General features: G+C 69.0%; 49 protein-coding genes and 6 pseudogenes (1 of these 55 cut by a window edge). 21 read left to right on the forward strand and 34 right to left on the reverse strand.

The window, feature by feature from the left end:
• A pseudogene (locus ABZ915_RS28600) lies at nt 1-387 on the reverse strand (hypothetical protein); the annotation flags it as partial.
• 345 nt (nt 388-732) lie between these two features.
• Nucleotides 733-993, reverse strand: a complete 261-nt coding sequence (locus ABZ915_RS28605) for a helix-turn-helix domain-containing protein (protein ID WP_361809700.1) — start codon at nt 991-993, stop codon at nt 733-735.
• 208 nt (nt 994-1,201) lie between these two features.
• Here ABZ915_RS28605 and ABZ915_RS28610 point away from each other — a divergent pair, with 208 nt between their 5' ends.
• Together ABZ915_RS28610 and ABZ915_RS28615 are read left to right on the forward strand one after the other, a co-directional pair.
• Nucleotides 1,202-1,423, forward strand: a complete 222-nt coding sequence (locus tag ABZ915_RS28610) for a hypothetical protein (protein ID WP_361809129.1) — start codon at nt 1,202-1,204, stop codon at nt 1,421-1,423.
• A 66-nt stretch (nt 1,424-1,489) separates the two neighbouring features.
• A pseudogene (locus ABZ915_RS28615) lies at nt 1,490-1,640 on the forward strand (IS5/IS1182 family transposase); the annotation flags it as partial.
• Between the two features lie 10 nt (nt 1,641-1,650).
• Here ABZ915_RS28615 and ABZ915_RS28620 read toward each other — a convergent pair.
• Nucleotides 1,651-2,064 (reverse strand): DUF4345 domain-containing protein, encoded by a 414-nt coding sequence (locus ABZ915_RS28620; RefSeq protein ID WP_361809132.1) that lies wholly within the window; start codon nt 2,062-2,064, stop codon nt 1,651-1,653.
• 92 nt (nt 2,065-2,156) lie between these two features.
• Between ABZ915_RS28620 and ABZ915_RS28625 the strand changes: the two genes are divergently transcribed.
• From ABZ915_RS28625 to ABZ915_RS28635, 3 genes are all read left to right on the forward strand, one after another.
• Nucleotides 2,157-2,786 (forward strand): TetR/AcrR family transcriptional regulator, encoded by a 630-nt coding sequence (locus ABZ915_RS28625; protein WP_361809135.1) that lies wholly within the window; start codon nt 2,157-2,159, stop codon nt 2,784-2,786.
• 75 nt (nt 2,787-2,861) lie between these two features.
• Nucleotides 2,862-3,014 (forward strand): hypothetical protein, encoded by a 153-nt coding sequence (locus ABZ915_RS28630; RefSeq protein ID WP_361809138.1) that lies wholly within the window; start codon nt 2,862-2,864, stop codon nt 3,012-3,014.
• A gap of 538 nt (nt 3,015-3,552) precedes the next feature.
• On the forward strand, nt 3,553-4,089 hold the full coding sequence (locus tag ABZ915_RS28635; protein ID WP_361809141.1) for a DinB family protein: 537 nt from the start codon (nt 3,553-3,555) through the stop codon (nt 4,087-4,089).
• Between the two features lie 293 nt (nt 4,090-4,382).
• Here ABZ915_RS28635 and ABZ915_RS28640 read toward each other — a convergent pair whose 3' ends face one another.
• The 5 genes from ABZ915_RS28640 to ABZ915_RS28660 all read right to left on the reverse strand — a co-directional run bounded on the left by ABZ915_RS28640 (nt 4,383) and on the right by ABZ915_RS28660 (nt 10,678).
• The gene (locus tag ABZ915_RS28640) at nt 4,383-5,744 is read right to left on the reverse strand and encodes a DUF1254 domain-containing protein (protein WP_361809144.1); all 1,362 of its coding nucleotides are present in this window, start codon (nt 5,742-5,744) and stop codon (nt 4,383-4,385) included.
• Between the two features lie 27 nt (nt 5,745-5,771).
• Nucleotides 5,772-7,847, reverse strand: coding sequence for an acetate--CoA ligase family protein (locus ABZ915_RS28645; protein WP_361809147.1), 2,076 nt, complete (start codon nt 7,845-7,847; stop codon nt 5,772-5,774).
• 28 nt (nt 7,848-7,875) lie between these two features.
• Nucleotides 7,876-9,090, reverse strand: a complete 1,215-nt coding sequence (locus ABZ915_RS28650) for an MFS transporter (RefSeq protein ID WP_361809150.1) — start codon at nt 9,088-9,090, stop codon at nt 7,876-7,878.
• Between the two features lie 308 nt (nt 9,091-9,398).
• The gene (locus tag ABZ915_RS28655) at nt 9,399-10,007 is read right to left on the reverse strand and encodes a helix-turn-helix domain-containing protein (protein WP_361809153.1); all 609 of its coding nucleotides are present in this window, start codon (nt 10,005-10,007) and stop codon (nt 9,399-9,401) included.
• Nucleotides 10,008-10,123: 116 nt separating this feature from the next.
• Nucleotides 10,124-10,678, reverse strand: coding sequence for a MarR family winged helix-turn-helix transcriptional regulator (locus tag ABZ915_RS28660; protein WP_361809156.1), 555 nt, complete (start codon nt 10,676-10,678; stop codon nt 10,124-10,126).
• A gap of 107 nt (nt 10,679-10,785) precedes the next feature.
• Here ABZ915_RS28660 and ABZ915_RS28665 point away from each other — a divergent pair, with 107 nt between their 5' ends.
• Nucleotides 10,786-11,481, forward strand: a complete 696-nt coding sequence (locus ABZ915_RS28665) for a DUF998 domain-containing protein (RefSeq protein ID WP_361809159.1) — start codon at nt 10,786-10,788, stop codon at nt 11,479-11,481.
• 27 nt (nt 11,482-11,508) lie between these two features.
• Nucleotides 11,509-12,390: an NmrA family NAD(P)-binding protein gene (locus ABZ915_RS28670; RefSeq protein ID WP_361809162.1), complete on the forward strand. Its 882-nt coding sequence runs from the start codon at nt 11,509-11,511 to the stop codon at nt 12,388-12,390.
• 124 nt (nt 12,391-12,514) lie between these two features.
• On the opposite strand, the pseudogene ABZ915_RS28675 reads toward ABZ915_RS28670, so the two are convergent.
• From ABZ915_RS28675 to ABZ915_RS28685, 3 genes and pseudogenes are all read right to left on the reverse strand, one after another.
• Nucleotides 12,515-13,135: pseudogene (locus tag ABZ915_RS28675) on the reverse strand (transposase); the annotation flags it as partial.
• Between the two features lie 202 nt (nt 13,136-13,337).
• The gene (locus tag ABZ915_RS28680) at nt 13,338-13,901 is read right to left on the reverse strand and encodes a dihydrofolate reductase family protein (protein ID WP_361809165.1); all 564 of its coding nucleotides are present in this window, start codon (nt 13,899-13,901) and stop codon (nt 13,338-13,340) included.
• Nucleotides 13,902-14,096: 195 nt separating this feature from the next.
• Nucleotides 14,097-15,221, reverse strand: a complete 1,125-nt coding sequence (locus tag ABZ915_RS28685) for a S8 family peptidase (RefSeq protein WP_361809168.1) — start codon at nt 15,219-15,221, stop codon at nt 14,097-14,099.
• 361 nt (nt 15,222-15,582) lie between these two features.
• On the opposite strand from ABZ915_RS28685, the gene ABZ915_RS28690 reads away from it, so the two are divergent.
• From ABZ915_RS28690 to ABZ915_RS28705, 4 genes and pseudogenes are all read left to right on the forward strand, one after another.
• Nucleotides 15,583-15,999 carry an SgcJ/EcaC family oxidoreductase gene (locus ABZ915_RS28690; protein WP_361809171.1) on the forward strand — a complete coding sequence of 139 codons (417 nt, stop codon included), beginning with the start codon at nt 15,583-15,585 and terminating at the stop codon, nt 15,997-15,999.
• Nucleotides 16,000-16,841: 842 nt separating this feature from the next.
• Nucleotides 16,842-17,873, forward strand: coding sequence for a serine hydrolase domain-containing protein (locus tag ABZ915_RS28695; protein ID WP_361809174.1), 1,032 nt, complete (start codon nt 16,842-16,844; stop codon nt 17,871-17,873).
• 172 nt (nt 17,874-18,045) lie between these two features.
• Nucleotides 18,046-18,206 (forward strand): annotated as a pseudogene (locus tag ABZ915_RS28700) (IS5/IS1182 family transposase); the annotation flags it as partial.
• 165 nt (nt 18,207-18,371) lie between these two features.
• The gene (locus ABZ915_RS28705; protein ID WP_361809177.1) at nt 18,372-18,857 is read left to right on the forward strand and encodes a GNAT family N-acetyltransferase; all 486 of its coding nucleotides are present in this window, start codon (nt 18,372-18,374) and stop codon (nt 18,855-18,857) included.
• A 219-nt stretch (nt 18,858-19,076) separates the two neighbouring features.
• Here the strand turns inward: ABZ915_RS28705 and ABZ915_RS28710 are convergent, their stop codons facing one another.
• The 3 genes from ABZ915_RS28710 to ABZ915_RS28720 form a co-directional block, all read right to left on the reverse strand.
• Nucleotides 19,077-19,958, reverse strand: coding sequence for a GNAT family N-acetyltransferase (locus ABZ915_RS28710; protein ID WP_361809180.1), 882 nt, complete (start codon nt 19,956-19,958; stop codon nt 19,077-19,079).
• A 566-nt stretch (nt 19,959-20,524) separates the two neighbouring features.
• Nucleotides 20,525-20,986 (reverse strand): GNAT family N-acetyltransferase, encoded by a 462-nt coding sequence (locus tag ABZ915_RS28715; protein WP_361809702.1) that lies wholly within the window; start codon nt 20,984-20,986, stop codon nt 20,525-20,527.
• A gap of 667 nt (nt 20,987-21,653) precedes the next feature.
• Nucleotides 21,654-22,268 (reverse strand): TetR/AcrR family transcriptional regulator, encoded by a 615-nt coding sequence (locus ABZ915_RS28720; protein ID WP_361809183.1) that lies wholly within the window; start codon nt 22,266-22,268, stop codon nt 21,654-21,656.
• A gap of 96 nt (nt 22,269-22,364) precedes the next feature.
• On the opposite strand from ABZ915_RS28720, the gene ABZ915_RS28725 reads away from it, so the two are divergent.
• Nucleotides 22,365-23,537, forward strand: a complete 1,173-nt coding sequence (locus tag ABZ915_RS28725) for an alpha/beta fold hydrolase (protein WP_361809186.1) — start codon at nt 22,365-22,367, stop codon at nt 23,535-23,537.
• Nucleotides 23,538-23,709: 172 nt separating this feature from the next.
• On the opposite strand, the gene ABZ915_RS28730 is transcribed toward ABZ915_RS28725, so the two are convergent.
• Nucleotides 23,710-24,258 (reverse strand): hypothetical protein, encoded by a 549-nt coding sequence (locus ABZ915_RS28730; protein WP_361809189.1) that lies wholly within the window; start codon nt 24,256-24,258, stop codon nt 23,710-23,712.
• 93 nt (nt 24,259-24,351) lie between these two features.
• Nucleotides 24,352-25,596: a cytochrome P450 gene (locus tag ABZ915_RS28735; RefSeq protein WP_361809192.1), complete on the reverse strand. Its 1,245-nt coding sequence runs from the start codon at nt 25,594-25,596 to the stop codon at nt 24,352-24,354.
• A gap of 671 nt (nt 25,597-26,267) precedes the next feature.
• On the opposite strand from ABZ915_RS28735, the gene ABZ915_RS28740 reads away from it, so the two are divergent.
• Nucleotides 26,268-29,633 carry a lectin gene (locus ABZ915_RS28740; RefSeq protein WP_361809195.1) on the forward strand — a complete coding sequence of 1,122 codons (3,366 nt, stop codon included), beginning with the start codon at nt 26,268-26,270 and terminating at the stop codon, nt 29,631-29,633.
• 533 nt (nt 29,634-30,166) lie between these two features.
• A complete protein-coding gene (locus ABZ915_RS28745) occupies nt 30,167-31,597 on the forward strand; it encodes a selenium-binding protein SBP56-related protein (RefSeq protein WP_361809198.1) in 1,431 nt (476 codons plus the stop codon).
• 45 nt (nt 31,598-31,642) lie between these two features.
• Here ABZ915_RS28745 and ABZ915_RS28750 read toward each other — a convergent pair whose 3' ends face one another.
• From ABZ915_RS28750 to ABZ915_RS28770, 5 genes are all read right to left on the reverse strand, one after another.
• Nucleotides 31,643-32,644: a PfkB family carbohydrate kinase gene (locus ABZ915_RS28750; protein ID WP_361809201.1), complete on the reverse strand. Its 1,002-nt coding sequence runs from the start codon at nt 32,642-32,644 to the stop codon at nt 31,643-31,645.
• On the reverse strand, nt 32,641-34,134 hold the full coding sequence (locus tag ABZ915_RS28755; RefSeq protein ID WP_361809204.1) for a cytosine permease: 1,494 nt from the start codon (nt 34,132-34,134) through the stop codon (nt 32,641-32,643). Before ABZ915_RS28755 ends, ABZ915_RS28750 begins: the two co-directional genes overlap by 4 nt.
• A 73-nt stretch (nt 34,135-34,207) precedes the next feature.
• Nucleotides 34,208-35,215 (reverse strand): ADP-ribosylglycohydrolase family protein, encoded by a 1,008-nt coding sequence (locus tag ABZ915_RS28760; RefSeq protein WP_361809207.1) that lies wholly within the window; start codon nt 35,213-35,215, stop codon nt 34,208-34,210.
• 46 nt (nt 35,216-35,261) lie between these two features.
• Nucleotides 35,262-35,978 (reverse strand): GntR family transcriptional regulator, encoded by a 717-nt coding sequence (locus tag ABZ915_RS28765; protein WP_361809210.1) that lies wholly within the window; start codon nt 35,976-35,978, stop codon nt 35,262-35,264.
• Nucleotides 35,979-36,168: 190 nt separating this feature from the next.
• The gene (locus tag ABZ915_RS28770; protein WP_361809704.1) at nt 36,169-36,663 is read right to left on the reverse strand and encodes a TetR/AcrR family transcriptional regulator; all 495 of its coding nucleotides are present in this window, start codon (nt 36,661-36,663) and stop codon (nt 36,169-36,171) included.
• Nucleotides 36,664-36,803: 140 nt separating this feature from the next.
• Here ABZ915_RS28770 and ABZ915_RS28775 point away from each other — a divergent pair, with 140 nt between their 5' ends.
• Nucleotides 36,804-37,775 carry an SDR family NAD(P)-dependent oxidoreductase gene (locus tag ABZ915_RS28775; protein ID WP_361809212.1) on the forward strand — a complete coding sequence of 324 codons (972 nt, stop codon included), beginning with the start codon at nt 36,804-36,806 and terminating at the stop codon, nt 37,773-37,775.
• Between the two features lie 84 nt (nt 37,776-37,859).
• On the opposite strand, the pseudogene ABZ915_RS28780 reads toward ABZ915_RS28775, so the two are convergent.
• The 11 genes and pseudogenes from ABZ915_RS28780 to ABZ915_RS28830 form a co-directional block, all read right to left on the reverse strand.
• Nucleotides 37,860-38,069 (reverse strand): annotated as a pseudogene (locus ABZ915_RS28780) (IS5/IS1182 family transposase); the annotation flags it as partial.
• Nucleotides 38,070-38,290: 221 nt separating this feature from the next.
• Nucleotides 38,291-38,632 (reverse strand): annotated as a pseudogene (locus ABZ915_RS28785) (transposase); the annotation flags it as partial.
• Between the two features lie 49 nt (nt 38,633-38,681).
• A complete protein-coding gene (locus ABZ915_RS28790; RefSeq protein ID WP_361809215.1) occupies nt 38,682-40,070 on the reverse strand; it encodes a radical SAM protein in 1,389 nt (462 codons plus the stop codon).
• A 64-nt stretch (nt 40,071-40,134) separates the two neighbouring features.
• Nucleotides 40,135-41,520 (reverse strand): MFS transporter, encoded by a 1,386-nt coding sequence (locus ABZ915_RS28795; protein ID WP_361809218.1) that lies wholly within the window; start codon nt 41,518-41,520, stop codon nt 40,135-40,137.
• On the reverse strand, nt 41,520-42,641 hold the full coding sequence (locus tag ABZ915_RS28800) for a SagB/ThcOx family dehydrogenase (RefSeq protein WP_361809221.1): 1,122 nt from the start codon (nt 42,639-42,641) through the stop codon (nt 41,520-41,522). Before ABZ915_RS28800 ends, ABZ915_RS28795 begins: the two co-directional genes overlap by 1 nt.
• 28 nt (nt 42,642-42,669) lie before the next feature.
• Nucleotides 42,670-43,761, reverse strand: coding sequence for a hypothetical protein (locus ABZ915_RS28805; protein ID WP_361809224.1), 1,092 nt, complete (start codon nt 43,759-43,761; stop codon nt 42,670-42,672).
• Nucleotides 43,762-43,863: 102 nt separating this feature from the next.
• Nucleotides 43,864-44,031, reverse strand: a complete 168-nt coding sequence (locus ABZ915_RS28810) for a hypothetical protein (protein WP_361809227.1) — start codon at nt 44,029-44,031, stop codon at nt 43,864-43,866.
• Between the two features lie 263 nt (nt 44,032-44,294).
• Nucleotides 44,295-44,873 carry a GAF domain-containing protein gene (locus tag ABZ915_RS28815; protein ID WP_361809230.1) on the reverse strand — a complete coding sequence of 193 codons (579 nt, stop codon included), beginning with the start codon at nt 44,871-44,873 and terminating at the stop codon, nt 44,295-44,297.
• On the reverse strand, nt 44,870-45,715 hold the full coding sequence (locus tag ABZ915_RS28820) for a S8 family serine peptidase (protein ID WP_361809233.1): 846 nt from the start codon (nt 45,713-45,715) through the stop codon (nt 44,870-44,872). The genes ABZ915_RS28815 and ABZ915_RS28820 overlap by 4 nt, the downstream gene beginning before the upstream one ends.
• Nucleotides 45,716-48,973: an adenylate/guanylate cyclase domain-containing protein gene (locus tag ABZ915_RS28825; protein WP_361809236.1), complete on the reverse strand. Its 3,258-nt coding sequence runs from the start codon at nt 48,971-48,973 to the stop codon at nt 45,716-45,718.
• Nucleotides 48,974-49,167: 194 nt separating this feature from the next.
• Nucleotides 49,168-51,069 (reverse strand): BTAD domain-containing putative transcriptional regulator, encoded by a 1,902-nt coding sequence (locus ABZ915_RS28830; protein ID WP_361809238.1) that lies wholly within the window; start codon nt 51,067-51,069, stop codon nt 49,168-49,170.
• Between the two features lie 240 nt (nt 51,070-51,309).
• On the opposite strand from ABZ915_RS28830, the gene ABZ915_RS28835 reads away from it, so the two are divergent.
• The 3 genes from ABZ915_RS28835 (at nt 51,310) to ABZ915_RS28845 (ending at nt 53,580) form a co-directional block, all read left to right on the forward strand.
• Nucleotides 51,310-51,756: a helix-turn-helix domain-containing protein gene (locus ABZ915_RS28835; RefSeq protein WP_361809241.1), complete on the forward strand. Its 447-nt coding sequence runs from the start codon at nt 51,310-51,312 to the stop codon at nt 51,754-51,756.
• Nucleotides 51,757-51,818: 62 nt separating this feature from the next.
• The gene (locus ABZ915_RS28840) at nt 51,819-52,376 is read left to right on the forward strand and encodes a ParH-like protein (protein ID WP_361809244.1); all 558 of its coding nucleotides are present in this window, start codon (nt 51,819-51,821) and stop codon (nt 52,374-52,376) included.
• The gene (locus tag ABZ915_RS28845; protein WP_361809247.1) at nt 52,369-53,580 is read left to right on the forward strand and encodes an MAB_1171c family putative transporter; all 1,212 of its coding nucleotides are present in this window, start codon (nt 52,369-52,371) and stop codon (nt 53,578-53,580) included. The genes ABZ915_RS28840 and ABZ915_RS28845 overlap by 8 nt, the downstream gene beginning before the upstream one ends.
• 217 nt (nt 53,581-53,797) lie before the next feature.
• Here the strand turns inward: ABZ915_RS28845 and ABZ915_RS28850 are convergent, their stop codons facing one another.
• Nucleotides 53,798-54,988, reverse strand: coding sequence for an acyl-CoA dehydrogenase family protein (locus tag ABZ915_RS28850; RefSeq protein WP_361809250.1), 1,191 nt, complete (start codon nt 54,986-54,988; stop codon nt 53,798-53,800).
• Nucleotides 54,989-55,053: 65 nt separating this feature from the next.
• Between ABZ915_RS28850 and ABZ915_RS28855 the strand changes: the two genes are divergently transcribed.
• The 3 genes from ABZ915_RS28855 to ABZ915_RS28865 all read left to right on the forward strand — a co-directional run bounded on the left by ABZ915_RS28855 (nt 55,054) and on the right by ABZ915_RS28865 (nt 56,836).
• Nucleotides 55,054-55,653: a TetR/AcrR family transcriptional regulator gene (locus ABZ915_RS28855; protein ID WP_361809253.1), complete on the forward strand. Its 600-nt coding sequence runs from the start codon at nt 55,054-55,056 to the stop codon at nt 55,651-55,653.
• Between the two features lie 117 nt (nt 55,654-55,770).
• Nucleotides 55,771-56,403, forward strand: coding sequence for a TetR/AcrR family transcriptional regulator (locus tag ABZ915_RS28860; RefSeq protein WP_361809256.1), 633 nt, complete (start codon nt 55,771-55,773; stop codon nt 56,401-56,403).
• Between the two features lies 1 nt (nt 56,404).
• Nucleotides 56,405-56,836 (forward strand): thioesterase family protein, encoded by a 432-nt coding sequence (locus tag ABZ915_RS28865; RefSeq protein WP_361809259.1) that lies wholly within the window; start codon nt 56,405-56,407, stop codon nt 56,834-56,836.
• 212 nt (nt 56,837-57,048) lie between these two features.
• Here ABZ915_RS28865 and ABZ915_RS28870 read toward each other — a convergent pair whose 3' ends face one another.
• Nucleotides 57,049-57,094, reverse strand: partial view of an NADP-dependent oxidoreductase gene (locus ABZ915_RS28870; protein ID WP_361809262.1) — the 3' end only. It continues 914 nt past the right edge of the window; only the last 46 of its 960 coding nucleotides appear in the window; its start codon lies beyond the right edge, outside the window; its stop codon occupies nt 57,049-57,051.

Here is a 57,094-nt window from a genome sequence, read left to right on the forward strand (position 1 = left end):
GCGGTCGATGAGCACCTCGGTCGTGCCGTCGCCGTGACCGGTGGACACATGGCGTTCGCCGGTGCCGGTGAGCGGCGTCGGGCGGGAGGGGGCGGCGGCGGGAGGGAGGGCGTCGATCGGGACGGGTCGGCCATGCCGCCGGGCGTCGAGACGGATCATGGCCGCGCGACCGTCGCGCAGGGCGGTCATCGCGACGTGTTCCGTACGCGCCCCACTGGCCCGGTCGTACGCCGCCAGCACCGCCTGGTACTCCTTCAGAACGGCGGGGGTGGCATCCGGGCCGTTGACATCGAACTCCAAGGCGGCCACCTCCTCCCCGAAGAGGGTCACCGACTCCTCTACCGCTGCGGGCAGTTCCACTGCGGCGCGCCGACGCCGACGCAACATCAGGTAAAGCCCTCCCGCCCCCATGCCTAGCAGGAAACTCACCGCATAGCCGATCACGCCCGGATCCTCGCACAGGCGTCCACCGCTCAACAGGACTCGGGACCTGGTCGAGATCTGCTGCAGCTTCTGCCCTTCCAACCGCGCCAACCGCCGACCCGGCGAACCAATCCGGTCACAGCACTAGACGTGCCTCGCGAGACGCACTCGACTACGGTGCCCGGGTCGTTGACGATCTCTGATCGGAGCCCTCTGTTGTCGCCCGCTGCGGGCCGTCTCACCGGGCCGCGACACATCTGCCCGCGACAACCCCGAACACGCGCACCATCGGTGGCGTCACGGTTGCTGTCACGGCGCCGACCGGGCGGTGCCGGTGCGCACATCGCCCCCGCGAGCCCTGAGGCGTACGCCCCCTTCGGTGAGCACGCGGTGCACGAAGCCGTAGGACCGCCCGTGGGCCTCGGCTATGGCCCGGATCGATCGGCCCTCACCGTATTCCCGGGCGAAGGCCTCAGCCAGCTGCGCACGGGCACCACCTGTGATCCACTTCCCCTTCTGCACGAAGGCCTCCTCTCGCAAGGTCGCTGTCTGATCACCGGTTGCCCGCATCACCGCGACCCATGTGACCCAGCCGTCCGGCGGTAGCCTTGAGGGACGTCCCCAGCCCGGCGGCCCGCTCATCACCATCGCCGACCGCTTCTTGGGGCGAACCACGGCTCAGCGCCTCCCGCGGAACAACGTGGCGAGCCTTTCCCAATCTCAGCTTGAGGTGTTGAGTGGGTGGCTTGAGGCTTCGAGGCCTACTGCTGTTGGAGGCGTGAAGGGAGAGAAGTTGCACATCGAGTGGATCTGGGTGCTACCGGTGGGCGCCCTGCTGCTGGTTGCGTGCGACTACGGGGGTGTGGCGCGGCTGATGTGGGATATGCAGCCAGCAGCTCGGCGGAGTGCATGGCCAGGTCAGACGGGCTTCCGCGTGATCGCCGGTAGCCTGGCGATCGCCGCGATCGTGACCCGTCTCATTCAGCCAGCCGGCGGCTGAAGTCTTCCAACTACAGGGCGGCGGCAGCGCAAAGGCTCTGTACTACACACTGAACCTCCTCCAGCCTGGAAGACGCTTGGCAGTTGGCCTGGCCGCCAGGCCCTACTCACGCTCACCCAGCTCTCAGCCGGTTTCGGGATCGGCACCACCACCGGCTACGGCTACCTCGCCGAGGCCGTCGAGCTCATCCGCCCTCTTCCCCACGCTTGCCGAAGCAGGGGGCGCGTTCACTGTCCGGCGGGTACGGTCCCCGCGTCGCTGCGCAGGGCTCGTTCCCCTGCGTCGGCCAGCCAGAAGAAAACAGGCGGCAGGCTGAGCTCGATCACCGCCAGTACGGTCTGGAACCACTGCGGCCAACCGTGAACGGCGAGCGAAATCAGCCGGCCCACGCCGCCCAACAGAAAGACGGCGGCCAGCCACCGCACTGCCTCAGCCGGGACAGGCCGCTGCCGAGCGGCCCAGAGCCAGGCCAGCCCGTAGCCGACGAAAATGGCCCCCATGAACCGGCCCCAGCTGTCGACCGTCGTGCCGGCAGAACCTGCGCCGGGGATCGCCGCGTTGCCGAGCAGTACATGAAACACACCGATCACCACGCAGGCCCAGCCCATCAGCTGCGCGAGTACCCGAAGAACCCTTGCCATGATCGCTCCCAACGCGCCTCAACGGAGCCTTAGTTGACATGCGTCTACTAGACTGGGTGCGCCAGTAGACACATGTCAAGTAACCTGCGTCCGTGCCTCCCCGCCAGCGACTCAGCCCCTCCGATCGCCGCTCCCAACTCCTCGCCGTCGGAGCGCAGCTCTTCGCCGCACGCCCCTACGACGACGTGCTGATGGAGGACGTCGCCAAAGAGGCCGGTATCTCCCGCGCCCTGCTCTACCGCCACTTCCCCAGCAAGCACGCCCTCTTCGCCGCCGTCTACCAGCAGGCGGCCGACCAGCTGCTCGCCGAAACCCGGCTCGACCCCGCCGACTCCCTGGTGGAACAGCTCATCCAGGGCATGGACGTCCACCTCGACTACTTCACGGCCAACCGCAACGCCGTCCTCGCCGCGAACCGGGTTCTCGCCGGCGACCCGGTGATCCAGTCGATCATGACCAACGAACTGGACGCACTCCGTACCCGACTGCTTGCCGTACTCCCGCTCGCGGACGAAAGCACCCGCGAGGCCGTATCCGCCGTCCTGAAAAGCTGGCTCGTCTTCGTCCAGGTCCTCAGCGTCGACTGGCTCACCCACGAGACCTGCACCCGCACCCAGCTCCGCGACACCTGCATCGGCGCGCTACTCGGCGCCCTCCGGCCACTGCTCGCCGACGACCTCACCCGCGAATGGCTGCCACAGCGGCCTGACACGAACGCCTAGGAACTGTCCGGGGGATCACGGTTTGGTGCGCAAGGCCAGGGGTGCCTCGTCGGCGCGGTCCCATAGCCTGCGCTCATGACGACCACCGAGTCCGGATCCTTTTCGAGTGCGGCTCTTGAGGAGTACCTCTCCTTGATCGACGAGCTTCTCGCACAGCCCTTCCCGGAGACGAATTTCTATGACGATCCCTCGCGGGAGCGGCGGTGTCCGAGCCGATCAACTGCCTGAGCCGGCTGGCCGGCAGCATGCAGGCGTGGCCGCACCAGGCTCCGGCCGCTGGCTCGGGCTGGCCATCGGACAGGGGGACGAGGAGCTGCCGTTCGAACTGCTCGCGGCGGTTGGCCAGAGCCTCGCGCTTGAGCCGAGCGCGTCCGGTGGTCATGAGCGGAGCCAGATGATCGCAGGGAGCAGGGGGCGGATCTGTGCGGGCGTCGGCCGCCTGCTGACGGGCCCGCATCATGGCGGAGCCCACCGCGATGTCCCAGCCGACTTCGCCCGCGGCGTCCATCCTGACCCTGCGCAAAGGGAAGATCGTCGCCTTCCACGCCCACCTCAACGATGTCCAGGCCCGCCGCCCCAGCCATCAGGTGACTCGCAGCCGTGGAGAACCACCCCCGAGGCTGCATCGAGCGATGAGTTTCAATACGAAGAGCGGTCTTCTTGGGCGGACGTGCTCGTGAGGTGCCGGTAGAGGCGCCGACCAGTCCTCGGATCGTGGGCACGTACGAACTCGGCCAAGCTTGATGACCGGTGAGGAGACTCCTGCGTGAGCGACATTGTGGTCCAGAGGATCGTCCGGCCTGAGCGCGCGGTATCGGGCCCGTGGCTGGAGGTGATCGCCTCGAATCTCGATTACCACCGAGCGACCTTCTTGTGGAAGTGCGAGGGCCTCTCGGATGAACAACTGCGGCTACGTCCTGTGCGGTCCTCGGCGTTGACCCTGCTGGGGCTCATGCGCCATCTACAGGGGGTTGAGCGTGCCTGGTTCCAGCGGACGTTGGCCGGCACGACGCCTCGCTTCTTTCCCTATCGGACCTACGTCACCGCTGACGGCGGCGAGTGGTACGACGAGTCGGACGCTACGCAGGCCAGGGACGTCTACGAGGACTACCTCAAGGCGTGCGAGGAGTCGCGGCAGGTATTCGCGAAGGTGACCGTCGACCTCGCGCGCATTGTGCCGAACCCGGAATTCGGTGACACCGATGTGCGGTTCGTCCTTGAGCACGTGATCGAGGAGTACGCCCGCCACGTCGGCCATGCGGATCTCCTCCGCGAGGCCATCGATGGCGCCACTGGCGAGTAGCCGACCGGAGGTCGTCGTTTCGTGGGTCGCTACTGTGCCGAGCACCTGCGCAGGATGGAGGCGATCGCGTCGCCGGAGCGCGCGAAAACGGCAATGGCTGGTGGTTCAGCCGTCAAGGTCCCTCCCACCCTGGCGGGCAAGGGCTACATCGACGCCGGCATCGGCATCCCCGGCCGCGGCCGCTCCGAGCATGCCCTCCACGTCGACACCCGGACGACGCGGCCGTCCGCACCGTCCGGGCCGGGTTCTACTCACTCCGCGCGGCCCACGAGGTATGGCTCCTTTCGTCGGGATCAGCGTCGCTGGACGGCCGGGAGGACGTACTGTCCCTGGAGCATCTCCTCGCGCGGCTGGTAAAAGCGCAGGGTCAACTCGAAGTCGCCGGCCGGAGCGGGCAGCCAATTCGTGGTGCCTTCGGCGGGTTCATTGTGCTGGACGAGGATGTCGAGAGATCCGTCGTCGCCGTAGGCGAGGCCGGCGGTGCGGTCTCCGATCGTGTAGCGGTCGATGGGGTTGTCGACCAGGAAGTTGTCCTGGTCGTAGGCGGTCAGCGACCAGAAGGCATCCACGGGCGGGAGTCGGTCGGCGGCGAAACTCAGCCGGTAGGCGTGGTCGCCGTGGAGCCGGTGGCCGGCGGCGTCCCTGCGGGTGGAGGCGTAGACGGCTTCCTCGGCGGTGAGGGCGCCGAGTCCGTGGCGGGCGATGATCGCGCGGAGCAGGTAGTCCTGGCCGTAGGTGCCGAGGTCGAGTTCGTAGGTCCAGCCGGTGCCCGCCGTCCCGTTCTTCTTCGCCCCTGCCGACTTCCTGGCCCTGGCGTCCAGGAGGCCGGCAGCGAAGGTGACGGCCTGGTCCAGTGCCAGCCGGGTCATCGCGTCGGAGGTCTCGGAGGGCTGGAGACCGGGGCCGATGCCGGCGGTGGCGAAGCGTTCCAGGAGACCGGTCTCCTCGGCGGGCGGCGGGTTGCGGGTGAGGGCGGCGCCCAGTTCGTCGTAGAAGGCGATGCCCGAGGCACCGATGTCGTGCGGGGCGGGCGCCGGGCCGGTGAACCACCCCGCGTCGTCGTCGCTCCGGGCGGCCGGGGTGAGGCGGTAGCGCGTGATGAGCCCGGATGCGGCCTCGAGGTCGGGTTCACCGTCGACGAGGGTGCGGCCGAGGAGCCATACGGTGTTGGTGGGGGCTTGCACGACGGGGAGGCCGGGCGCGCCGGGCAGACGTGCGTGCCTCCCGTCCGGTCCGACGATGAGGTGGCTGCCCGCTGCCGGGCCGCTGGTGCGACTGCCCACATAGGCGAAGGTGTTGGTGTACGCGTCCAGGAACTGCAGGCTGTAGTACCGGTCACCGACGTCGGGCACCTCGAGGGTCACCGGCCCGTGCGTCAGGTCCAGCCAGGCGCTGGAGTAGAGGGTGTCGTTGTTGGGCTTGACGACGTCGCGGGAGCGCGGTGTCTCCAGCCTGCTGCGGTGATGGAAGGTGTTGGCGGGGGTGGCGCCGTGGCGCTGGCGGTGGGTGAGCTGCTTCCTGGTGCGTTCCATGAGGACGAGCGGGTAGCCCCACAGGTAGGCGTCGACGGCGGTGGTGAAGGTGTCGGTCGCCCGCGGGGCGAACCGGGGCCGGTCGCGGGTCTCGGTCGGCCGGTGGGTCGTGGTGGCGCTCACGGTGGTGTTCCCTTCTGTTCGTTGGCCTTACGGGTGGTCGTGTGCGGGGTCGGCGGTCAGCACCATGAGGGAGTCGACGGCCACGGGTGATCCGTCGGGACGGATCAGCAGCGGATTGATGTCGAGTTCGGCCACGGTGGGCGCCTGCATCAGGAACTCGGCGAGCAGCAGCAGAACGTCGGTCCACGCGGCGACCGCGAGTCCCGCGTGCTCGGCGGCGAGCTCGGTCGCCACCCTCTGCACGGTCTCCGGTGCCGCAGGCAACCGCAGGACGTGCCGGGTCGCCCTGGTGTCCTCCGCGCGGGCGCCGCCCGGGCCGATGACGAGGGCCGGCCCGTACTGCGGATCGCGGACGGCACCGATCGACAGCTCGCCGGTGTGCGCGAGCTGTGGCTGGACGACGGCCTGTGCGTCGCTCAGGCCCAGCTGTGCCGCCCGCTCAAGCAGCGCATCGGCCACCTTGGGGATGTCCGCGGCCGGCACCGCCAGGCGTACGAGGCCGAGCCGGGCGCGATGCGGGGCATCCGGCGAGTCGACCTTCACGACGAACGCCCCTTGTGCCTCCGGGTGTTCCGGGCCATGCGCGGCCGACGCCCCGTCGAGCGATCGCACGTACGGCACGCCGAGTTCGCTCAGGATCCGGCCGGCGTGGATCTCCGTCACCACTCCCGGCTCGCGCGGCAGCCGGGAGGCGGCCCTGACCGCCGCGGGCTTGGCGGCCGGCAGCGAGCCCTCGTCGACCGGTTCCGGGTCGGGTGCCCGGACGAGGCCGGGAAGCGCGCGCATCAGGCCCGCGATGCTGGGGTGGACGACTCCGGCTGGGGTGTCGGCCAGTGCGCCGTCGGGCGGTGCGGCCCAGATCAGCCAACTGGGGGTTGCCAGCCCGGCGAGCGTGCCGGCGAGCCGGCGATACAGCTCCGGGAAGTGGTCGCCGAAGGTGAAGTAGCAGATGATGCCGTCCAGCGACGGATCCGCATCCAGCGTAGCGAGCAGTTCCCCGAACGCGTCGGCGCTGCGGTAGAACTGGCCGCCCAGATCGATCGGGTTGTCCAGCGCGGCCGCCCCGGTCAGGTCCAGCGCTGCCACGGCTGCCCGTGTCTCCGGCTCCAGCGCCGGCACCGCGGCACCGAGTGCCGCGAGCCGGTCGGAGATCACCGCACCCGCGCCGCCGGAGACGGTGAGCACGGCGAACCGGGGCTCCGGAGGCAGTGTCACAGGACGCTGCAGCGCCGTCATCAGGTCGGCGAACGACTCGTCGTCCTCGGCCATGGTGATCCCAGCGTCCCGGCACAACGCACCGAAGAGCAGCGGATCACCTGCCACGGCTGCGGTGTGCGAGAGCGTGGCGCGGCTGCCGGCCTCGCTCGTACCCGCCTTGAGAACCACGACCCGTTTGCCGAGCTCGGCGGCCCGCCGCCCGATCCGGGCCAGCGCCCCCGGGTCCCGGACCTGCTCCACATACAGGCCCAGCACCTGAACGTCGGGGCGTTCCAGCAGGTAGGAGCCGACGTCGGTCAGTTGCAGACACGCCTCGTTGCCGACGCTCGCGTAATAGGAGAAGGCAGTGCCGCGCTGGTTGAGCTGGTCGGCCAGGACGAAGCCCATCGCGCCGCTCTGCGTGACGATCGCCAGGGGGCCCGGCGCCGGAGCGGACCGTTCCGCATAGGGGCTGGCGGTGACCTGGGCCGAGGCGGGCCTGCTGACCACGCCGAGGCAGTTGGGACCGAGCAGAGGCATGTCGCCTGCGGCCGCGCGCAGTTGCTGCTGCCGACCGTGGCCGGCCGCCCCCTCTTCCGCGAACCCGGAGGAGAACAGCACGACCGCGCCCACTCCCCCGCGTCGTGCCCGCGCGACGACGTCGACGGCGAACGCGGCCGGTACGGCGACGACGAGAAGGTCCAGGCGATGCCCCTCGGCCGCCAGGTCGTCGAGTACGGGAAACCCGGGGTCGGCATCCCTCGGCTCGACGGCGTACAACTCGCCTCCGTAACCCCCGGCCTGTAGCAGTTCGACGACGCGTCTTCCCCAACTGCCCAGCCGGGAGGACAGGCCGATGACCCCGATCCGGCGGGGAAAGAAGAGGGCGTCGAGCGGTTGGGACATCGCATACCTCCGCGACTTGTAGCGGGAATCAGAGGGTCAGTCCGAAGCGGCGGGCCTCGCGCTCGGGGTTGATGGTGAGCATTCCGATCAGTCCGCCGACGATCAGCAGTGCGGCGCTGAGGGTGAAGGCTGTCCGGAAGCCCTCGCTCGCCGAGTCCGCCGTGTCGATGATGCGACCGGTGACAGCGGGGGCGGCGATCCCGACGAGGGTCACCAGGGCGGTACCGGTGGCCAGCACCGCGCCCCGACGGCCTACGGGGACGATCTGCGCCTGGATGAGGAAGTGCAACGGGAACAACGCGTTGGGCAGGCCGAACGCCAGGGTCAGCAGCAGCACGGCGAGCCCGCCGCCGGTGTGCGGCAGCGCGAGCATGCACACTCCGGCGACGAGCACCAGCAGACCTCCAGTGACGCCCCGGGCGGCCCGCCCGGTGGCCCCGTTGCGCATCCAGCGCCCGGTACCCCAGGGAACGCCCAACAGCACGACCGCACTGACCAGATGCGGGGCGATCACGATGTTTCCCGTCGCCGTCGCGCTGTGGCCGAGCGCACGCTCCAGGTACGCCGGCAGCCAGGCCATGCCGAGTGCCAGCGACCAGTAGGCTCCGGCGCCGGCGGCGAGCGCGCCGAGCCAGGTCGGGTTGAGGAACAGACGGCGATAGGAGATGTGCGGCTCGGCGCCCGTTTCGCCCTTCCCTGCGGTGTGCAGCCCTGCGTTGAAGGTGTCCAGCGGGCCCTCACGGCCGACGAACGCCCACAGCACCGCCCACAGAAGTCCGGTCGCCGCGAGGACGGCGAAGGCAGCACGCCAGCCGTACTGGGCGATGACGTACACCAGCGTCGGAGTGGCGATCGCCAGGCCAAGCGCCCCGCCCATGTTGATCAGCGCGGTCGGGACCGAACGGGCCTGTTCGGGAAACCACTTCTGCACCGCGTGGACAGCCATCGGCGCGGTCGGCCCTTCTGCCGCCCCCAGCGCGATGCGGCTCGCGTACAGCGCCGGAACGCCGGCGGCCAGCAGCACCGGCAGCGCGGCCAGCGACCACACCACTGCGATTACGGCCAGGATCCGGGTGGTCCGCACCCGGTTGGAGACGAACCCCACCACCACCGCGGACAGGCTGAAGAGCAGATAGAAGCTGCTGGCAATCGCACCGTACTCACCCGCGGTGAGGCCGAACTCCTCCATGACCGGATCGGCGGCCAGGCCGAGCACCGCCTTGTCCGCAAAGTTGATCACCATCAGGGCCACCACCATCGCGGTGACCGCCCACGCCCGGACACTGCGCGAAACGATCTCGCCGGGATCCCTCGCACCGGATCGTCCGGCAACCTGTGGAGCTGCCACCGTATCTCGCCTCCTCCACGCCGAAGAGCGCCCGGCATACCGACTGGTATGCGGCCCGACACCGTCGATGAAACCCGGCGATTTAGCGTTACGTCAATGGGATGGGCGGCGGAATTTAGCGAAGTGCTAATCGATGACAGTCCGGGACGAGAGACGGCTAGACGCTCCTGAGCTGCGAGAACCCTCGCTGCCGAAGGGTGCGATCAGTCGTGCGAAACGTCTGCCGACGGACCGTCCACGGCGCCGAAGCAACGCTCCGCGAGCGCGATGAACCGCTCGTCGAGCTCGCGCACTCCCACCCCGAACTCCTTGGCCAGGTGCGAGCGCGACAGGACATAGCCGGCCACGAGGGAGTGGAGCACTGCGTGCAGAGCGACCAGGTCGACATCCCGGTCGATCAGCCCCGCGTCCCGTTCCCGCCGGAACTGCTCCTGTGTACGCTCCAGATCGGGCATCAGCCTGAGCTGCTTGTCGCCGTCCAGAACCAGAAGGGCCGCCAGGCGGATCGCCGACGCGTAGCGGATGCCGCTCTTGACCGCCTCCCGGATTCGGGCTCCGGTACGCATCGGGCGGTTGTGGATGCGCATGGCGGAGACACGTTCACGGACGTTGCGGCGCAGCGCCGAGCGCAGCAGGTCCCGGCGAGAGCCGAAATAGTGGTACACCAGCCCGCGATTGACTCCCGCCTGGTCGGCGACCTCACGCAGATTCAGCCCGCCGAGCACACCATCGCGCCGCAGCAGCTCCAGCGCCGCGCGTTCCAGGGTCTGCGCGGTGAGCTCGGCGTCCCCGGACGGGCCGCCGTTCGTCACCCTCGCCCTCGTACCCACACACTCACCCCGCGACTCGACGTCCTCGACCGCCCCATCGTAAGTTCCCGCCCGTCCCCGCCGGAGCTCCGATGCCGAGGCCGACGCGACCGCGGCTGTCACCCGGGCGCGCAGGCGCCCGATGGACCGCTGCCGAGGGCCGGCTCCATCGCGGTCGGCACGGAGCCGTTGGCCCGAAGCGCGGCCAGAACTGACTCGGCGAGGCGGCCGAAGTCCTCCATGTCCGACTCGGGCAGCTGCTCGAAGACCAACTGCCGCAAGGCGGCCCGGTAGACGGGAGCGGCCTCGGCAAGCAGCTGCCTGCCGATATCGGTCAGTTCGGCGAGGACGCAGCGCGCGTCGTCGGGGTCGGGCAGGCGCTTCAGTGCCCCGCGGCGCTCCAGGCGCGCGGCGAGCCGCGAGAGGTGGGAGGGCGTGACATGGGCCGCCTCCGCCAGCGCGGTCATGTGCTGACGCCCGCCCTCGCTCACCGACAGCCACAGCAGCACCTGGTACTCGTGCAACGAGTGTCCGGCCTCGCGCTGGAGCCGTGCGTCCAGTGCGCGCGGAAGCAGCATGACGACCCCGAGGAGCGGTACGGAGACCGATTTCTCCTCGCGCGACAGCGGCCGTCCCGCTGCGCTGCTGTCGTACGCGGCCTTCGGTGACGTCATGAACACCAGCCTCCCTGCGGATCTGTTACTTGCCACAGAAAGTATATCGACTGTAGGTTCACTTTCCGCGGAAAGTATCCGCCGGGAGAGATCGAGGAGGCCCAACCGTGGCCATAGCCAGCCGACAGTTCCTGGGAGCGGCAGCATGGGTGGCCGGCGTCGCCGTCTGGCTCGTCCTGCAGCTCGCGGCTGTCGCCCAGTGGGCGAATCCGTCGTACGACTGGGCGGTGAACTACGTGAGCGACCTCGGCAACACGACCTGCGGGACCTTCACCGTCCCAGGCGGTGCGAGCCAGTACGTCTGCTCGCCGGGCCACGACCTCATGAACACCGGATTCGTCGTCTCCGGCGCCCTCACCGCACTCGGCGCCGTCCTGCTGTGGCGGTACTGGCCGCAGGGCCGCCTCACACGGATCGCCGGGGGCCTGTTCGTCATCACCGGCCTGGGTCGCGTCATCGTCGGTTTCGCACCGGAGGACGCCAACATCACGATGCACATGATCGGCGCGCTGGCGCAGTCCCCCAGCAGCGTCGCGATCGTCCTGAGCGCGATCGCGATCCGCGGCACCTCCCCTGCTCTCGCCCGAACCGGCATGACCCTGGGAGCCCTCGGCCTCCTCGGAGCGGTACTCGCCCTCGGCGGCCAGGCCGGCATCACGGCCTTCCATCTCGGCTTCGGCCCCGGCCTGACCGAACGGCTCTCGAGCCATCCGCTGCAGATCTGGCTCCTGGTCATCGGCACGGCCGCCATGGCCTCGGCGCTGAAGGCCTCAAAGGACAGCGAAATCCCGGCAACCGCCTGACCCGTCATTCCCGACAAGGAGATTCTAATGAGCGATTTCATCGTGGTCACGGGCGCTACGGGGCGGCAAGGCGGCGCCGTGGCACGGGCTCTGGCCAAGGCGGGCGCACAGGTCCGCGCCCTGGTCCGCGACCCGAGCTCCCCGCGGGCTCGGCCCCTGACCCAGTTGGGAATACCGCTCGTCCAGGGCGATCTGGACGAACCGGAGTCGCTCAAAGCCGCCCTGGACGGCGCGTACGGCATCTTCTCCGTCCAGACACCCGACCTCACGGGCCGAGAGCCGCACGCCGAGGTCCGGCGCGCGGTAAATCTCGCCGAGGCGGCGGCCGTGGCGGGAGTGCGGCAGGTCGTGCACACGTCGGTTTCCGGGGTGTCCCGGCCAGTGGACGAGGACCGGTGGGGTGTGCAGATGGCGCACTACTGGAGGAGCAAGGCGGCGGCCGAGGCCGCCCTCCGTGACGTACGCGCGCAGTTCACCACCATGGTGCGTCCGTCGACATTTCTGGAGAGTTTCCAACGGCCCTCCCCTTACTTCGCCGGCCGTACATCCGACCGGCTGCTGGTGGCCTGCGATCCGGACACACCCCGCGCGTTCGTGGCAGTGGACGACATCGGCGCTGCCGCGGCGGCGGCCTTCGCCGACCCGCCCCGCTTCGACGGCGTCGAACTCGAACTGGCCGGCGCCGTGGCCGGCTTCCGTCAGGTCGCCGCAATCCTGTCCACGGCATGGGCCGCCGACATCACCCTCACGGCCGGCCCAGCCGAAGCCCGCGCAGCAGGCCTTCCGGAACCGTTCGCGCTACTGCAGGAACACCTGGACACCCACCCCGCCCCGGCACGCCCCGAGTACGCACACGCCCTCGGACTGCACACGACAACCATCGAGGAATGGGCACGCGCCAGGCCCTAGTACTGGACGTGGTGCTGGCGTCGGCGGCGCCATGTCGACCAACGCAGGATGTGGTCGACCGGGGTGGGGTGGCGGTTTGCGAGTCGGGCGATCTGGCGTCGGATCTCGGCGAGGCTGAGGTGGATCAGTTGGGAGGATCCATCTCTGCTTTGTCGGCGTCGAGTTCGCGGGCGCGCAGGATGGTGAGGCAGGCGTGGGCGGCCATAGCCAGGGTCATGTGGCGGTGCCGGCCGAGGTAGCGGCGGACCTGGTAGCCGTCCAGGCCGCACTCCTGCTTCGCGCTCTGGAAGCATTCCTCCACGGCCCATCGGCTGGCGCTGCGGCGGACGAGGACCCGGTGCCGGCGGTCCTCACGGTGCCAGGGCCGGACCTCGACGCGGGCCGAGTCATAGATCCGCGGGCCATGCGCCCCCCCTGCCGCACGAGCGGCGCTTCCACTTCTGCCGTGAGAGGCCTAGGCCGCGTCCGCCGTCACCCATCCGAACGGGATCTTGTCCCTGATCACTCGTCTGACCATCGCCCTGGCCATGGTCACCTTCGTCTCGAAGGCGACGCTGTCGTCGATGCCGGCCCGCCGGCACCCTTCCCGGTCGTCCGTCCATGACGTCGGCAGGTACAAGCGGCGGTCGATCAGCGTGCGTCCGCGGTCGGTGGCACAGGCGAGGAACACGCCGATCTGGCTGTTCTCGGTGCGTCCGGCGGTGCCGGAGTACTGCCTTTGCACGCCGGCCGAGCGGATGCCCTTCGCCCACCGGCGCCCCGTGGCGGCGCACGCGTCAGGCCGTCGCCAGGCGCTGCCACCACCGGCGACGATGCCACTCGTCGGAGGGGCGGTCCGGCAAGGCCGCCCCTGACATGCCATCAGCCAGCTACGCTCCCGACAACGCCTCTGACCAGGCCAGATAGCGAAACGCTGCTGGCGTACTAGGGCTCGGCGGACGAGCTGGCTAGCGCACCACACGATGGCGGAGGTAGACGAATCTTGAGCTGAACGTGCGGGTCTCGACGAGTTCGAGATCCACCCGGCGCTCGCGGTGGGGAAAGAACGGAATGCCACCGCCAACCAGCACCGGGTAGACCATGGCCCGGTACTCGTCGATCAGACCCAACGCGGCCACCTCAGCGGCGAGAGTCGCGCCACCGATCGCGATGTCGCCCTCCCCCGGCTCAGCCCGCAACCGCTCGATCTCCTCAGCCAGGCCGGCGGTGGCCAGGCGGGCACTGCCCTGCACCGCCGAGAGCGTGGTCGAGAACACCACCTTCGGGAGCGGCTTCCAGAGCGCGGCCCACTCGAGCATCGAGTCGTCGAGCGACGGATCCTGGTCGGCACTCTCCCAGTACAGCATCGTCTCGTACAGCCGTCGTCCCAACAGGTGGACGCCGACCTCTCGAATCTCGTCGATCCAGTAGCGAAAGACCTCCTCGTCCGGCGCCGTCCAGTCGAAGCGACCGTCAGGCCCGACGATGTAGCCGTCGAGTGAGATGCCCATCGAATAGGTCACGCTGCGCATCAGACGTCCTCCTCGGTATCGGGTTCGACAGTACGACCGCCGAACGCCGCAGAACTCATCGCGACTCGCGGGATTTCCTGGGCCGAGTCACCTCACGAGCTGCGTGGTGTGGGCACGGTGGCCGCGCGACTCGCGCCCGCCATTGCGGGGAGGCGCGGCGCTTGGGTGACGTGCGACCGGGGCAGCCGGGGCAGGTCACAGGCCGCCGGTGTTGAGCAGCCGGTTGGGGGTGTCGGAGCGGACGCCGCGCACGACACCACGGGTGGCCGTGTGGTCGAGCCAGACGTGGACCTCGTTGGCCGTGGCATGCGGGTGCGCCGACAGGTACAGCGCGATCACGCCTGTCGCATGCGGCGCGGCCCAGGACGTCGCGCCGTCGTTCTCCGTGGTCGTACCGCCGCCGGCGAGGGCAGCGGTCACCTTCTGGCCGGGGGCGTACAGGTCCACGCACCGTCCGTAGCCCGACCCGTAGGACCCGCCGTCGCTCCACGCGCGGTCGTTCGAGGTGGAGGCCGCCACGACAATCGTGCCGGGGACGCCGGCCGGGGAGTGCTTGCAGGCGTCGTCATTGAAGTTCCCGGCCGACACCACCGTCGGGATCCCCGCGTCGACCATCGTCTTCACGGCGGACTCCAGCGCCGCCGACCGGTGGTCGAGGTTGAGCGACATGTTCACCACCGCAGGCTTCTGCGCGTGCGCGGTGACCCACTTGACCGACTTCACCAAGGCCGCCTCGGCCGCCGCCGGCGAGCCACCGCCCTCGCTCTCGCACAGGATGCCCTGGACTCGTACGAGCTCCGCCTTGGGCGCCACCCCGTACCTCGCCCCGCCGATGATGCCCGCGACGAACGTACCGTGGCCGGTCCCCGCCTCGCTGAAGCAGTCACCGGAGTCCTTCGGGCCCACGAAGTCGGCGCCGAGGTGGGCGCGACCGCCGAACTCCTTGTGGGCGATGTCCATCCCGGTGTCGATCACATAGACGTGCACGCCCTTGCCCGTGGCGGTGGTGGTGAACTTCCCGTTCAGCGGCCGCGACCGCTGGTCCAGAATGTCCAGGTTCCACGGAACGTGCCGGGTGATGGACGACGCCGCGGTCTGCGCCACCCCGGAGAACTTCCTCAAGGTGCCGGAAGACGTCGGCACCTCACCGGATGGTGCCCCGCCCCCGGAGGGCGCCACGGACACCCCCTTCCCGTGCGCGGGGAGCGTGCCGTCGCTCCCCGCGGCCGCCGGGCCGGCTTCCCCGCCGCAGGCCGAGGCCCCGAGCACCGTCACCATGGCCACCATCACGAGACCGGCCTTCGTCACGTTCCGCGTCACAACGTCCCCCATACACCCGCTTCGCACACAGTCAGCGCACAAGACGACCACAGGAAGCGGACGGTTCCGGCGGGAGACACGGGTGGCCGCCCAGGAAGCAGCACGCACTTCTGATGAGGTCCTTTGAAACGGCTCTGTCCGCAGTTTCGTGAAGCTCATGGATGGGTGAGGATCCGGGTCCGAAGGAGTTCGAACCGCATCGTCGCTGGTCCGGGTACTGCCGCTGCCATCCGGAAAAGTCTCCCCGGCGGGGTGATGAGTTCCGGCCCCGCCGTCGGTATGTATCCGTGGAGCCGCACATGACTCCCGGTGCGTCGCAGACCGCGGCGGTCCGCAACAGTACGACGAAGCGAGGGAAACCTTGACTGCGAACCAGACCCATGCGGCAGATGAATCCGCCATCCTCAAGGTACTCAAGGGCGTCCATGACGCATGGGACGCGCACGACGCCGACGCGTTCGTGGCCGACTACACCGAGGACGCCAGCGCGATCCTGCCCGGGTCCTACCGCAGGTCCCGCGACGAGATCCGCGAGAGCATGCAGGCCGGCTTCAGCAGCTTCCTCAAGGGCTCGACCACTACCAACAAGGTATTGAACATCCGCTTCCTCAACGACGACGCCGCCGTGGTCGTCAGCGAGACGAACATCCTCTTCCCGGGCGAGACCGAGGTGCCGGACGACCGGCTTGCGATCGCCACGTGGGTACTCACCCGGCAGGACGGCAAGTGGCTGCTCGCGGCCTACCAGAACTCCCCTGCTGTCGTGAACATGGGGTGACGCTGCTCTCCGCCCGGCGCCCCCTCGTCCGCCGTCGCGGACGGGGGGCTTCGGCTCGGCCCGGCCGGGAAGGGAGGCGAGCCCCGATCGCGAACCAGGTTTGAGCATCTCACTTCGGTCCGCGGCGACGATTCAAACGCCGGGAGCCGCCAGCACCCTGCCCTCGCTCAGCTCGACGTCCGGATCGCGGCGGAGGAGCAGCGCGAGGCGGAGCAGCACCGCGGCAAGCCGAAGCAGCCGCCTCGGCCGAAGTGGTTGCTCAAGTACGGGCATGGCATCCGGCTCGCACTTCTCGCCAGGGATCGGCGTCTTGGGACGCTTTCAGGCAGTGAGCCTTTTCCAACCTCAGTGCTCGTTTCGCGGACTCCACTCACGAAACATGATTGAGTAACCGATACTCATCTTTTTCACCCCGGCTTCGACTATCCTCCGAAGGATTCCCCAGGGCTGTGCAGGGCCCGCCGGAGCCGGCTTCGCCCCCCGGGCCGTGCGACAACTCGCCGGGCGTAGCCCCGTGTTCTCCTCGCCGTACCCCGATCGTGCCCGACGGCCTTCCCGGATACTCGAAGGAGCATGAATTGCGCGTGAATGTACGTGTTCGACGGCGCCCGCAACTGACAGGGTTACGCGCAGTAGTAACAGTTGCGGTGTCCGCGGCCCTCGTCGTGCTCCTCGCTGCGACCCCGTCAAGTGCGAACACGATCCACGAGAGTGCGGCGGTCCGCGAGAGTGCGGCCGCCGGCCCTCGCACGCTCTCGGCGGTCCGGCGGGACGGCACCGCGGAGACACGCGCTCACCTGCGGGAGTTGGCACGGAAGTTGGTGGAAGAAGGAGTGCCGGGGGTGATCGTGCGGGTGGACGACGGTCACGGCAGGCCCATCGAGATCTCCGAGCAGGCCGCCTGGACGAAGAAGGACCATCGCCTCAGGGCGGACGACGAGGTGCGAGAAGCGTCCAACACCAAGACGGTAATGGCCACCCTGGTCCTGCAACTGGTCGCTGAGCACAGACTCGCCCTCACCGACCCGGTCGACAAGTGGCTGCCCGGCCAGGTGCGCAACGGCAGAGCGATCACCCTGCGCATGCTGCTCAACCACACCAGTGGGTTGTTCGACTACACCGATGACCCCGCCCTCGCACCGGCCCTCACCGGCCGGGACTCCCACGTATGGACGTCGACGGAAATCCTGGGCCTGGTGAGCAGACACCCGGCACTGTTCGAGCCCGGCACCGAGTGGTCGTACAGCAACACCAACTACATCGCGATCGGTGCCGTCCTGGAGAAGGCCACCGGTAAGAACCTTGCGGCGCTGGTACGGGACCGGATCGCCAGACCCCTGGGGCTCCGGCACACCTTCTACGCCACCGGCTCCACCTGGCACGACCGGCACGCACACGGCTACGAACCTGACGCCGCCCACATGCCACCGGACGTCCCCGACGAGTTCAGGAACTACGCCGGACCGCAGCACGACGACCACGTGGACGTCACCGGCGACTACGTCACGGCCGACGGAGCGGATGCCGCGATCGTGTCCACCGCTGGTGACTGGTCCCGTTTCTACGGCGCGCTGATGTCGGGCCGCCTGCTGCCCGCCGCCCAACTGGCCGAGATGCGCACCACCGTGCCGGAGGACGGGTCGGGGGACCCGGACGAGCTCGCCTACGGGTTGGGCATCGAGACGGCGAAGACCTCCTGTGGCACGGTCTGGGACCACGTCGGCGTCGTCCCGGGCTATGCGACCTACAACGTCACCGACTCCACCGGCCATCGCACGGCCGCCTTCTTCTTTGCCACGTCCACTCTCACCAAGCAGGCGCACCAGACCGGCGCGGCCCTGATGGACGCGGTCAACTGCGCCGTGTTCGACTGACCTGCGCGTTTCCGTGGGAGCCGCCTCCCGATCACGATGTGAAGCGCCTAACTGAGCGATTTCAACTTGGTTGATTGGGCGGCGAGTTGGCGTGGGGATGGCATCCGGCAATAGGTGAAGCTCCTGCAGGGCACGCGGTGGCGCAGAGCTGAGCTGGGAGAACATCTCCACAGGCCGGCAAGCCGTCAACGTCTCCCACGCCAGGACCCGCGCGGTCGGCGAGCGGGCGATGGCCCCCTGAAGTCCTGGTGTCTGCTGCGCAAGCGCTGCTACAGCACCACCCGCATCACCGACCTGGTCAAGGCCGTCCTCGCCCTGCACCTGACGACCTCAAACTCAGATTGGAAAAGGCTCAGTGAGCGGTCTCCGCTGACGCCGGCGCTCACCCAAGACCGGGTGTGTGCCTGTTCAAGGCAAGCGGACTGAGATACTCCCGCCATGGATCCTGAGGTGACGGGGAGCGGGACGCGATCGGACACGGGAGTGCCTGTACGGACCATGTCGGCGCACGCCGCGGGCTGGGTGCTGCGTCCTGCGGTGGCAGCAGACATCGAAGTGATCGCGGAGCTGCGCGCCACGGTCATGCGTGTGGACTTGGAACGCCTTGAGCGGTACGACGAGCACCGGGTACGGCAGCGGCTGCGGGACACCTTCTCCCCGCAGCACACGTCGATCATCATGATCGACCGTGAACTCGCAGGTTGTGTCACGGTCCGGCCCGCCCAAGGAAGGCAGTGGCTGGAGCACTTCTACCTTGCTCCGCACTGTCAGGGCCGAGGATTCGGATCCGCTGTGTTGCGCACGGTACTGGAGCGAACGGATGCGGCGGGCATGACCGTGGGCTTGAACGTCTTGCAGGGCAGCGCTGCCCGTCGACTCTATGAGCGCCACGGATTCCTCGTGGAAGCCCAGGACCCGATCGACGTCTTCATGATGCGCCCGCCAGGGGCTACGGCCAACACCGCACGGGCTCTTCGAGTGTGACCAAGAACCGCGTCGGCCACTTGCCCGAGCAAGCTTCCTGCCCGTGCCGCACAGCCCGCTTGAGGGCCTTCTCCGCCCTCGCGACAATTGGCTTCGGTCGCTTTGGCGTGCGCGGTGATCGCCGCCTCAACGGCCTCCGTCGCGGTGCGCCAGGGCGTGTATCGAAAGCGTCGACGGGCCGGACGTGGTGATGCACAGGTCCGGCCCGTCCGTGCGTCGCTAGAGGTCGAGCTGGTGCTGGTGTGTCGTGTGCGTGGGTGTGTAGCCGAAGCTGTCGTTGATCTGTCTCATGTGGGTGTTGCTGTCCGCGGTGTCGGCCAGGAGGCCGCCGAGGTTCGGATAGTGCCTGTGGGCCTGTCGGATCGATTCCGCCTTCATCCATCGGCCGAGGCCGTGTCCACGGTGTTCGGGCAGCACGCCGGTGCCGTAGTGCTGGCCATCGCCTGTGCCGTTGCCAGGGATGACGAGTTCGGTGAAGCCGGCGATCGACTCGTTGGTGGCGTCGATGGCGACGACGGTGTGCAGCTGGTCGCCGCGCTGTTCGACGGCCTTCGCCACGGCCCGGACGCGGTCCACGTCCCAGGTCACGGTGCCGTAGTCGGTGTCGTCCATGGGCATGTCGTCCATGGCGCGGCGTGAGACGGCGAACGTCCGGGCGAGGCCGTCGGGGACGGTGCCCTGCCATGACGCCAGCCGGTAGCCTGGATGCGGACGCTCAATGATCTCGGCGAGGGCGGTGGTGTCCACGTCGGCCAGTGGCAATCGGGAGAACCTCAGGGTGAGGGTCGTACGGAAACCGCGAGCCGCCAGGAAGTGATCGCCAGGCGATCCGGCCTCAGCCTGCGCGACGACGCGACGCCGGGCATTGTCCCGGGCGGTGGCCAGGGCGGCGACGAGGAGCCGGGAGCCGACGGACCTGCGTCGCTCCGCGGGATGGACATGGAGCGTCAGTTCGGCCAGGTGCTCCTGTCCGGGATCGGTGAACAGCCGCAGAAAGGCCGTCCCGACAGGGATGGAATCGGCGTCGGACGCCAGCCATGCAAGCCGCCGGCTGTGCGGCCCGTGAGCGGGGTCGGTCAGTGGGGTGATGTGAAGCGACAAGGTGTCTCCGTCGTGAGGAGGTGGCAAAGGTCAGTACGCGGGCTCAACTGCTGGGCGCTCCTGCGCATGTGCTCCACACCTCCTCGTCGACAGTGCCGGTCCGGGACAACACGGATGGCGGGCAGAATCTAACTGGCCCATCGGCTCCTCGGCAAAGGGTTTACCACCGCTGGTTTGTCGCATCTCGTGGCGGGCAGAGGTCGGCCACGAAGTTCCTGCGCGAACGCCACGCGGTCGAGGAGAGCCTGCGCCCAGACAGGATCGTCGCGGGCTGACGACCACCGCGGCAGAGAAGGCGATCCGGGACGTCTGCGCCCCGATTCTGGAAGCAACGGGCACTTCGCTGTTCATCACCGTGTGGGGTGCCGCGTTCAAGCCCGGCACGAACGACGGGCGACGACCGCGACAGCTCCACTTTCCCCAAGACGAACACGGCGCCCGCGGGCGGCCGGCCACCGCAATTCATGGAGCACCGTGCCGTGGTCACGAGGTACGACCAGCTCGTGGTTGGCCACGAAGCGGCTGTCCTCGTCGCAGCCACCAACGAGTGGCCACGACGGACGAGGTCATGATGGCGCTGCGTAACAGTGGATGGCCACCTTCTGGCACGGGCTCCACTGCTGCTCGACTGTTGCCATCAGCTCCCAGCCCAGCCGCTCATACAGGGCTGCCGCGGCAGTGCCGCACGCGACGACGTCGAGCACAGGATGCAGCCCACGCTGCTGCGCCTCCTCCACCGCTTGGCCGATCAGCTGTGCGCCAATCCGATGTCCCCTCGCCTGCGGGGCGACGAACAGTCTGCCGACCACGGCGGTCGCACCCCGCGTCGCCCCTGTCCGCTGGCTCCACAGCGTCGGGGCCAGATCGCCGTCGCCGCCCTGCGACAAACTGACATGCCCGACGACGCGGCCTTCGAGTTCCGCAACCCAGGAGCCCAGCAGGGCGCCGCTCGACAGCCACTCGGCAGGCTGATCAGGCCAGTTCACCGGATAGCCGTCACGCCGATGGACTTCCGCCAGGACCCGCACGCACTCCTCGACATCGCCATCAGCCCTCCGCCGCACGCGGCAGCTCGGCCTCTCATCAGGCACCCCGGAGCTCTCGATGTTCACTCCGGAATGGAAACACAGGCCACAGAGTCGCAACCAGCCACTTTCGACAAACCGCGTTGCCGGCTCCTCCGAGTTCGTCAGCCTGCCGTCGGCATCACGACCAGTGGGTCATGGCTCTTCCACCCGTGGGTCAGCCGACACGCTCGGCGTTTCGGTCACCGCCGTTCCAGGGCCCGGCCCTTGGGCGGCCCGGGTCGGTGCACCCTGCATGCTCCGATGCCCGCTCAACCCCGGGGTTCCAAGCGCGACCGAAACACATGTGTTCGAAATTTCAGGCGAGTCGTTGACCCTCACGAACCAGCACGCGACCGTCAAGGGGGACACGTTGACTTCAGCCAACGCACAGAAACAACCTGCTGATCACCCACCGACTTGCCAATGTCGCCGTGGCGGACAGGATCGTCGTCCTCGACCAAGGACAGATCGTGCAGGAAGGAACCTACGCACAACTCACCCGCGAACCTGGTCTGTTCAGGTCCCTGTGGGTACTTCAGCAACGCACTGGCGGCGAGACGAGCAGCTGCGCATGAGCATCAGCGGCTGGCCGAACGTCTGCGTCTCCCCGGCATGAGAACCGGCGAGATCAGCGGACGGCCGCTCTCAGCGCCGCCTCGATTGCGTTGGTCAGCGTTTCCAGATACTCATCGTCACTGCGGCCCTGTATGACCAGCATGCGGAATGCGAGCGGTGCGATCAGCAGGTCGGTGCCGAGATCCAGATCCAGCCCCGGGGGGAGTTCGCCGCGGTCGATCGCGCCCTGAAGTATCGTGCGCGCCGCCGCTCGTCGCGGTGCGGTCACTCCGGTGTAGAGCCCCTCCGCCAGAGCGTCGTCGTGACTGGCCTCGGCAAGCAGTCCAGCCGCGATCCGGGCAAGTAGCGGATTCGCCAGTTGGCTGCGGAGGGTGGCGAGCAGCTCGCGCAGGTCAGTGTGCAGGGCGCCCGTGGCCGGCGTGGGCGGGAGCTCGTCGGTGACCTTGCTACGGATCAACTCGGTGATCATCGCCTGCTTCGAGGGCCAGCGCCGGTAGAGCGCGGCCTTGCCCACGCCGGCGCGCCGGGCCACCGCCTCCATCGACATCCGCGCATACCCGGCCTCGGCGAGTTCGGCGAAGGCTGCCTCGGTGATCGCCTCGGTCACCCGCTGTCGCAGGACCGCCCCGCCGGTCGCCGGCCGGCCCTTCTGCTGCTCCACTGTCATGCCCCCAAGCATAGCGAACGGAACGGTCGCGTTCCATGTGTTACGCTCCCAACGAGACGGAACGCTGCCGTTCCGTTCCACTCACGGAAGGAGCCGATGATGAAATTCCTCTACGACGACGAGTCCTTCTCCTTCGAGGCACTGCGTGCCGCGGGCTACGCCCCCTACGCCGGCGCCGATCTGGGCGAGGTCCTGGTCACCTGCCGGCAGATCCCGGAGGGAGACGAGGAGGCCTGGTCGGCCCAGTGGGCCGCGACGGCGGCACGCATCGAGCGCATCGGCCGGGACGCGCTGGCCGCCGGTCACCGGGTCAGCGCCCGGGAGGCGCTGCTGCGCGCGTCCAACTACTACCGGACCGCCGACTTCTACCGCCGAGAGAATCCCGCCGCCGACGCCGAGTCGGCGCGGCTCGCCAAGGCCTCCCAGCAGACGTTCGCCGACGCGGCCGCCCTGCTCGACACCCCGGCCCGCGCCCTGCGCATCCCCTACGAGGACACCACGCTGCCCGGCTACCTGTTCCTCGCCGACGATTCGGGCGCCCCGCGCCCGACCCTGCTCTACCACGGCGGGTACGACTCCACCCTCGAAGAGAACTACTTCGCGCTGGCCGCAGGCGCGCTGCGGCGCGGGTACAACGTCATCGCGTTCGACGGCCCCGGCCAGGGCAGCACCGTCCGCGACCAGGGCCTGCACTTCCGGCCGGACTGGGAGGCCGTGGTCACCCCCGTCGTCGACTTCGCGCTCACCGTGCCCGAGGTGGACACCGAGCGACTCGTGCTGGTCGGCACGAGCCTCGGCGGCTACCTGGCCGCGAGGGCGGCCGCCTTCGAGCACCGCCTCGCCGCGTGCGTGCTGCACGACGGCGTCGACGACTTCCACGAAGTCGCCGCCGCAACCGCCGGCCGCGCCGCTTCGACGCCCGGCGGTATGGAGGCGCTGATGGCGCAGAACACCATGGTGCGATGGGTGGTGCGCAACGGCCGGTGGACCTTCGGTGTGTCCGACTTCGACGAGCTGGTCAAGGCAACCGAGGCGTACACCTTGGCGGGTATCGCCGACCGCATCACCTGCCCGACGCTCGTGCTCGACGCCGAGAACGACGTGTTCTTCAAGGGGCAGCCGCAGCGTCTGCTCGGCGAGCTGACCTGCCAGAAGGAGCTGATCTTGTTCCGTGAGGACGAAGGCGCCGGCGAGCACTGCCACGAGGGTGCGCTGTCCCTGTTCCACCAGCGCACCTTCGACTGGCTCGACACCCTGCTCGCCGCCTGACCTCGCAGGCCGGCGTGCAGGCCGTGCCGAGGGCAGAAGGACGATTCTTCTCGCGGAAGACCTAGCGGAGGCTCGTGGTCAGCGGGGACACGAACCCGGGGACGCGAACAGTGTCGGTTCGCCCCCGCGCGCCGACGGGCAGGCACCTTCCGACGCTCCCTCCCCGCGCTGTCTAGCCCGGATCCTCGGCCATGAACTCCGTGACCAGTTCCGCCGGATTGGCATCCGAGGTCAGCCCGAACATCGCATCCGGGTCGAACATGTCGTAGAGGATCACCGGGACCGGTCGTCCCAGCACCCCCACGATCCGGCTGCTGTCGTGGAGGTGCCGAGCCGCCCCGACGCACACCTCATAGAACCACTCGACCAGCCGCTCGCGGCGGTCGTCCGGCTCATCGTCGTCCTCGTACCAAAGCCCCCGAGACTCCGCCTCCCGCCGGTACGACTCAGCACCGACCGGATCACGCCCGACGACCCTCACCCCTTCAAGCCCCGTCTTTGGGAAGAACGCGTAACTCCAGCGCGCCTCCCAGGCGTCCCACGTCTTCTTCGCCGATTCCGCAGCGTCGGCCTCGGTCGTGTAGCCGACCGCCACATACGGAAACCGCGGATCCTGATCGACGCTGTCGATCCGGAACGTCACCGCGTAGATCCCAGCGTCCGCCGGAAACTCTCCGACGACGTCACCGGCGATCCCTTCCACATGTTCCTGAAACGCCATACGACCTCCTGCCCGTGAGCACGCGGCCCTTCGCCTTGCCATGCGCCGCACCGGACGCCGCGGACTGATCCTCCAAGACCGACCGAACAGAACCTAGACGATCCGAACGGGCAGTGAGCGGTGGCCGTTGGAGATGAAGGAGCCGACGGGTTCCAGCTGTCCTTCGGGCACCGCGAGTCGCAGTGCCGGGAAACGGTCGAAGAGCGCCGGGAGCGCGATGCGGGCCTCCAAACGGCCCAGCGGCGCGCCGAGGCAGTGGTGCACGCCGTAACCGAAGGCGAGGTGCTCCTTGTCGGCGCGGGTGACGTCGAATCGGTCGGCGTCCTTCCCGTATCGCTCGGGGTCGCGGCCGGCTGCGGCGTACGCGGCGAGGATCGCTTCCCCCTTGCCGATCACCGTGCCCTCCGGGCCGCCCAGTGCGCCGAGATCGAGGTCCTCCACAGCGTAGCGCAGGGGCAGGCTGGCGACCGGCGCGTCCGACCGCAGTGTCTCCTCGACCACATCGTCCCAGGTGGCGCGGCCGGCGCGCAGCTGCGCGAGCTGTTCCGGGTGGGTGAGCAGCGCGTGGATGGCGTTGTCGATGAGGTTGACCGTGGTCTCGTGACCGGCGCTCACCATGAGGACCAGGGTGTCGAGCAGCTCCTGTTCACTCAGCCGGGTGCCGTCCTCCTCGTCACGGGCGGCGATGAGGCCGGAGGTCAGATCATCGCCGGGCGACTCCCGCTTGACGGCGACGAGTTCGGCGAGCACGACGTACAACTGCTCGTAAGCGGCGTTCATCTCGCCCGGGTCGGCGGAGGTGTCGAAGATGCGATCCACCAGCCGCCGCAGCTCCGGCCCCCGCTCCTCGGGCAGGCCGAACAGTTCGCTGATCACCTGGATCGGCAGCTGGTAGCAGAGTCCCTCGCGCAGGTCGACGGCCAGGGAGCCGCGGCCGGCCTCCTCGATCCCGTCGAGGAGCTTCCTGGTGATCTCCTCGATACGCGGCTGGAGGGCCGCCGTCCGGCGGGCGGTGAACGCCTTGGAGACAAGGATGCGAAGGCGTTTGTGGTCTCCGCCGTACGCGGTGAACATGTTCTGCACGGCGACCCAGGTGAACAGCGGCCACTCCGGGGTGATCTCGCCGGCCGTGAAACGGGCCCAGTGCTGCCGGGGGTCCTTGGACACCCGCGGATCGGTGAGCAGTCGCTTGAGCAGGGCGGGGCTGCTGACCGCCCAGGCCTCCACACCGCCGGGGAGCGCCACCCGGGCCAATGGCCCGCTCTCGCGTATACGGGCGGCTTCCGCGTGAATGTCACGGCCGCTCGCGTCGATCACTATGGGGCTTGGGTTTCCCATCGGGAGCCTCCCAGGCACTCGAACGTCGATACGGCACGTCACGCTACGCGGTGGTCATGGGCCGCCGCGAGATGGCATGCCGTGCGCGGCGTACGAAAACAACTTCCTTGCTCGTGCCCGCAAGTCGGCGATTCGTGTCGCCGACGGTGGCGTGTTCGCACGCTTCCGCCCCGGCCGCCCATGGCCCTGGCCCAGGTAGGGCCGTTCCGAACCTCTCCAGAGACCGGGCCCCATCAATCCAACTGGCCGAACGGCAGCTGTGGTCGAACGGCACACGGTCTGGCATTCGTGCGTTTTGACCCACTCGTGTCGTGGTGACGGCTGTCAACCAACTGGCCTGGCATTCAAAGCCATCGGCCGCACTGGATGGCTGGCACAACCCAGGGAGATGGCAGCGCTGAAGGTGCTCGCCCGTGAACTTCGGCCTCACAAAGTTCTGTTGGCTTCGTTGACATGCCGCAAGCGCACGCGTTTCACTCAACTCTCGTGCATGGCAACGTTGTCAGGCCGCTGGGAGCGACCTGCACTGTTGCCTGTCGTCGGCGTGCGCCCTTTTTCGGCACGCCGGCACCTCATGTGCGAAATGGGAAACGCTGCGGAGGCAACCGATGCCCAGACCTCGATACTCAGCTGCGCAACGTAACCGCACGAGATTCCGCCAACGCCTGGCCGTGGTGTCCGTCCTGGGCATCGCCGTACTCCCGCTCCCCGCGATCGAGGGCGCCCACGCTGCGAGCACCACGGCGCCGGCCTTCGTCAAGGACCCCGCGTCCCTGGTCAACCCGCTCATCGGCACCTCCGGTGCGGTGGACACCTTCCCCGGGCCCGACATGCCGGCCGGCATGGTGCAGTGGGGTCCCGACACGACGCCCCACCGCCCCTCGGGCGGCGGATACGAGTACAACGACAACAAGATCTCCGGCTTCAGCCTCACCCACGTCTCGGGACCCGGCTGCGGCGTCGCCGGCGACCTGCCCATCCTGCCGGTCACCGGCGCGCTGTCCGGCAGCCTCGGCAACGAGTCCGTCGGCTTCAGCCACGACGACGAGAAGACGGGCATCGGCGCCTACAAGGTGACCGACGCGAACGGGGTCACGACCCAGCTGACCGACACCACTCGCGCCGGCCTGGGCGCCTTCACCTTCCCCACGGGCCGGCAGGCGAACCTGCTGTTCAAACTCAGCGGTGGCGCCACCCAAGTGGACGGAACCCGGGTCCAGGTGGTGAACGAGAAGGAGATCAGCGGCTCGATCGACAGCGGTCACTTCTGCGGCGCGAGCAACAGGTACACGCTGCACTTCGACATCAAGTTCGACCAGCCGTTCACCGCGAGCGGCACCTGGGTCGGCAGCACCATCAACCCGAACGCAACCTCGCTGAAGGCGGGCAGAGCTCGGCAGACCCCGCAGACGCACCCGTCGAAACCTCTCAAGGAAAAACACTTCACCGTTCCCGCGGCGCCGTCCCCGACCGTGCACGGCAGCAGCGACGGCACGCACGCCGGCAGCCCCTCCCCGGCACCGAGCGCCAGCAGCGCACCCCGGACATCCGCCGGCAAGGCCGCAGCGAGCGGCGCGGCCGAGCCCCCCACGACGGGTGCGAACGGGATGTACCTGACCTTCGACACCTCCGCCAACCCGACGGTGCGCGCGAAGGTCGGCATCTCGTACACGAGCGACACGGGCGCGGCGGGCAATCTCGCCCGCGAGATCAAGAATTGGAACCTCGACTCCGTCGCGCAGGCCAACCACGACGCCTGGAACGCGGTGCTGAACAAGGTCCAGGTCGGCGGCGGCTCCACGGACCAGCAGGTGCAGTTCTACACCGCGCTGTACCACGCACTGCTGCACCCGAACGTCCTCTCGGACGCCGACGGCCAGTACATGGGCATGGACAACCAGGTCCACAAGCTGGCCAAGGGACAACTGGCCCAGTACGCCAACTACTCGGGCTGGGACACCTATCGCTCCCAGACCCAGCTGATGGCGATGGTGGAGCCCAAGGTCACCAGTGACGTCGTCACCTCGATGCTCAACGGGTTCGACCAGACCGGCCTGCTGCCCAAGTGGGCCTCGAACAACGGCGAGAGCTACGTGATGGTCGGTGACCCGGCCGCCGGCATCATCGCCGACGCGTACGCCTTCGGGGCCCGGAGCTTCGACACCGACAAGGCGCTCGCCGCCCTGCAGCACGAGGCCACCGTCCCGAACAACGACCGCCCCGGCGAGTCGGTGCGGGACGCGAAGGGCTACCTCCCGCTGGACGAGAACGACTACGGCTGCTGCAACTTCTACGGCCCGGTATCCACGCAGCTGGAGTACGACTCCGCGGACTACGCCGTCGCCGCCTTCGCGAAGTCGCTGGGCAAGACGGACGTCTACACGAAGTTCGCGACTCGTGCACAGGACTGGATGAACGTCTTCAACCCGCAGACCGGCTATATGCAGGGCAAGAACAAGGACGGCCAGTTCACGGGCGGTTTCACCCCGGGCACCTCCAACGGCTTCGTGGAGGGTACGTCGGCCCAGTACACGCCGATGGTCCCGTTCAACCTGCGACAGCTCATCCAGGCGCGGGGTGGCGCGAAAGCGTACTCGTCCTATCTGGACAGCCTGCTGGACGACATCGCGCACCCCGGTGGCACCGATGCCGACCTGAGCAACGAGCCCAGTGTCGAGATCCCCTGGGAGTACGCCTACACGGGCGAGCCGTGGAAGACCCAGGCAGCCGTACGCGACGCCCAGCAGAAGCTGTACTTCAACGCCCCGGTCGGCTCCTTCGGAAACGACGACCTCGGCGCGATGAGCTCCTGGTACGTCTGGTCCGAGCTCGGCATGTACCCCGAGACCCCGGGCGCGGACACCCTGGTGCTCGGCAGTCCGGCGTTCCCGGTGGCCAAGGTGACCCTCGGAAGCGGCAAGGCGGTACAGATCAAGGCACCGCAGGCCGCGCCCGACGCGCCGTACGTGCAGTCGCTCGACGTCAAGGGGAAGGAGTGGAAGGCCTCCTGGCTGACGTACCAGCAGTTCGCGGGCGCGGGCACGCTCGACTTCACGCTCGGCACCCAGCCCAACACCTCATGGGCATCCGCCCCGTCTGCGGTCCCGCCGTCGGACACCACGGGCGGTGACCGGGTGCTGGCCGCGACCGGTCCCTCCAGCGACGGCCTCGTCCTCCAGCCGGGTGCGTCCGGTGACGGCACGCTGAAGCTGACCAACCTGGGCAGCAAGGACGTCATCGCCGACTGGAAGGCGACCGCACCCTCCGGCGTCACGCTGGATACGGCGTCCGGCTCTCTGAGTGTGCCCGCCTCGGGCAGCGCCGAGGCGAAGGTCCATGTCACGGCGGGCTCGAACGAAGGAACGTTCCCGGTCACCTTCGCACTGACCGACCACACGACGGGCGCGGCGCTGGGCGGTGCGACGCTCCGCGTGGCCGTGGCCAAGGCGGGTGCGCTGTGGCCGTACGACACCAACGAGGGCATCTATCCCGACGGCACTCATTTCTCGGTCGGTTTCGACGGCGGCGGCTGGGCGTTTTCGCAGAACGCGCTGTCGGCGGCGGGCGTCACCAGCGGCTCCACCGTCACCGCCGACGGCATCTCCTACACCTGGCCGACCGTGACGTCCGGTCAGCCGGACAACTTGGAGATGACCGGTCAGACCATACCCATGCCGGACGGCATGTCGGGTACGTCGCTGGGCCTGCTGGGCGCGGCGGCCAACGCGCCGACCGACGGCAGCGGGGTCTCGGGCACGCTGACCGTCACCTACACCGACGGCACCACCTCCAAGACAACGGTGGGCTTCTCGGACTGGACGCTCAACGGAGGGCGGAGCAAGCCGCTTCCGGATGACACGACGGCTGTGACGACGGCCTACCGCAACACCGCGGGCGGAAACCGGGACAACGTGAAGACCAATGTCTTCGCCACAAAGGTCCCCCTCGACGCCTCCAAGCAGGTGGCGTCGATCACCCTTCCAGTGACAGGCTCCACGGGCACCGCCCATCTGTTCGCCTACGGCTTCGGCCGGTGAGGCACGGCAGGCGCTGACATCGGCTGGCTGGTCCCGGTCGCGATTCCCGGGGCCAGCCGGCTGGCCGATGGTCGGTGTGTGCAGGCGCGGGCTGCGTCCGGCACGTATCACGGTGCGAAGGTGGAGCGTACGCGGAGGCACCCACGCGCCGACCCGCACAGGAAACCCTCCGCCCCTCCGGCCGGCGAACGGCTGTCCGAAAGAGTGCGGGATTCAAAGCTGCTCCATCGCCGGACCCGCCGACGCCAGCGGTGATCGCTCCGACAGCGGCCCGTGCCGTGGGCTCCTGGTGGCCGGGAGGCCGTGGTGTGCGGCGCGAGCTGCGGTTCGACAGCCGGAGGTGGAGGTGGAGGTTAGTGCTGGCTCAGGCGGAATCGCCGTCGCGCTGCCGCCTTGGCAGGGCTCCCAAGGCTGTGAAACGCTCGATTAGTGGCATATCCGGCCTTCGCTGCACGCCGCCGGCGACGAGGGAGCCGACCCGTCTGCCGGGAGTTCACCCGATCCTGGCTTCCGTTCGGGACTAAGGAACAGCGATGACGACGACCGAGGACATGCACGACCACGACGGCCACAGCGACCCGACCTTGTACCGCTCCCCCGCGGATGCCGTCGCCGCGCCTCCGGAGAATCTCGCCTACGTCGTCGGATTCGACCCGACCGCACGGCGCGCGGACGCGTTGTTCACCGTGGACACCGACCCCGCATCCGGAGCATACGGCCGCGTGACTTCCCACGCCGAGTTGCCCGACCTGGGCAACGAACTGCACCACTTCGGCTGGAACGCCTGCTCCAGCGCACTGGCGCACGCCGGTCACCACCACCCTGCGCGCCGCTACCTCATCGTCCCGGGGCTACGCTCGTCCCGGCTCCACGTCTTCGACACCGTCCCCGATCCCGCCCGCCCTCGCCTGGTCAAGGTGGTCGAGCCCGAGGAACTGGCCGCCAAGGCCGGATATTCTCGTCCACACACCCTGCACTGCGGCCCCGACGGAGTCTTCCTGTCCTGCCTGGGCGGCGCGGACGGTGCGGACGGGCCTGGCGGCGTCGCACTCCTGGACCACGAAAGCTTTGAGGTGCTGCGCCGCTGGGAGAGCTCTCGCGGGCCGCAGCGACTCGCCTACGACGTCTGGTGGCATCTGCGCCAGAACATCGCCGTGACCAGCGAGTGGGGGAGCCCCTCGATGCTCGAGGACGGCCTCGTCCCCGAACTGCTGCTGAGCCGCCAGTACGGCCACTCACTGCACTTCTGGGAGCTCGACTCGGGTCGGCACCTGCAGCGCGTCGACCTGGGGGACGAGAACCAGATGGTGCTGGAACTGCGCCCCGCGCACGACCCCGAGGCAACCTGGGGCTTCACGAATACCGTGATCAACGTGGAGGACCTGTCGGCATCGGTGTGGCTGTGGAACCGGGAGGGCGAGGACTTCCGGGTCCGCAAGGTGATCACCATCCCGGCCGAGCCCGCGCAGCCGCAGGACCTGCCCCCAGCGCTGAAGCCGTTCGGCGCCGTGCCCCCACTGATCACCGACATCGACCTGTCGGTGGATGACCAGTGGCTGTACGTCTCCGCATGGGGAACCGGCGACCTGCTCCAGTACGACGTGAGCGACCCGTTCCATCCGAGGCAGACCGCGGCCGTGCGTCTTGGCGGCATCGTCGCCCGGCAGCCGCACCCCGCCGCGCCCGACGTACCGCTGACGGGCGGAGCGCAAATGGTCGAGCTCAGCCGCGACGGGCGACGCGTATACCTGACCAACTCCCTGTACGCCGCCTGGGACGAACAGTTCTATCCCGCGGGCATTGAGCCGTGGATGGTCAAACTCGACGCCGATACCTCGCACGGAGGGCTCTCGGTCGACAGCCGCTTCTTCCCGCACGGCGCGGACTTCCTCGGCTTGCGCGTGCACCAGACGCGCCTGCAGGGCGGAGATGCCTCCTCGGATTCGTACTGCTACCGCCGGTGACGGAACTGCAGTGATGCAACAGCCGCGGAGGAGCGCGCCAACGGGCTACCGTCGGAGCGCTGACGCCAGCCGCGCCGCCGGTGGATCCCCGTCGAGGAAGTCGAGCAACTCGCCGAGCGTCGGTCCGGTGGCGGGACCGTGCCGGGTGACCGCGAAGGCGGCCGCGGCGTTGGCGCCCTGTGCGGCGGCGGTCAGGTCCAGCCCGTGACCGAGGAGGGCCAGGAAGGCTCCCGCGTGGGCGTCTCCCGCGCCGTTGCTGTCGACCGCAGTCACGCGGCGACCGGGGACGTGCTGGGCCTCACCGCTGGGCGGGACCAGCCAGCAGCCGGCCGCGTCAGCCCGCAGCAGCACCCCGGTGCGGGGACCCAGCCGGGCGGCGAGCACAGTCGCCGCTTCACGGGCGTCGGCATGCCCTGTCAGCAACCGCCCTTCACGCTGGTTGCAGCTGACCCAGTCGCAACGCGCCAGGACGGGTTCCAGCACCTCCTCGGGGATCTCGGCGACCAGCGGCCCCGGATCGAGGAAGACCCGGGTGTGCTCCGGCAGCCGTGCCACGAGCGAGGCCAGGATCGGGCCGTTGACCGGGTATGCGAGCCCGTATCCGGAGATCTGCACCATATCGCCGGGGCGCAGTGCGGCGAGCACGGCCGTGGCGTCGGCCTCGGTCAGCCGGGCCTCCGCGCCGAGGCTGGTGGTGAAGGTGCGCTCGCCGTCGTCGTCGACGAAGGCGACGCAGAATCCGGTGTCCGTCTCCGTGACCGGGGGCAGCACCAGGTCGACGCCTTCCCGGGCGAGGTCCGCCCGTACCCGGTCGCCGAACGGTCCTGTGCCGTGGGCGCCCGCGTACAGGGCCGGCAGGCCCAGGCGGCGGGCGGCGGTGAGGGCGTTGAAGCCGCCGCCCGTGGTGAGGGCAGTTTCGCCGGCGATGATGTCGCCGCCGCGTTCGGGCAGTGCGGGCACCCGCATCACCAGGTCGACGATGGCGTTGCCGACCAGGACCAGTCGGTTGTCCGTGGCGTCGCCGACGACGCCGTCCTGACTGCTCATGAGGCCTCCCGCCCGGCCGGAGCGGGAAGGACCTGCTGCTGGGAACGCTGTTCGGACGTCTCCTGGGAGACGGTGCCGTCCAGCCTGCGCAACAGCGCGTAGACGCCGGCCGCGAGCGCCAGGGTCACGACCCACCCCAGCCCGTTGGTCCCGATCCAACTGTGGGCGAGCGGCCCGGAGAACCACACGTCGGTCGCGCTGGTGCTCGCTTCGGTGAACAGCAGGCCCACCACGATGGCCGCCGCCCAGGAGATCAACGCGGCCCAGGCCACCCCGCCGCGGAACCAGTAGCGGCTGGAGCGTCCGACATTCATCAGGGCGTCGCTGTCGTAGGAGCGACGGACCATGAGGTCCACCGCGAAGATACCCACCCAAGCGTTGATCGGCACGGCGAGAAGGGTGAGGAAGGTGATGAACGGGCCGTAGAAGTCCTTGGCGACCAGGATGAAGTAGATCCCGCCCGCGAAGGTGACGGCGACATCCAGGCCGACGGCGAAGGTGCGCCGGACCCGTATACCCAGAGTGATCAGGGTGAGTCCGGCCGAGTAGACGGACAGGTGGTTGGAGAGCAGCAGCCCTCCGAAGGCAGCGATGAGGTAGGGGATGGCCATCCACGACGGCAGCATCGCGTTGATCGCCGACACCGGGTCGGAGGCGGAGGCCAGGTGCGGCTCACCTGCCGCGAGCAGCGAGCCCAGCGAGATCAGCACGACCAGCGGGATACCGGCGCCGAAGGCGGAGGCGGCCACCAGCCTTCCGCCGGGGACACGCCGGGGCAGGTAACGGGCGTAGTCGGCGCCCGTGTTGGCCCAGCCGATGCCGGTCCCCGCGGCGATCATGCCGGTGCCCACGACCATCGAACTCACCGGCCCGACCGGCGCGTGGACGACCTTGTGCCAGTCCACCGTGGCCGCGAGGAAGGCGATCACGATCAGGTTGAGCAGGCCGAAGAGGTAGGTGGCCCACTTGTTGATCCACATGATGGTGGCGTGTCCGAGGCCGCTGATCAGCAGGGTGCAGCCGATGAAGACCAGCAGACACACGACGGTGAGCACGGCGTTGCGCCGGATACCGAAGGCGACATCGAGCAACGCCAGCAGGGCGAAGGCGGCCGTGGTGGTGTTGATGGTCTCCCAACCGAGCCGGCTCATCCAGGTGATCAGCGTGGGACCCGCGTTGCCACGTACCCCGAACACCGCTCGGGAGAGGGTGAGCGCAGGTGCTCCGCCCCGCTTGCCGGCGATGCTGAGCCCACCCACCAGCGCGAAGGAGCCGAAGGACCCGAGTACGGCCACGACGGCCGCCTGCCAGATGTTCAGGCCACGGAAGCTGACCAGCGCCGCGCCGAGCGGCAGCCCGAGGATGCTGATGTTCGCGGCGAACCAGGTCCAGAACATCTGTCCGGCGTGGCCGTGGCGTTCGGTGTCCGGGACCGGCTCGATGCCTCGGGTCTCCACGGTGCCGACGCGGTCGTTCTCTGAAGCCGCCATGGTGGTACCTGTCTTCCTCTCCGGTTTCTCCGGCCGGGGACGCTCCGGTGGGGGTTGGTGCGCGGGCATGTGTTCACTCGGCCGGATCGGGGCGCAGCGCGAGCAGGGCGGTGGCCAGCGGTTCCAGGTCGAGACCGTTGACCGAGCGCAAGGTGGCCAGCGCCTCGGCGGGCAGGCCCGAAGCCCCGCTGACAGCACCGGCGATGGCACCGGCGATGGCACCGATGGTGTCGCAGTCGCCGCCGAGGTTGGCCGCCAGCAGGCAGGCCCGCCAGGGATCGCCCTCGGCGACGGCCAGTACGGCGAAGGCCGCGGGCACCGACTCCTGGCTGGCGACGCTGGTGCCGACCAGATCGCATACGCGGTCCAGGGCCTGCTGCTCGGGCAGGCCGCGGACCAGATCCACGGCCCAGCCGATGCGGGCGGCGATGTCGGCGCCGGCGACCCAGTGGCCGCGCTTCGCGCCGGCCGCGGCTGCTGTGATCGCTGCGGCGAAGGCGTCCTCCAGGCCGCCGCCGTCGATGCCGCGGCTCACGGCCGCGGCCACGGCGGCGGCGGAGGCGACGCCGATGGTGGTGTCATGGGTGACCTGACACGCCGCCGCGACCTGGTCGAGGAAGCGCTCCAGCGGTGTGTGGGAGAAGGCGACACCGACGGGGGTGATCCGCATGGCCGCGCCGTTGGTGGTACCGGACTTGCCCGCCTCCTCCGGCGGGACGCCGCGGGACACGGCCTCCAGGGCGGCCTTGGTGGAGGGGCCGAGCAGGTCGAAGGAGCCCTTGGCCTTCATGTCGCGCTCCCACTCCAGGAGCTCGTGCGCGAGCCGCAGCGGGTCGATACGTCCGTCGGACTCGATGAGCAGTCGGCCGACGATGACGGCCTGGTCGGTGTCGTCCGTGACCGCACCGGCAGGCATTCCGGCGCTCACTGGATTCTCTGGGGGGCCGGGTTCAAAGCCGGTTACGGTGCCGTAACGGGCGACGATCGACCGCCGGGACATGATCTGGGTGGGCATCCCCAGGGCGTCGCCCATGGCCAGGCCGTAGAGGGCGCCGAGCGCGCGGTCATGCTGGTGGTTCATTCGGGCTTCCTGTGCGTACGCGGCTGTGAATCGGATGCGGGCTGTCTCACTCAGGCTGCTCGCCGAAGCCGAGATGCAGCTGGAAACGGGCCGGATCCAGCAGGCTGGTCACCTGCTCCACGACCCGGCCGTCCGCTCCACGGCTGATCCGCCGGGTGTTGAGCCAGACCTCCCCCGCCGGACGGCGCAGCAGCGCCGCCTCGTCGGCGACCAGCGGCCGCACGGACGCCCACTCCTCGCCATGGGTGGCGCGCAGCCCGGCCGCGGCCAGGGTCTTGGTCAGCGAGTCGTCCAACAGCCCTCGGACCGGGACATCGGCCAGGCCCGGGACCATGGGAACCCGGCTGCGTTCCAATGCGACACAAGTGCCCTCCGGCAGCACCCGCAGCCGGTCGAGCACCATGAACTCGGTTTCCTCGACTCCGAGTTCCTCGGCCAGCCGGGCATCGCGCACCGCTCCGAGGCGGAGTACTTCCGTGGTGATCTGCGCGTCCTGGTCGGCCAGCGCCCTGGTCCATCCCAGACGGTTGTCCAGCAGGCTGCCGTCGAAGGCGACGAACGAGCCGACACCCGCGTGCGTGGAGATCAGCCCTTGTCTGCTGAGCTCGTCCAGCGCCTGCCGGACGGTGGTCCGGCTGACCTCGAAGCGCTGGGTGAGCGCATGTTCGCCAGGCAGCCTGCTGCCCGGTTCCAGAGCCCCACTGCGGATCTCGCGGGCCAGGACACGGGCGATGCGCTGATGCTTGAGCACCTGTTTAGACATGACTGGAAGCTAGTCGTACATGTCCAGTCCTGTCTAGAGGCGGCTGTCTGCGAACGTCCTCCGACTGACGGGCACGGTGACCAACCCGAACACGATGCGCCCGCTCCATATCCCAGCGCTCCTCGACGGGCGGCCCGGCCCGCCGCCGTCCGAGACCGCCGGCGGCCGTGCAAGGAGGCCGGGAGCGTTTTCAGCGCATCAGGAGGCCGATAGCGACCTCCAGCCGTTCGAGGTAGAACTCCCGTGATGCGACCTGATGCTTGAGGCCGATCGATGCGCTGATCATCGTCTGTGCGACAGGGAGGGCCGCGTCCCGTCCTGACTCGACGGCGATCGCGTCTGTGACCAGTTCCTCGAAACGTCGCGGCATGGTCTCGGCGATCTCTCCGAGGAGGTCGGGATTGTCCTCGATAACCGCCGCGACATCGCGCGTCAGTGGGCCGATGTAGCGGCCCGCCCACCGGTCGAACGCTTCGACGAGACGCTCTGGAAGGGGGCGGCCACTGTCGGCCAGGACGTGTTCGACCGCGGTGATGTCGCGATCCAAAGCCTGGGTGACCGCGGCCCGGAACAGAGTCTCCTTCGAGGAGAAGAGGAAGTAGAGCCCGGGCCGGGAGATGTGCGCCGCCCGCGCCACCTCCTCCATCGAGGTCTTCCTGTAACCGAATCGCGCGAACGTGACCATGGCGGAGTCCAGAACCATGGTTCGACGGTTGGTATCGGCGACTGTCGACGGCGGGTGGCCGGCATCGGGACTGCTCATGGAACGAGCATACGAGCGATAGCCGCACTATACAGATCAAGCCTAGTGCGTATAGTCGCGCCATGGACACTCGCAAACTCATCTCAACGCCCTTCACCTCCTCCAGCACCGCGGACGAGGTACTACGCGGCGCTGACCTCACCGGCGTCCGCGCGATCGTGACGGGAGCCTCCTCCGGACTCGGGATCGAGACGGCTCGTGTACTGACCGCTGCCGGGGCGGCAGTGACGCTCGCCGTCCGGAACACGACTGCGGGTGACGCCACCGCTGAGGCGATCGCGAAGTCAACCGGCGGAATCCGGCCCCGAGTCGTCCGACTCGACCTCGCCGACAGGACCTCCGTCACCCGATTCGTCGACGCGTGGGCCGACCCGCTTCACCTGCTGATCAACAACGCGGGCGTGGTCACCGGTGGCCTCGAACGAACGCGTGAGGGCTGGGAGCTGCAATTCGCGACGAACCATCTCGGCCACTTCGCCCTGGCCAGCGGTCTTCACGACGCCCTGGCCCAGGGAGCATCCGACCGCGACGGAGCACGGATCGTCTCGGTCAGTTCGACAGCGCACATGCGTTCCGGCATCGACTTCGACGACCTCCACTTCGAGCGTCGCAGCTACGACCCGCAGATTGCCTACGCCCAGTCGAAGACGGCGAACTCTCTCTTCGCCGTCGAGGCGACCCGCCGCTGGGCGTCCGACGGCATCGTTGCCAATGCGGTGAACCCCGGCGGTGTCGCGACGGGACTGCAGCGGAACTTCACCACGCAACAGAAGGAGTCGCTCGACGCGGCCGAGGCCGCCGGAGTCTTCACGTACAAAACGGTCGAGCAGGGGGCCGCCACCAGCATCGTCGCGGCCGTCGCCCCGGAGTTCGCTCACTCCGGAGGCCACTACCTCGACGATTCACAAGAGGCCTACACCGTACAGAACGACGCCGACCTCGCGCAGCACCCGCACGGTGTCAAGGAATGGGCGCTCGACCCCGCCACCGCCAAGCGTCTCTGGACTGTCTCGACCGACCTGCTCCGCGTCTGACCTCTCGAAGCCACAGCAAGCCGCACCAGGGCAACCTGCCGCACGCCCGCGAAAGGTGCTCGGCGTTGTCGTCCTCCTCGGTTGAGCGCCGTCGCCCAGCACGGTCACTCCCTCGCAGTGCTGGCTCAGCCCGGACGCCCGCCAGGCGTGGGCGTCCGCGGTCGTCCCCGGCACCGGACGGGCTGCCGCGATCACCAGCCGGGTGTCGGCGTCCACAATGCCCTGCACGTTCGCCGAGAACCGGTAGTTTCGGCCGGAGGCCGCCACACTCCGCTCCCGCAGCGGGATCAGAGATGCCCAGTTCAGGCGGACGGGACGGCACTCACAGGGCAACCCTTCACTGGGGCGGGGCCGAGGCCACTGGCGTATCCGTCATGATGCCCTTCGCGTCCGACTGAACCTGGACGTGTGCCGTACGTGATCGTCCAGGTCTCCGCTCGTTCCGCGGTACCACCGGAGCGCTTTCACATGGCGCGGGCCTTGATCCTCGGTAGTGCCGTCGGTGAGACCCCGATCCTGCGGGCCCGTGTGAACACCGATTCAATGGCACGGTGTGTCCAGTCCTGCTCTGCTCCCCCACCCCAATCCTGCTGGTCAAGACGGTGCAGCGCGGTCCACACACCCGCGTCGTGCCACTCGGAGAACCGCCGATGGGCTGTTGGTCCCGATGGGCCGAAGACCGGCGGGAGCTGCCTCCAGGGACATCCCGACGTCACGACGAAAACGATCGCGGCCAGTACGTCCCGGTCTCCGTATCTCCGCCGACCACCGCCCTGTGGCCTTTCCGGCACGGCGGGCACCACGCGCTTGAACAACTCCCACAACTCGTCCGGCACCAGCCGTTCCACGATTTCCATGACCTCGTACTCCCGACAGCTCTGTCTCGACACCTTGGTGTGGGCGAACTCAACGACCCGCATGTACGCCCGACTCCGCTGTCCGAAAGCCGAGGCGCCGGACAGCGACCAGGTCGAGCCGCTCTTGCAGATTGAACTTGAAGCTCGGGCACGGAAGATGGCCCTCGCGCCACAGTTTGGGGCAACTGCCGCCGCAGACCGGGAGCAGCGGGCATCCGTTGCAGGGCTGGGAGCTGTTCTCGACCTGGTCGTACCAGTCGTCGAAAGTGCCCTCCGGCCTGAGTTCCGTGGCGGTCAGGTCCTCGGTACGGGCGATGACACCCGTGTCGCGCACGCCAGGTACCAGCGGATGCTCCGAACACGAGTAGACCTGTCCCTCGGGATCGTGGATCTCGCTGCTTCGGGTGGTGGCTGTGCAAGCGGTGGTCTTGGTCCCGGTGGGGAGCGCGTGCCAGCCGAACCCCAGGTCCGCCGCCAGGCGCAGCCACTCCGTTTCGCGCCGGGCGTACGACCTGGCCTCCAACTCCACTGCGGAGATGTCGTTCCCCCACGAGTGCACGGGCATGAACTGCACGGTGAACCTCGAAACGGCCAGTCCGGCCGCCGCCAGGTCGTGCAGCAGTGTCGTCACATGGGCTTCGTTCTCCTGGTCGACGTTGACGCGGAGGTTGATGCTCAGTCCGGGCGCCACGTCGTCATGCGCCACCTTGCCCAGCACGCCGACACATCGCTCGAAGGACCCCCGGCCGTTCTTGAGGAACCGGCGTCGGTCATGGATCTCCTGCGGGCCGTCGAGGGTGATGTCCAGCCGGCGCAGTCGGCAGGAGTCGTGGAGGTACCGCAGTTTGTGCTCGGTGAGCAGGCTGCCGTTGCTCGCCATCTGGGAGTGGTACCTGGTCCCGGTAGCCTCGGCTCGCGCGACAAGGCGCTCGCTCATCTCCCCGATGAGCCGGTACGCCATGAGCGGTTCGCCTCCGAACCAGGTGACGGTGACGAGTTCGGTCTCCTTGTGGTCCATCGCCGCCTCGATGCGTGCGAGGAGACGCTCGGCCCGTTCCGCGGAGTGGCGTGACTTGTAGTGCTCCTGCCCACAGTACGAGCAGCCCATGTTGCAGTACGCCGTCGGCATGATGGTGAAGCTGCGGCGCCGGAGTGATCCGGATCCGGCCCGGAATCCGGCGAGGACCTCGCCGCGCTCGTCGACCTGGGCATCGACGAGCGCGCCGAGACGGGCCAGTTCCTTCCGCTTGGCCGCTGGAATGGCGTCTATCGCCCCGCTGCGGAGCAGGTCGGCTGTGTTGATGTCCACGGAGAACACCTGGGCACGGCGGGACAGATAGCCCAGCCGCACGACAGTTCCGTCGGCACGTCGATAGGCGCGCTCGCTTGTCACCAGGTACCGGCTCTTGACCAGGCTCATGGTCTTCTTGCCTCTCATCGCGGGTCAACGGGTCCCTCGCGGCGCGGGAGACGGGGAAATGGCACTTCCGGTGGTAGGCGGCTCAGGCGTCGTCTGGTCCGGCTCCGGCCGCCGTGGGGTCCTCGGAGCCGGGAGCAGCGCGGAGCCCGGTGCGCAGCCTGAGGATGGCGACCGCACCGGCGAGCGCCATCAGGAAGGAGGAGACCGTCATGATGGTGTCGATACGGTGGAAGTGCAGCCCCGCGAACGACCAGGCGAAGTCCGGCCCGAGGTCGCTGGCCACGATTCCGGCCAGTGACATGGACGAAACGGAGGCCACGTACACCAGGGGGTTGAGCGCTGAGTTGACCCGGCCCAGGAGCCGGTTGGGAATCTCGTTCAGGAGCATCGGGCCCAGCACCGCGTTGACCATTCCCAGCGGTATGCCGACCAGACCGAGGACCCCGATGCTGAAGAGGAGGGAGGTCGATCGGGCGTAGACGAAGAGCAGCAGCGCCGTGGCGAGGATCCCCCAGCCGAACAGCCGACGCTCACCGAGTCTGCGGGCCGCCTGTGCCATGAGCAGCGCACCGACGATCATGCCTGCGCCCAGGGCGCCGTTGAGAGTGCCGAGCCAGCTCGGATCCGTTCGAAGGTTCTCGCTGACGAAGAAGACCTCCAGCACGTTGACCGCCCCGACTCCGAACAAGTACAGGAAGACCGTCACGGCAACGGTGGCCAGCACGTTGTTTCTGCGGATGAAGCTCCAGCCCTCCGCCAGCTCCGCCCTGAAGTCGCCCCGCCGGCCGTTGTGGTCCGCCGTCGCCGCCGGGATGTCGGTGAAGCGGATGCACAGGTAGGAGAGCAGAAAGGACACCGCGTTGACGAGCAGTGCCCATTGCTCGCCCACCGTGAACAGCAGAGGAGCCGCCAGCGGGGGGCCGATCACGGAGACGGTGTTCGCGGACGCTGAGGACAGGCTGAATGCCCTGGCCCGGTCCTCCTCCGCCACGACCGCGCCGATGGTGGCGAACCTGGAGGGGTTGAAGAACTGCGCGACGACGGAGGTACCCGCGACCGCGGTGTAGACCGCCGCGAGTTGTGCCCACAGTGGCATGGCCGACGCGCACAGCGGGACGAGCAACAGAAGTCCGATGACGCCGGCCCGGATCAGGTCGGCGCTCATCATGGTCCGCTTGCGGTTCCACCGGTCGGCGAACACGCCGGCCAGCGGGCCCACCAGGACGGTGGGTACGGCAGCCGCGAGCATGACGCCGCTGACAGCCGCCGGCGCCCACGGCCGGCCCTTGGCCAGTACGGTGCCCACCCACAGAAGAACGGTGACATCGAATACGTAGTCACCGACCTGGGAAACGGTCTGCCCGAGCCACAGTTTCTGCCAGTTCCGGTTGGCACATAGCCCTGAGGCGCCCCGGGGACCGGCGTCGGCACCCTGGCCTGCCGGGGCGGAAGCGCGCTCAGGTGCCATCAGTAGGCCTCCGGCGGGGTGCTCGGTGTCTTGATGGACTGCGGCAGACCGTCGGGGCCCGGGCTGGGGATTCCGCAGGCCATGGCGAATGTGGTGAACTCACGCGGCTCGTCGAGCTGTAGAAGGGAGTCCGCCTCGCTGTCCCGGATGGCGCCGGTGAGGGTGGCGCCCAGGCCCAGCGCGCTCGCCGTCATCGAGAAGACCTGTGCCACGTGTCCCACGTTGTGCAGCAAGATCTTGTAGGCCCGAGGATCGGGATACTTCCACGACATGCGCTCGGCGACCGCGGCGGTGAACACGCCGAACGAGCAGGACGTAAAAAATCCTTGACGATGCGTCAGGTGCTCCGCCTGCTCCCGGCCCGCGTTTCCGTCCACCGGCACGAGCCCATGGCGGATACCGTCGTACAGGTACAGGGCCGGTTCGACTCCTCTCACATTGAAGACGAAGACAAAGGCTTCGCACTCATGGCGAGCGCCTCCCGAAGCCGCGGCCCGCAGCTGAAGCGTCCCCAAGGGCCCCGCGTCCGCGAAGCGCAGCGGCGCGAAGGAGTAGTGCAGCATGTCGGAGAACCGGTCGAGGTCCAGCGGGGTGTCCTCGAAATGGCGGTGGGTCCGCCGCGACTCCAGCACGTCCAGGTACGGGGCCTCGCACCGCACTCTGATCCTCGGCAGCAGCAGGATCCGCTCGGACGGCGGTCGACGGACACTCGACGGCCGGGGCCGGGCGGACAGCTTCTCCACATACCGCTGAGCGGCTTCGTCGGAACCGTCGAGGAAGTTGGTGTCCCTGATCCGGTTGTGGAAGCTCCATGCCGTCGTGCCCCAGTCGGCCCAGGGGGCCGGGGGCTCCTGGTTGTCCTGCACCAGGAAGCCGAAATCCGCCAGGCGCTGGACCGCGGCCTCGGGCGTGCCGTCCGGCCAGTTGCCGTCGAGGCCGTCACGAGCTCCGAGGAGTAGGCCGACGACGTCCGCTCTCACTCTGAGCCTGAGGCGGTTTCTGGGGCTGGATATGACGAATTTCCCGTCGAGGGCCTCGATGACCAGCGGATCCACCGTACGGAGCTTTCCGAGTGATTCCTTCGACGGCGCGATGGATGTGCTGTTCTCGCTTGCGGTCACGCTATGCCCCTTCTCGGCTGCTGCCACATCACCGGGTTCGAATGACTGCCGCGGTACGGCCGAGGCGCTCGGCCGCCAACTGCTGCAACGAGTTCAGGTCGCCTGGTCCGAGCTCCGGGTTCGCTCGTTGGACAGGCACAGAGGGACTGTTGCCGGCATGCACCGTCCATTGCCGGGCGATACGGTTCACCAGCCGCGGACCGGCCGGGGCGGCCAGGCGGCAGGCGTCCGCGAAGCAAGCGTTCCCCGCCGCCGGCTCGCCGTACTGATGAAGGACGCTGCCGAGTACGGCCATGAAACGCCCGTGTGCGGCATCGTCGGAGAATCCGGTGCGCTCACGCTCCCGGTACAATTCCATCGCCTCAGCCCTCGACCGGTCGATCGTGCCGAAAAGCGCTGGATGTGCCAGGCGATGCAGTCGGTCGATCGCCGACAGCGTCGGCGCGGTCCCGGCCACGCTTTCCGTTCCAGGCCAGGGTTGCCCTTGGATACTCAGTATTTCGTGAGCATGGAAGGGGCCTATGGAGGCGACTGTCGGCCACTTTTCACACAATTGACGGCATTCCGACACCGCCGCTTCGATCCGGTTCCGGCGGAAGAGAATCTTCGCGGTTTCGACGATACGATTACCCCGCGCGAAAGCACGGACCCGGTCCGCCCGGGGCCCGTCTCCTTCGGCGATGTCCGAGGAAATCGCCAGACCATGGAAATGGAATGCTCCTCCGTCGGCGAGTCCCTCCAGACGGCGGAGCCCCTCCAGAGCGCGGCCGGTCTCCGACCCGTAGCCGTCGATACGAATGATGTTCACCACTGCCTGAAGGCCGAGGAGAGCGAGATCCGAGTCCTCGCCGTTCCCGCGGTTCTGCACGGCGTACCGGATCTGCAGCCGGCACAGTTCCCGGGCGGCCGAGCTCCGCCCGGTGCGATACAACTCGAGCGACAGCCGGTTGGCAGCCGTGAACACCTCGGTGACGCCGCCATGGGCGAGCTTGGCCTCCAGGCCCGCCCGGAGGCCGGACGGAGTCTGCCACACGACCGTGTCCTCGGGAGCCAGGAGGCCCAGCCAGGTGGTGTCGACTCGCGCCCGGCCGGGCTCCTGATTCACTCGGGAGATCTCCATGACGATCAGCGACCGGACACGACGAGCACCGAACGGACCGAGGACGACTCCGGCTCTGCAGCCACGGCGCACTCCTTGTTCTCGATCACTGACCGCAGCGACTCAGCCGGTGCAGCCGATGTTGATGTGCCACGAGGCACTGGGCTCAGTGGCCTCCTCGATCCTGATGCCATGCGCCTCGACTTCTGCCGACTCGGTCTCCTGCGAGTCGAGTTCCCGCAAGCCGGCGTTCAGCGAGTCGCGGACGACCTTCTTGATCTCATCGGACACGGTCAACCCCTTACTCAGACGTTGATGGGTTCGCTTTCTGGGACAGTGCTCCCTGCGGTGATTCAGGGCGGCACGTACAAATGTAAACAGCGGTCAACACGATTCGTCCATACGTGGAGCTCTTAATTCTTGTCTCATTTGGCGGCGCCTCGAAGTGGAACTCAAGGGTCCGATGAATTTTCGCGAAAATATGCAGCCGAGCACCTTTTCACCTTTCGCGGCCAGGTAATTCGTCTGCGGTCGAGAAAAGCGTCGGGCCCCCGTCAGGCTGACGACTCCAGCAGACGACGGAGTTCCTCGGCCATGCGGAGCGCCGCAGTCCGGTCCTCGCTGTCGAGGGCCGGGCCGTCCGCCTGTCTCCGGCGGTCGGCCACCACCCTGAGTGCGACGGCCGCCTGCCGGGCGAACAGCGCCAGCAGATCCAGTTCGTCGAGGCTGGACCGGCACTGCGGGGCGGGGTCGAGGACCTCCAGGACGCCGAGGACGCGGTCGCCGTGGATCAGCGGAGCGGCCATCAGGGCATGGGGGACGTACTGCGTGGACTCGGCGAAGTCCCGGTCGAAGTCGGCGCTGGACGACAGGTCGTCCACGATCACGGGTTCGCCCGACATGGCCACCCAGCCGGCGATACCGCTTCTCGCAGGCAGGCGCCGACCCACCAGGACGTTTTCGCCCTGGCCGGAGACCGCCTGGAAGACCAGTTCGTGCCGCGCCTCGTCCAGCAGGAACACCGAGCTGGCGGCCGCACCGAAGATGGCGCGCGCCACGTCGACCACGGACCGCAGGAGCTCCTGGGAGAGCGGATCGGTCTCGGCGTTGCTTTCGGCGCTGTTGTCGTTCACGGAGCCCCCCTCATGCCGATGTGTACGTTGGCCGCGGAAAGGTAGAGCGCGGTTTTGAGCTGAAAGCTCGTCAGCCTGCGATGTCTGGACAGGATGCGGGCGCACAGTCCGCTGATGTACGGCGTGGCGTAGCTGTTCCCCGTCGTACGAATCGTCTTTCCGTCGAGCCACGCGACCTGGACGTTCTGGCCAGGAGCGAAGAACTCCACCGGAGGCTGGGGGTTGTAGAGATGCAGTTCGGGTTCGTCCTCCGCGTGGCTGCCCACCGAGATCACGGACGCGAATCGCCACGGGAAGCTCTCCACCGGGGTGTTGTGGGCGGAGGCGACGATCACGGTCCCGCGGAAGTACGCCTCGTCGGCGAGCGACCGCAGTTCCTCGACGAACCGCACCCGGGTCGTGGACAGGCTCAGGTTGATCACGTCGAATCCCTCGCGGATCGCCCAGCGCAGGCCCGCGAGCAGTACATCTCCCGTTCCCCCGAATGTCCTGCCCAGCACCTGCACGCTGTAGAGCTCGCATTCCGGCGCGGTTCTGCGGATGATCCCCGCGCAGGCCGTGCCGTGTCCGCAGCTGTCCGTGGCCTCGGTCTCCAGCACCCTGATCCCGTGCTCGCCCTTCGTCACGGCCCAGGCGCCATCGACCCGGCCGATCAGCGGATGGCCCCCCTCCACCCCGGAATCCACGACGCACACACGCACGCCCTCCCCCCTCGCGTCCCTCCAATCCCACGCGTGCCCGGGGCGCTCCCCGTCAGCGGTGACCCCGATGTCCTGCGGCCGCCTGCCACGCAGGCTCCACACCAGCCCGGGGCTGCGCGCTGCGGTCTTCGCGGTATCCATTCAGCGGCCTTTCGGAGTCCGGTGGAGGAGCGGGTTCGGACCGGACCGGGAGCCTGGGTCCGGCCGGCCGCGGCCAGGGACGGGAGCGACCTTCGCCTGGAGTTCCGCCGCACAGGCCTCCGCCAGGCGGCCCGCCCGCCACAGGACATCGGCCCGGTCGAGCCATGTGACCGCCCTGATAAGGGGAGAGTCCGTGCCGGCAGCGGTGTGTACGGCGCGTTCCGAGAGGGTGGAGGCCTCCATGGGCCGCCCCTGTGCCGCGGCGATCCGGGCCATCAGGCCGTAGAGCCCGGCGGTCGCGGCCAGGTGCTCGACGGCCTCGTCGATCCCGCCGGGGTCCACCAGCAGCCGTGCGGACTCGCGCGCCACCGCGTCGAGCACGCCGTCCGCCTTGAAAGCGTGGCCTGCGGCGGCCTCGTCCCACACTTCGTTGCCCGCGAGGGTCTCCCCCACAGCGTTGAACAGGGACAGCACAGCCGCGCGCTCGGCGTACCTGACACCGTCGGCGAGCCGTCGTGCCTGCGCCATGCAGGCGTACACGTCCTCCCACCGCTCTTGGAGTGCCAGCAGCACGGCCGGCGGGCAGTTGACCGTCAGCCGGACAGCCAGCCGCCGTTCTCCGTGCTGGGCGAGCAGACTGCGGACGCGAGACGCGGCTTCGGGCACCGGCGCGGGTCTATGCCACAGGGAGACCCCGACAGCGCCCAGCGCCAGGGACCGTTCCGGCTCGGCGCCCGAGCGCTGTGCGTGCGCGAGCCCGCGAGTCAGCAGGGCGCCGGCCTCTGCGTGCCTGCCCTGTGGCTGCCGCTCCTGCGCCATCCGGATGCGGGCCCTGGTCCGGCCGAGTCCGTCACGGGCCGGCTCGGACACGGCCATGGTCCGCTCGGCGACCTCCGCGGCGGTGCCGCCTGCGGAGGCCGGGGGGACCACGGCTGTCTCTCCGCCGCCACCCACCCCTGCCGACTCACTGGTCTCCGCTCCCGTACCGCTGTCGGTTTCCGCCGGACGGTCGATGCCGGCTGCTGACGTGAGGACGGCCTGGAGCAGGGAGCGCCCCTCGTCGGTGTGCCCGGTGGCCAGGCGGACTTCGGCGAGTCTGCGGGCGGCGGTGATCCACTCGAATTCGCCCTCGTGGACGAGGTCGAGGGCGCGGAGGAGCAAGCTGCCGCCCCAGGCGAGGTCGGAGCGGGCGAGTGCCTTGGCGCCGCTTTCGGCCAGACGGCAGGCGGCGGCGCGCCGCAGTTCGTCGGTACGGCTGTCCGCGATGCCCAGCTCGGTGCGGTACCGGTAGGCGCTCTCCAGGTGACGGGCCACCGCCGCGCTTGCTTCCGCCGTCCGGCCCTCGCCCCGTACGGCCGTGTCCGGCAATCGCTCGGCGAGCAGGGAGGCGACGTGCTCGTGGCGTTCGGCTCGAGCGCGTTTGGCCATGGACTTGTACGTGACCTCGTGAATGAGACCGCTGCTGAACCGAAAGGCGGGCGCCTCACGGCCGGCCCCGTCCGCCCCGCCGACGAGCCGGTGCCGGCGGAGTCGAGCGAGGGCGGTGCGGACCTGTGTTCGGGCGGGCGACATACCGGAGCCACCGCTTGCCGCGCTGCCGTGCAGGGCGCCCCCGGGCGCGTTCTCGCGGTCGCGCTCCGCGAGTGCGAGCACGTCGTCAACGGTGAACTCCCGCCCCACCACCGCGGCCAGATCGAGAGTGGCACGCTCGGCCCGGCCCAGCGCGCCGATCCGTGCACCGATCAGTGCCTGGAGGGTCGTGGGCAGGTCGCTCGCACCGTCCGCCCGGTACCCGGGTCCGTACTCCGCCAAAGCCGCGAGCAGATGCTCCAGGTGGAATGGGTTGCCGCCGGCCGCCTCCAGCACGTGTGCGGGTACGGCGGTCCCGGACCTGGACCCGGCACGCTCGGCCGCCAACCCGCCGCCCAGTTGCCCGCCGATCTCCACGAGAGCGTCGGCCACGGCGCCGGCCTCGGGCGGGGTCAGCCCGAGCACCGCCAGCAACCGCGCTCTGAGTCGTGCGGGCCCCCAGCCGGGGCTGCGGTCAAAGACGTCCGGGCGGGCCACACAGACGAACAGCACGGCGAACGAGGCCAGTTCCTCGGCGAGCGTGCCGAGTATGCCGAGCAGGAGGTCGCCGGCCCACTGGCAGTCGTCCACCACCAGCACGATCGGCCGGCTGCGCGCGAGCGAGGCCAGTAACTCCCCGACCGCGGCGCACGTGTCGTCCACCGAGGGGTTCGGTGTGCCGTCCTCCAGCAGACCGCCCGCCAGTACGGCAAGCGCCTGCCCGGCCCGTGCGTGCCCGTCCGGGAACTGCCGCAACAGTTGCCGCAACGCATCCGCCAGCGGCGTCAGGCTTCCGTACTCGCCGTAGGGGCGACAGCGGCCCGAGCCCTGCGCGCAGTCCGTGCTCAAGGTCTTGCGCCATTCGTGGACGAGCCGGGTTTTCCCTATCCCCGCCTCGCCGTAGAGGATGAGGACGTTCGGGGTGCCACGCCCGTGCACCACGTCCCTCAACGCCCCCTGGAGTGCGGCCAGTTCCCGGGTACGGCCGACGAACGGCAGATCGAAGCGGCGCGAGACCCCCGGGTCGTCCTCGGTGATGCCGAGCAGCCGGAATGCGGTCACCGGTGCGGTCTTCCCCTTGAGCCGGAGCGAGCCGACGTGCTCGGTACGGGCGGCGGGACCGGCCGCCTTCCGGGTCTCGGGGCCGATCAGCACCTCGCCCTCGGCGGCATGCTGTTCCAGTCGGGCGGCGATGTTGACCGTCTCGCCGGAGATCAGGGCCTGGCGGGTTGATACGTCGGTACTGGTCACGGCAGGCCCGGTGTTGATGCCGATCCGCACGCCGAGCCGGATACCGAAGGTGGGGTGGAGTTCGCTCTCGTTGAGTTCCCGTACAGCGTCGAGCATGGCGAGCGCCGCGGCCAGCGCCCGGCGGGCGTCGTCCTCATGCGTCACCGGCACCCCGAAGACGGCCATGACGGCGTCCCCGATGAACTTCTCGACTGTGCCGCCGCATTCCTCCAGCCGCGCCCGCATGAGGTCGAAGTACCGCAGGATCACGGTCCGGAGGGCCTCCGGATCCAGTACACCCGACAGCGCGGTCGAACCGACGAGGTCGCAGAAGACAACGGTCACGACCTTGCGTTCCTCGACGGGAGCCGCCGTGACGGCGAGACCGACAGGCACACCGCAGAACGGGCAGAAGCGTGCGTTCCGCGGCAGCGTGCCGTCGCAGGGGGCACACCGCATGGCTGTCTCCTCTCGCTCCTGGTGCTCCTCCACGAGCTCCGCTCACACGAACCTGCGTGCGCCCGGCGCGCTCACCCTCCCCCTCCGTGGGCTCGGCCTCCCTCGCAGTGTCGGCGGGGGTGGTTGGAGACTCGGATCGAAGCGGTTGGGATACGGTAAATCACCAGGTCATAGCCGGTTGCGGAAGGTGATTCTCAAGCCAAAGCCCGGCTGGCGGGGGGCAGGTGCGAGACGGCCTGCTCGCGGGCGAAGGCGCGGACGAGCCGCGGCAGTTCGTACAGCGCGGCGTGCGAGGTGACCTCGCTGTCCGGGGCGAGGATCGCTCCCGAGTCCATCAAGGACTCCAGCCTGCGGCATGCGTCGAGCTGCCCGCAGCCGAGGATCGCGGCCGCCTGCCCCAGCGTGAAGGGCCCCTCCGGGAGGGCTGCCAGCCGCGCCAACGCGGATCGGTCCGCCCCGGACAGGTCCCGCCAGCCGCTCGCCAGCCGCGGCCGTACGTCCATGTCTCCGGCTACGAGTTCGTCGAGCACCATCCGGTCGTCGGCCAGGCGTTTCGCGTACTCGTCCAGCGGAAGATACCGCCGCACGGCGAGCTTCAGACCGCACACGCGAACCGCCAACGGCAACATCCCGGTGGCGGCGACGATGCGCTGCGCCGCCGCTCGGCTGGTGCTCAGTCGGTCGGGGCCGATGAGCCTGCCGAGCAGTTCCAGGCTCTCGGCGGCATCGAACGGTGTCATCTCCAGCCGATGGGCCGACGTCAGGCCGGCCAGCGGAGTCCTGGCGGTGACCAGCACGGCACTGGCTCCGGTGTCCGGGACGAGCGGCCGTACGGCCGCCTCGTCCGCGCAACCGTCCAGTAGGAGCAGGACCTTCCGCGGCGAGAGCCAGGCACGCCAGGCGGCCGCGGTCCGTTCCGGCTCCGGTCTGCTCGCGGCCCGCGGAGTCGACGGCCCAAGCGCCCCGGTGATCCCGGCGAATCCGGTGAGGTCGGCGAGTTCGGCCAACACCGAAGCGGCCGTCCGCGCCCGGCCGGCTGCGTCCCGCATGCGTATCAGCACCCTGCCGTCGGGAAACTCCCCGGCGAGCCGGTGCGCGGCGTGGACTGCCAGCGCGGTCTTGCCGGTCCCGACCGGCCCGGCCAGCACGGTCAGCCGCCGGCCGCCGTCGCCATGTGCCAGGAGAGCGAGCAGGGCGCGCAGTTGCTCCCGGCGCCCGGTGAAGTCCGGCAGATCCGGTGGAAGCAGGGTGCCCAGCCGTCGGCCCGAACCGCGTGTGTCACCTGCACCGGTCTGGGCGAACAAGCCGCCCGCTTCGTCCCGGCCGCCAGAGAGCATCGACCAGTAGAGCGCTTCGAGCGCCGGGCTCGGCGGCAGTCCGTACTCGGCGGCGAGCAGTTGGCGCAGCCCCGCGTAGGAAGCCAGTGCCTCGGTCTGCCGGCCCTGGTTGAACAGCGCGTTCATCTGCGCGGCCCTGAGCCGCTCCCGTTCAGGGTACTTCTCGACGAGTTCGCCGATGGTCTCCGCCACCTCGTGGTGGTTGCCCAGCCGCAGTTCGGCCTCGGCCCAGTCCTCGTACGCCTGGAGGTATCGGCTGTCCAGGCGCTCCGCTTCGTACCGCAGCGTGGGAGAGAACCGCAGTTCCTGGAGCGCCGGCCCGCGCCAGAGGCCGAGTGCCTCTCTCAGCATCCCGGATGCCGGGGCGAAAGCGCCCTGGGACGACGCCTCCCGGGCAGCGCGGACCAGGTGCTGGAAGCGCAGGGTGTCCAGCTCCTCGCGGCCGACGCGCAGCAGATAGCCCCCCGCCTGGTGGACGAGCCGGTCACCGGCACCGGCCGAGTCCAGCAGCTTGCGCAGCGCCGAGACGTACACCTGGATGTTCTTGCGTGCCGTTCGCGGCGGTTCGCCGTCCCACAGCGTTTCCGTCAACAGGTCTGGCGAAACAGGAGCGCAGGGACGGCACAGCAGCATCGCCAGGAGCAACCGCTGCTTGAGCGGCCCGAGCGGGAGGACCCTCCGGTCGGCTGCGCCCGGCCCTTCCGCAGACAGTGGGCCCAGGACGGAGAACCGTAAGCCGGTGCACGGTGGTTCGGCCATATCCGGTTCACCCTTCTGATCCCGCCATAAGCTGAGATGAATGACTGAAGCCGCATGACATATACCAGATGAACTGGACAGGTGAGAACAGGCAGTTCCCGCCAGGTCCCGTGCGGTGACCTCCGCACTCGGAGCGCGCCTCGTCCGCTCCCGTTCGGCCTTCGCCGGACGGGATCAGCAGCTAGGATGAACGGAGGTGGTTACCGCCCAACTGGTCGGGGTTGCGGGGACGGAGGGCACGTGACGGGCGAAACTGACTCCGTGTCGACGCCGTTGGAGTCGACACTGGCGGACCGCATCGACGCACTGTTCCGGGTCGTCCGCCGACCAGACCGTGAGCAGTACAGCCACGAAGAGGTTGCCCGTGCCTGCCGCGAGGCGACAGGGGAGAGTTTCTCCGCCACGTATCTGTGGCAGTTGCGTACGGGGCGCCGGGGCAACCCCACCAAACGTCACTTGGAAGCTCTGGCACAGTTTTTCGATGTCCCGGTCGTGTACTTCTTCGACGACGAACAGGGCGCCGTCATCGCCAAGGAACTGGAGCTGCTCGGTGCGCTGCGCGACGCCGAGGTCCGCAGCGTGGCGCTGCGCGCGGTCAACCTCTCGCCCGAAGGTGTCGGCACCATCAGCGACATGATCGACGTCATCGCCCGCCGCGAGAGCGAAGCAGGGAGCGGAGGGCCGTAACCGATCCTCTCGCTCGTGCTCGGCAAAGTCCGCGGGTCCTGGTGGCGGTGAGAGGACGGCTTGTGCGTACTGACCGGCGAAGGCGGCAGTGGCGGCAGTGGCGACAATGTCAGCGGATCGTCGACCAGCTCGTCCTGCCCGACCCGTTCGACGTCCACGATTTCATCCGTGCTCTCGCGCGTACCCGTGGCCGCCCGATCGAACTGGTCGCTGTCCCCTCCCAGTTCGACGTCCCGTGCGGGGTGCTGGTCACCACCGACCGTGCCGACTACATCGTCTACGCCCACGACACCACACCACTGCACCAGCAGCACATCCTGTTACACGAGGCCGCCCACGTCATCTGCGGCCACTACGAGAGGGCGTCCGCCCCGCCCGCCACCGCTCACGTTCTGCTGCCCGACCTGCCCCCGGCGCTGGTCCGACGAGTCCTCAGCCGGAGTGTGTACACCGAGCCGCAGGAGCAGGAGGCCGAACTGGTCGCCTCGCTCATCCTGACCCGCGTGGCGCAACTCGCCCGGACCGGCCCGGCCGTTCCGGAGCGGTCGCAGCTGCGCACACTGTTCGGACAGCCCCGGGGACGCGAGTCCGCCCGCGACAGGGGCCGCGCGAATGGCTGACCTCGGCACTCTGCTCGCCGCCGGCGTCTTCGTCGCCTTCGCGGTCCACCGTGCGATCACCATCCGGCGGGGGGCCGACCCCGCACAGCGGTACATCGCCGGCTTTGCCGGGTGCATGGGAACGGCGATGCTGTTCAGAGCGCCAGTGATGGTGTCCGCCCTGCACTCGCTGCGGCCGCTGGATGCCGTGGTGGTCCTGGTCACCCACGAACTGAAGACCTGCGCGCAGGCCATGCTCCTCTTCGTGGCACTCTCGCTCAAGCCTTCCCGCCCCGCTCGGCGTTCGGTACAGCGGCAGATCCTGCTGGCCGCCGCGGTACTGGTGATCGGGGCCGTGGCCCTGCTCGCCGCGGGCGCGCGGGCCGAGAGCGGGCCGGCCGCCGCCCCGGTGGGCCAGCGGTGGATCCTCGCGTCGTACAACGTGCTCTTCGCCACCTACGGATCCTGGTGCCTGCTCGTCCTGGTCCGCGAACTCTCCCGCCAGTCACGTCAGTTGGCAGCAGGTCCACTGCGTACCGGCCTGCGACTGATGATGCTCGCCGGGCTGGTGGGCACGGTGTGGACGCTGTGGGTGCTGACGTACATCCCCACCAACCTGGCTCACGGGCTGCAGGCGCCCAGCGAGGATGCGGTGTGCAGCGCGCTCGGCGCCGTCACCGCCGTCCTCGCCACCGGCGGGGCCACCGCCACCTGGTGGGCGCCTTTCTCCGAGGGCCCGCTCGGCGCGCCCGGCCGCTGGCTGTTCGCCTACCGCGCCCACCGGGCCCTGGAACCCTTGTGGTCGGCTCTGCGCACCGAACTCCCGCAGATCGCCTTGGACGCATCCACCGCCACCCGCCGCCCGGCCCCGTGGAGGGCCGAGTTCGCCCTCTACCGCCGCGTCATCGAGATTCGCGACGGCCACCTCGCCCTGCGCCCTTACGTCCCTACCGACGTTCCCGCCTGGGCCGCCGAGGCCGCGGACCGCTCCGCGGACCGCCGCGCGGTCCTGGAAGCCGCCACGATCGCTGCGGCACTGGAAGGCAAACGAGCCGGACACCGTCAAGTCGGCCCTCACCCTCCCGGGCCCGCACCTCAGCAGATAGCGGGCACGATCGCCGCCGAGGCCGCGTGGCTGCTGCAAGTCGCCACCGCCTTCACCTCTTCCTCCACGGTCGCGGCGGTACGCGCCCGAGCCCGCGACACCTGCGACGCTGCTGCGTGATGCGTGGTTCAGGCCGAGGGTTGGTGGCACACGGCCGTCGGCCAAGCGGGGACCGGAGATCATCTCCTGGGTCGTCTCACCGTCGAGCCAGCACACTTGCCCGGGGCTGCCGTCGCCGGTGTCGAACAGGCAGCACACTCCGCCGCCACCGACGACCAGCGGCCAGCCGGGCGGGCACGAGCTCACGTACAGTCCTGCCTCGCCGGGGCGATCACCTTCAGCGGGATCGGGGCAGGCCGAGGGCGGTCTCGGCGATGAAGTTGAGGGCGAGTTCCTGGGAGACGGGGGTGGAGCGGAACATCCGGGTGTCCAGGTAGTGGTCGACCAGACCCTGGTTCTCGTCCCATCCGGCTGCGCCGAAGGTCTGGAGTGTCTGGTCGGCGGCCTGGTAGGCGACGTCGGCGGCCAGGAGTTTCGCCATGTTGGCGGCTGTGCCCACGGTGACGGTGTCGGATCCCTGGTCGAAGAGGGCGGCGGCCTTGTAGGTGAGGAGGCGGGCGCTCTCCAACTCGGTGTGGGTGCGGGCGAGCGGATGGGCGATGGCCTGGTAGGCGCCGATGGGCTGGTCGCCGAAGATGTTGCGGCTCTTCGCGTAGCCGATGGCGCGGTCGAGCAGATGGGCAGCACCGCCCAGGGAGATCGCGGTGAACAGGACGCGCTCGATGTTGAGCGCGTCGAAGAGGTGGATGATGGCCTCGTGCTCGGCGCCGATGATGTCGGCGGCGGGAACGCGGACGTCGTTGAAAGTGATCTTCCACTGCCGCAGCCCCTCCCGCTCGCCGAGCCGCTGCTCGGTCAGGGTCACGCCCTCGGCGCGGGGATCGACGAGCATGGCCGTGAATCCGGCCAGCCGGGGAAGGCCGCGTTCCCTGCGCTGCTCTTTGGAGAGCGACCGCGCGACGAGCAGGAGGCGGTCGGCGATGTCGGCGCCGGAGATGTAGGCCTTCTCTCCGTCGACGAGCAGGTGGTCGCCGTCGCGGTGGGCGTGGGTGCTCATCCGGGCGAAGTTGTGCCCGGCCTCGGCTTCGGTGAAGCCCATCCCGATGACCAGCGAGCCGTCGGCGATCGCGGGCAGGTGGCGGGCGCGCAGTTCCTCAGTCCCTGCGACCGTGATGAGCCGCGCTGTGGCGTTGGTGAGCACGGGCAGGATGAGCATCAGTCCGCGGGCTGCGAACGCCTCGAGGGACAGTGCTGCGGCCAGCAGTCCCTGGCCGGTGCCTCCATGTTCCCGGGGAACGAGGAAGCCCATCGTCCCGGCGGCGCAGTAGTCCTTCCAGAAGCCGGGGTGGTGCTGTCCGTGCTCCAGGGTGTGTCGGCGTATCTCCAGGGCGCGATCGGCCCAGGTCTCGGCCGTCTTCTGGGTCTGGGTCAGTAGTGCGTGCTGCGTGTCGGTCAGGGTGAAGTCCATCTTTCCTCCTTCGTCCGCCGTACCGTAACAGCGTCCCGAAACGTTGTCACGATACGATCGGCACCATGCCCAGACCCAAACAGCGCACCGCAGAACTCCGCGACCACGTGCTGACGGCCGCCCTCGAGCTACTGGTCCGCGACGGGGTCGCCACCTTCACCGCCCGCAACATCGCCCGCACGGCGGGCACCTCGACCCCGGCCGTCTACGAACTCTTCGGCGACAAGAGCGGCCTGGTCAGGGCCGTGTTCTTCGAGGGATTCCGACTGCTGCGCCGCTACCTGGAAACCCCCGCCGACACCGGCGACCCGCTCGAGGACCTGATCGGCCTGGTCGCCGCCTATCGCGCCTTCATGCGCGAGAACCCGGTGCTGGCCCAGGTGATGTTCTCCCGCCCGTTCAGCGACTTCGACCCCACCGAAGCGGAACAGGAGGCGGGCGCCGCCGTCCGCAGGATCGTCGTCGACCACGTCGGAGGCTGTGTCGACGCCGGCCGGCTCCGCGGCGACCCCATCGACATCGCCCACGCCGTCGTCGCCTTGACCCAGGGCCTGGCGCTGGCCGAGGCCGCACGGCGACTGGGCTCCACCGAGACCTCCATCGACCGACGCTGGGACCTCGCCGTCCGCGCCCTCATCGCCGGCCTCGGGCGGCCTGCCACCTGACGGGCCGCTCGCCGCTTCGGTGAGGCGGGACGCCAGTGCTGATCCGCCCATGCATCACATGTTTCACGCGCACCGTGGGACAGAACTTTACTGATCTGTCAGTATAGTCGCGTGGAGATGAAGACCGATGCTGGTGAGAAGCTGCTCGCGGCGGCTTCCGAGCTGTTCTACGCCCAGGGCATCGGGGCGGTGGGAGTCGATGCGGTGGTGGCGCGGTCGGGTGTGTCCAAGCCGACGCTGTACGCCCAGTTCGGTTCCAAGGACGGACTGATCGCCGCGGTGCTGGACCGCCGGCGGTGGACCAGACAGCGGGCCCTGAGCGAGTTCCTGGACGGGCTGTCGTCAGGGCCGGAGGAGAAGCTGCTGGCAGTCTTCGACTGGCTTGCCCTGGGACATGCCAAGCCCGGGTTCCGGGGCTGCCCGTTCACCAACGCCGCAGTGGAACTCCCCGACGCCGACCATCCCGCGCGAGCGGTGATCCTGGCCTACAAGACCTCGCTGCGCACCACCCTGGCCGGACTGGCGGCCGATGCCGGCCTGGCCGACCCCGAGGAACTGGGATCGGACCTGCTGCTGCTGATCGACGGCGCGAACGCACGCGTGGTCCACAGCGGTGACCGCACCGCCATGCGCCGCGCCGGATCAGCCGCGGCCCGGCTCATAGCCGCCGCCCGCACGCCGCGCGGCAGCGAAGCTTGCGCACCTGACACCAGTACGCGGAAGAACGACCCCGAGGACCCGGAGGACTGAGATGCAGGCGAGTCTCCAGCCGAACCTGACCGCGAGAACGCAGTACGAGGTCCCTCTCGACCGCACGGTGCCGCACCTGCTCCCCGAAGCACCGCACTTCACGCAGATGCCCGAGGTCCTGGCCACGGGCTACCTCGTCGGACTGGTCGAGTGGGCCTGCATGCAGGCCCTGGACGGGCACCTCGACGAGGGGGAACGCACCCTCGGTGTACATGTCGACCTCAGCCACGAGGCTCCCACTCCGCCCGGCCAGAACCTGATCATCGATGTCGAGCTGATCAAGGTGGAAGGACGGATCCTGACCTTCGAGGTCACGGCCCGCGACGAAGCGGCCGTCGTGTGCCGGGGCACCCATCAGCGCGCGGTGATCAGCCTCGAAAGGTTCGAGACGAAGCTGTCCGCCCGCACAGCCGGAGCGGTGAAGCCGGCATGAGTGACCTCACACCACATCGCTGGACCGGCGGCGCTGGACCAGGCAGACGGCCCTGACCGAGTTCCTGCCGGTGGCCACCGGTCGACGTCGATCAGACCGTTTCCCGTTCTGTGGCGTCGACCGAATGCCGCGGCGGCCCTTCTGGCGAGGGTGAGGCCTGGTCATCTCAGCCGTGAGGGGACCTCGGTGGCCTCGGGTGCGTCAGAACTCGGTCAGGGGATCAGCACGATCTTCCCCTTCACATGGCCGGTCTCGCTG

This window comes from Streptomyces sp. NPDC046915, from assembly GCF_040644935.1.
In the GTDB taxonomy this organism is placed as follows: Bacteria; Actinomycetota; Actinomycetes; order Streptomycetales; family Streptomycetaceae; genus Streptomyces.

Excerpts from the sequence above, each read along its gene's own strand:
- ABZ915_RS28805 (WP_361809224.1), bottom strand. The coding sequence starts at position 43,761 with ATGGAGATCTCCCGAGTGAATCAGGAGCCCGGCCGGGCGCGAGTCGAC.
- ABZ915_RS28605 (WP_361809700.1), bottom strand. The coding sequence starts at position 993 with ATGCGGGCAACCGGTGATCAGACAGCGACCTTGCGAGAGGAGGCCTTC.
- ABZ915_RS28670 (WP_361809162.1), top strand. The coding sequence starts at position 11,509 with ATGAGCGATTTCATCGTGGTCACGGGCGCTACGGGGCGGCAAGGCGGC.
- ABZ915_RS28765 (WP_361809210.1), bottom strand. The coding sequence starts at position 35,978 with ATGTCTAAACAGGTGCTCAAGCATCAGCGCATCGCCCGTGTCCTGGCC.
- ABZ915_RS28850 (WP_361809250.1), bottom strand. The coding sequence starts at position 54,988 with ATGGACTTCACCCTGACCGACACGCAGCACGCACTACTGACCCAGACC.
- ABZ915_RS28750 (WP_361809201.1), bottom strand. The coding sequence starts at position 32,644 with ATGAGCAGTCAGGACGGCGTCGTCGGCGACGCCACGGACAACCGACTG.
- ABZ915_RS28660 (WP_361809156.1), bottom strand. The coding sequence starts at position 10,678 with ATGACGTCACCGAAGGCCGCGTACGACAGCAGCGCAGCGGGACGGCCG.
- ABZ915_RS28860 (WP_361809256.1), top strand. The coding sequence starts at position 55,771 with ATGAAGACCGATGCTGGTGAGAAGCTGCTCGCGGCGGCTTCCGAGCTG.
- ABZ915_RS28770 (WP_361809704.1), bottom strand. The coding sequence starts at position 36,663 with ATGGTCACGTTCGCGCGATTCGGTTACAGGAAGACCTCGATGGAGGAG.
- ABZ915_RS28865 (WP_361809259.1), top strand. The coding sequence starts at position 56,405 with ATGCAGGCGAGTCTCCAGCCGAACCTGACCGCGAGAACGCAGTACGAG.
- ABZ915_RS28755 (WP_361809204.1), bottom strand. The coding sequence starts at position 34,134 with ATGGCGGCTTCAGAGAACGACCGCGTCGGCACCGTGGAGACCCGAGGC.
- ABZ915_RS28620 (WP_361809132.1), bottom strand. The coding sequence starts at position 2,064 with ATGGCAAGGGTTCTTCGGGTACTCGCGCAGCTGATGGGCTGGGCCTGC.
- ABZ915_RS28855 (WP_361809253.1), top strand. The coding sequence starts at position 55,054 with ATGCCCAGACCCAAACAGCGCACCGCAGAACTCCGCGACCACGTGCTG.
- ABZ915_RS28790 (WP_361809215.1), bottom strand. The coding sequence starts at position 40,070 with ATGAGAGGCAAGAAGACCATGAGCCTGGTCAAGAGCCGGTACCTGGTG.
- ABZ915_RS28725 (WP_361809186.1), top strand. The coding sequence starts at position 22,365 with ATGATGAAATTCCTCTACGACGACGAGTCCTTCTCCTTCGAGGCACTG.
- ABZ915_RS28650 (WP_361809150.1), bottom strand. The coding sequence starts at position 9,090 with ATGGTGATCAACTTTGCGGACAAGGCGGTGCTCGGCCTGGCCGCCGAT.
- ABZ915_RS28705 (WP_361809177.1), top strand. The coding sequence starts at position 18,372 with ATGTCGGCGCACGCCGCGGGCTGGGTGCTGCGTCCTGCGGTGGCAGCA.
- ABZ915_RS28845 (WP_361809247.1), top strand. The coding sequence starts at position 52,369 with ATGGCTGACCTCGGCACTCTGCTCGCCGCCGGCGTCTTCGTCGCCTTC.
- ABZ915_RS28680 (WP_361809165.1), bottom strand. The coding sequence starts at position 13,901 with ATGCGCAGCGTGACCTATTCGATGGGCATCTCACTCGACGGCTACATC.
- ABZ915_RS28735 (WP_361809192.1), bottom strand. The coding sequence starts at position 25,596 with ATGGGAAACCCAAGCCCCATAGTGATCGACGCGAGCGGCCGTGACATT.
- ABZ915_RS28630 (WP_361809138.1), top strand. The coding sequence starts at position 2,862 with ATGACGACCACCGAGTCCGGATCCTTTTCGAGTGCGGCTCTTGAGGAG.
- ABZ915_RS28720 (WP_361809183.1), bottom strand. The coding sequence starts at position 22,268 with ATGACAGTGGAGCAGCAGAAGGGCCGGCCGGCGACCGGCGGGGCGGTC.
- ABZ915_RS28820 (WP_361809233.1), bottom strand. The coding sequence starts at position 45,715 with ATGGATACCGCGAAGACCGCAGCGCGCAGCCCCGGGCTGGTGTGGAGC.
- ABZ915_RS28775 (WP_361809212.1), top strand. The coding sequence starts at position 36,804 with ATGGACACTCGCAAACTCATCTCAACGCCCTTCACCTCCTCCAGCACC.
- ABZ915_RS28745 (WP_361809198.1), top strand. The coding sequence starts at position 30,167 with ATGACGACGACCGAGGACATGCACGACCACGACGGCCACAGCGACCCG.
- ABZ915_RS28760 (WP_361809207.1), bottom strand. The coding sequence starts at position 35,215 with ATGAACCACCAGCATGACCGCGCGCTCGGCGCCCTCTACGGCCTGGCC.
- ABZ915_RS28645 (WP_361809147.1), bottom strand. The coding sequence starts at position 7,847 with ATGTCCCAACCGCTCGACGCCCTCTTCTTTCCCCGCCGGATCGGGGTC.
- ABZ915_RS28730 (WP_361809189.1), bottom strand. The coding sequence starts at position 24,258 with ATGGCGTTTCAGGAACATGTGGAAGGGATCGCCGGTGACGTCGTCGGA.
- ABZ915_RS28825 (WP_361809236.1), bottom strand. The coding sequence starts at position 48,973 with ATGCGGTGTGCCCCCTGCGACGGCACGCTGCCGCGGAACGCACGCTTC.
- ABZ915_RS28830 (WP_361809238.1), bottom strand. The coding sequence starts at position 51,069 with ATGGCCGAACCACCGTGCACCGGCTTACGGTTCTCCGTCCTGGGCCCA.
- ABZ915_RS28795 (WP_361809218.1), bottom strand. The coding sequence starts at position 41,520 with ATGGCACCTGAGCGCGCTTCCGCCCCGGCAGGCCAGGGTGCCGACGCC.